General features: G+C 42.0%; 55 protein-coding genes and 1 tRNA gene (1 of these 56 running past the window's edge). 30 read left to right on the forward strand and 26 right to left on the reverse strand.

Annotated features, from left to right (window positions below; all coding sequences use genetic code 11):
- From JW872_00560 to JW872_00575, 4 genes are all read left to right on the forward strand, one after another.
- Positions 1–1,474 (forward strand): EndoU domain-containing protein (locus tag JW872_00560; protein ID MBN1549132.1); only part of this gene is annotated, 1,474 nt, incomplete at its 5' end.
- A 1-nt stretch (position 1,475) separates the two neighbouring features.
- Positions 1,476–1,847 (forward strand): hypothetical protein, encoded by a 372-nt coding sequence (locus JW872_00565; protein MBN1549133.1) that lies wholly within the window; start codon positions 1,476–1,478, stop codon positions 1,845–1,847.
- A 111-nt stretch (positions 1,848–1,958) separates the two neighbouring features.
- On the forward strand, positions 1,959–2,162 hold the full coding sequence (locus tag JW872_00570; protein MBN1549134.1) for a hypothetical protein: 204 nt from the start codon (positions 1,959–1,961) through the stop codon (positions 2,160–2,162).
- 55 nt (positions 2,163–2,217) lie between these two features.
- Positions 2,218–2,697 carry a hypothetical protein gene (locus JW872_00575; protein MBN1549135.1) on the forward strand — a complete coding sequence of 160 codons (480 nt, stop codon included), beginning with the start codon at positions 2,218–2,220 and terminating at the stop codon, positions 2,695–2,697.
- On the opposite strand, the gene JW872_00580 is transcribed toward JW872_00575, so the two are convergent.
- Together JW872_00580 and JW872_00585 are read right to left on the reverse strand one after the other, a co-directional pair.
- Positions 2,694–3,707, reverse strand: coding sequence for a hypothetical protein (locus tag JW872_00580; protein MBN1549136.1), 1,014 nt, complete (start codon positions 3,705–3,707; stop codon positions 2,694–2,696). The genes JW872_00575 and JW872_00580 overlap by 4 nt on opposite strands.
- A 108-nt stretch (positions 3,708–3,815) precedes the next feature.
- The gene (locus JW872_00585; GenBank protein MBN1549137.1) at positions 3,816–7,112 is read right to left on the reverse strand and encodes a leucine-rich repeat domain-containing protein; all 3,297 of its coding nucleotides are present in this window, start codon (positions 7,110–7,112) and stop codon (positions 3,816–3,818) included.
- A gap of 145 nt (positions 7,113–7,257) precedes the next feature.
- On the opposite strand from JW872_00585, the gene JW872_00590 reads away from it, so the two are divergent.
- Entirely contained in the window at positions 7,258–8,082 is an 825-nt protein-coding gene (locus JW872_00590; protein ID MBN1549138.1) for a hypothetical protein, read from the forward strand.
- A gap of 200 nt (positions 8,083–8,282) precedes the next feature.
- On the opposite strand, the gene JW872_00595 is transcribed toward JW872_00590, so the two are convergent.
- The 7 genes from JW872_00595 to JW872_00625 form a co-directional block, all read right to left on the reverse strand.
- Positions 8,283–8,359 (reverse strand) — tRNA-Arg (locus JW872_00595).
- A gap of 43 nt (positions 8,360–8,402) precedes the next feature.
- Complete coding sequence (locus JW872_00600; GenBank protein ID MBN1549139.1) at positions 8,403–9,926, reverse strand: F0F1 ATP synthase subunit alpha; 1,524 nt, start codon at positions 9,924–9,926, stop codon at positions 8,403–8,405.
- Entirely contained in the window at positions 9,926–10,477 is a 552-nt protein-coding gene (gene atpH, locus JW872_00605) for an ATP synthase F1 subunit delta (GenBank protein MBN1549140.1), read from the reverse strand. Before atpH ends, JW872_00600 begins: the two co-directional genes overlap by 1 nt.
- Complete coding sequence (locus JW872_00610; protein MBN1549141.1) at positions 10,477–10,980, reverse strand: hypothetical protein; 504 nt, start codon at positions 10,978–10,980, stop codon at positions 10,477–10,479. The genes atpH and JW872_00610 overlap by 1 nt, the downstream gene beginning before the upstream one ends.
- Positions 10,970–11,332, reverse strand: a complete 363-nt coding sequence (locus JW872_00615) for a hypothetical protein (GenBank protein MBN1549142.1) — start codon at positions 11,330–11,332, stop codon at positions 10,970–10,972. The genes JW872_00610 and JW872_00615 overlap by 11 nt, the downstream gene beginning before the upstream one ends.
- Positions 11,333–11,350: 18 nt before the next feature.
- The gene (gene atpE, locus JW872_00620) at positions 11,351–11,605 is read right to left on the reverse strand and encodes an ATP synthase F0 subunit C (protein MBN1549143.1); all 255 of its coding nucleotides are present in this window, start codon (positions 11,603–11,605) and stop codon (positions 11,351–11,353) included.
- A 24-nt stretch (positions 11,606–11,629) separates the two neighbouring features.
- Positions 11,630–12,352, reverse strand: a complete 723-nt coding sequence (locus tag JW872_00625) for a deoxynucleoside kinase (GenBank protein MBN1549144.1) — start codon at positions 12,350–12,352, stop codon at positions 11,630–11,632.
- A gap of 261 nt (positions 12,353–12,613) precedes the next feature.
- On the opposite strand from JW872_00625, the gene JW872_00630 reads away from it, so the two are divergent.
- From JW872_00630 to JW872_00655, 6 genes are all read left to right on the forward strand, one after another.
- A complete protein-coding gene (locus tag JW872_00630; protein MBN1549145.1) occupies positions 12,614–14,365 on the forward strand; it encodes a hypothetical protein in 1,752 nt (583 codons plus the stop codon).
- 24 nt (positions 14,366–14,389) lie between these two features.
- Positions 14,390–15,079 (forward strand): hypothetical protein, encoded by a 690-nt coding sequence (locus JW872_00635; protein MBN1549146.1) that lies wholly within the window; start codon positions 14,390–14,392, stop codon positions 15,077–15,079.
- Between the two features lie 9 nt (positions 15,080–15,088).
- A complete protein-coding gene (locus tag JW872_00640; GenBank protein ID MBN1549147.1) occupies positions 15,089–17,272 on the forward strand; it encodes an ATP-dependent RecD-like DNA helicase in 2,184 nt (727 codons plus the stop codon).
- Complete coding sequence (locus JW872_00645) at positions 17,263–17,937, forward strand: N-acetylmuramoyl-L-alanine amidase (protein ID MBN1549148.1); 675 nt, start codon at positions 17,263–17,265, stop codon at positions 17,935–17,937. The genes JW872_00640 and JW872_00645 overlap by 10 nt, the downstream gene beginning before the upstream one ends.
- A complete protein-coding gene (locus JW872_00650) occupies positions 17,934–18,494 on the forward strand; it encodes a hypothetical protein (GenBank protein ID MBN1549149.1) in 561 nt (186 codons plus the stop codon). The genes JW872_00645 and JW872_00650 overlap by 4 nt, the downstream gene beginning before the upstream one ends.
- Positions 18,495–18,581: 87 nt before the next feature.
- A complete protein-coding gene (locus JW872_00655; protein MBN1549150.1) occupies positions 18,582–18,788 on the forward strand; it encodes a hypothetical protein in 207 nt (68 codons plus the stop codon).
- A 48-nt stretch (positions 18,789–18,836) separates the two neighbouring features.
- On the opposite strand, the gene JW872_00660 is transcribed toward JW872_00655, so the two are convergent.
- Together JW872_00660 and JW872_00665 are read right to left on the reverse strand one after the other, a co-directional pair.
- The gene (locus JW872_00660; protein MBN1549151.1) at positions 18,837–22,400 is read right to left on the reverse strand and encodes a mechanosensitive ion channel; all 3,564 of its coding nucleotides are present in this window, start codon (positions 22,398–22,400) and stop codon (positions 18,837–18,839) included.
- Positions 22,397–22,996, reverse strand: a complete 600-nt coding sequence (locus JW872_00665; GenBank protein MBN1549152.1) for a hypothetical protein — start codon at positions 22,994–22,996, stop codon at positions 22,397–22,399. Before JW872_00665 ends, JW872_00660 begins: the two co-directional genes overlap by 4 nt.
- A 146-nt stretch (positions 22,997–23,142) precedes the next feature.
- Between JW872_00665 and JW872_00670 the strand changes: the two genes are divergently transcribed.
- Complete coding sequence (locus JW872_00670; GenBank protein ID MBN1549153.1) at positions 23,143–23,754, forward strand: hypothetical protein; 612 nt, start codon at positions 23,143–23,145, stop codon at positions 23,752–23,754.
- Positions 23,755–23,773: 19 nt separating this feature from the next.
- Here the strand turns inward: JW872_00670 and JW872_00675 are convergent, their stop codons facing one another.
- From JW872_00675 to JW872_00705, 7 genes are all read right to left on the reverse strand, one after another.
- A complete protein-coding gene (locus tag JW872_00675) occupies positions 23,774–25,894 on the reverse strand; it encodes a Zn-dependent oligopeptidase (GenBank protein MBN1549154.1) in 2,121 nt (706 codons plus the stop codon).
- A 36-nt stretch (positions 25,895–25,930) separates the two neighbouring features.
- Entirely contained in the window at positions 25,931–27,898 is a 1,968-nt protein-coding gene (uvrB, locus tag JW872_00680; protein MBN1549155.1) for an excinuclease ABC subunit UvrB, read from the reverse strand.
- Positions 27,899–27,942: 44 nt separating this feature from the next.
- The gene (locus JW872_00685; protein MBN1549156.1) at positions 27,943–28,602 is read right to left on the reverse strand and encodes a fructose-6-phosphate aldolase; all 660 of its coding nucleotides are present in this window, start codon (positions 28,600–28,602) and stop codon (positions 27,943–27,945) included.
- A 19-nt stretch (positions 28,603–28,621) separates the two neighbouring features.
- On the reverse strand, positions 28,622–29,482 hold the full coding sequence (locus tag JW872_00690) for a hypothetical protein (protein ID MBN1549157.1): 861 nt from the start codon (positions 29,480–29,482) through the stop codon (positions 28,622–28,624).
- Positions 29,475–30,446: a hypothetical protein gene (locus JW872_00695; GenBank protein ID MBN1549158.1), complete on the reverse strand. Its 972-nt coding sequence runs from the start codon at positions 30,444–30,446 to the stop codon at positions 29,475–29,477. Before JW872_00695 ends, JW872_00690 begins: the two co-directional genes overlap by 8 nt.
- 69 nt (positions 30,447–30,515) lie before the next feature.
- Positions 30,516–32,960 carry a leucine--tRNA ligase gene (locus tag JW872_00700; GenBank protein ID MBN1549159.1) on the reverse strand — a complete coding sequence of 815 codons (2,445 nt, stop codon included), beginning with the start codon at positions 32,958–32,960 and terminating at the stop codon, positions 30,516–30,518.
- A gap of 12 nt (positions 32,961–32,972) precedes the next feature.
- Positions 32,973–34,136, reverse strand: a complete 1,164-nt coding sequence (locus tag JW872_00705) for a branched-chain amino acid transport system II carrier protein (protein ID MBN1549160.1) — start codon at positions 34,134–34,136, stop codon at positions 32,973–32,975.
- Positions 34,137–34,496: 360 nt separating this feature from the next.
- Between JW872_00705 and JW872_00710 the strand changes: the two genes are divergently transcribed.
- Both JW872_00710 and JW872_00715 read left to right on the forward strand, forming a co-directional pair.
- Entirely contained in the window at positions 34,497–35,138 is a 642-nt protein-coding gene (locus JW872_00710) for a hypothetical protein (protein ID MBN1549161.1), read from the forward strand.
- A gap of 34 nt (positions 35,139–35,172) precedes the next feature.
- A complete protein-coding gene (locus JW872_00715) occupies positions 35,173–35,637 on the forward strand; it encodes a hypothetical protein (protein MBN1549162.1) in 465 nt (154 codons plus the stop codon).
- Between the two features lie 303 nt (positions 35,638–35,940).
- Here JW872_00715 and JW872_00720 read toward each other — a convergent pair whose 3' ends face one another.
- Together JW872_00720 and JW872_00725 are read right to left on the reverse strand one after the other, a co-directional pair.
- Positions 35,941–37,350: a glycoside hydrolase family 1 protein gene (locus JW872_00720; protein MBN1549163.1), complete on the reverse strand. Its 1,410-nt coding sequence runs from the start codon at positions 37,348–37,350 to the stop codon at positions 35,941–35,943.
- Positions 37,351–37,438: 88 nt separating this feature from the next.
- On the reverse strand, positions 37,439–38,740 hold the full coding sequence (locus tag JW872_00725) for a hypothetical protein (GenBank protein ID MBN1549164.1): 1,302 nt from the start codon (positions 38,738–38,740) through the stop codon (positions 37,439–37,441).
- A 164-nt stretch (positions 38,741–38,904) separates the two neighbouring features.
- Between JW872_00725 and JW872_00730 the strand changes: the two genes are divergently transcribed.
- The 10 genes from JW872_00730 to JW872_00775 all read left to right on the forward strand — a co-directional run bounded on the left by JW872_00730 (position 38,905) and on the right by JW872_00775 (position 46,727).
- Positions 38,905–39,534 (forward strand): hypothetical protein, encoded by a 630-nt coding sequence (locus tag JW872_00730; protein MBN1549165.1) that lies wholly within the window; start codon positions 38,905–38,907, stop codon positions 39,532–39,534.
- 3 nt (positions 39,535–39,537) lie between these two features.
- Positions 39,538–40,182, forward strand: a complete 645-nt coding sequence (locus JW872_00735; protein MBN1549166.1) for a hypothetical protein — start codon at positions 39,538–39,540, stop codon at positions 40,180–40,182.
- Entirely contained in the window at positions 40,179–41,138 is a 960-nt protein-coding gene (locus JW872_00740) for a hypothetical protein (protein ID MBN1549167.1), read from the forward strand. Before JW872_00735 ends, JW872_00740 begins: the two co-directional genes overlap by 4 nt.
- 13 nt (positions 41,139–41,151) lie before the next feature.
- Positions 41,152–41,898 carry a hypothetical protein gene (locus JW872_00745; protein ID MBN1549168.1) on the forward strand — a complete coding sequence of 249 codons (747 nt, stop codon included), beginning with the start codon at positions 41,152–41,154 and terminating at the stop codon, positions 41,896–41,898.
- A gap of 164 nt (positions 41,899–42,062) precedes the next feature.
- Positions 42,063–43,829 (forward strand): 30S ribosomal protein S1, encoded by a 1,767-nt coding sequence (locus JW872_00750; GenBank protein MBN1549169.1) that lies wholly within the window; start codon positions 42,063–42,065, stop codon positions 43,827–43,829.
- Between the two features lies 1 nt (position 43,830).
- Complete coding sequence (ndk, locus tag JW872_00755) at positions 43,831–44,235, forward strand: nucleoside-diphosphate kinase (protein ID MBN1549170.1); 405 nt, start codon at positions 43,831–43,833, stop codon at positions 44,233–44,235.
- A 58-nt stretch (positions 44,236–44,293) separates the two neighbouring features.
- Positions 44,294–44,794 (forward strand): nucleoside-diphosphate kinase, encoded by a 501-nt coding sequence (ndk, locus tag JW872_00760; GenBank protein ID MBN1549171.1) that lies wholly within the window; start codon positions 44,294–44,296, stop codon positions 44,792–44,794.
- Positions 44,795–44,797: 3 nt separating this feature from the next.
- Positions 44,798–45,553: a hypothetical protein gene (locus JW872_00765; protein MBN1549172.1), complete on the forward strand. Its 756-nt coding sequence runs from the start codon at positions 44,798–44,800 to the stop codon at positions 45,551–45,553.
- The gene (murI, locus tag JW872_00770) at positions 45,546–46,325 is read left to right on the forward strand and encodes a glutamate racemase (protein ID MBN1549173.1); all 780 of its coding nucleotides are present in this window, start codon (positions 45,546–45,548) and stop codon (positions 46,323–46,325) included. The genes JW872_00765 and murI overlap by 8 nt, the downstream gene beginning before the upstream one ends.
- Before the next feature lie 57 nt (positions 46,326–46,382).
- A complete protein-coding gene (locus JW872_00775; GenBank protein ID MBN1549174.1) occupies positions 46,383–46,727 on the forward strand; it encodes a hypothetical protein in 345 nt (114 codons plus the stop codon).
- Between the two features lie 31 nt (positions 46,728–46,758).
- On the opposite strand, the gene nusB is transcribed toward JW872_00775, so the two are convergent.
- The 3 genes from nusB to JW872_00790 form a co-directional block, all read right to left on the reverse strand.
- Positions 46,759–47,175 (reverse strand): transcription antitermination factor NusB, encoded by a 417-nt coding sequence (nusB, locus tag JW872_00780; GenBank protein ID MBN1549175.1) that lies wholly within the window; start codon positions 47,173–47,175, stop codon positions 46,759–46,761.
- Positions 47,175–47,741 carry an elongation factor P gene (gene efp, locus JW872_00785; protein MBN1549176.1) on the reverse strand — a complete coding sequence of 189 codons (567 nt, stop codon included), beginning with the start codon at positions 47,739–47,741 and terminating at the stop codon, positions 47,175–47,177. Before efp ends, nusB begins: the two co-directional genes overlap by 1 nt.
- A gap of 85 nt (positions 47,742–47,826) precedes the next feature.
- Complete coding sequence (locus JW872_00790) at positions 47,827–48,705, reverse strand: hypothetical protein (GenBank protein MBN1549177.1); 879 nt, start codon at positions 48,703–48,705, stop codon at positions 47,827–47,829.
- A gap of 99 nt (positions 48,706–48,804) precedes the next feature.
- Between JW872_00790 and JW872_00795 the strand changes: the two genes are divergently transcribed.
- Both JW872_00795 and JW872_00800 read left to right on the forward strand, forming a co-directional pair.
- Entirely contained in the window at positions 48,805–49,260 is a 456-nt protein-coding gene (locus JW872_00795) for a cupin domain-containing protein (GenBank protein MBN1549178.1), read from the forward strand.
- Between the two features lie 9 nt (positions 49,261–49,269).
- The gene (locus tag JW872_00800) at positions 49,270–50,481 is read left to right on the forward strand and encodes a serine hydroxymethyltransferase (protein MBN1549179.1); all 1,212 of its coding nucleotides are present in this window, start codon (positions 49,270–49,272) and stop codon (positions 50,479–50,481) included.
- A 54-nt stretch (positions 50,482–50,535) separates the two neighbouring features.
- Here the strand turns inward: JW872_00800 and JW872_00805 are convergent, their stop codons facing one another.
- Positions 50,536–50,877: an RNA-binding protein gene (locus JW872_00805; GenBank protein ID MBN1549180.1), complete on the reverse strand. Its 342-nt coding sequence runs from the start codon at positions 50,875–50,877 to the stop codon at positions 50,536–50,538.
- A gap of 797 nt (positions 50,878–51,674) precedes the next feature.
- Here JW872_00805 and JW872_00810 point away from each other — a divergent pair.
- Genes JW872_00810 through JW872_00825 form a run of 4 tightly spaced genes read left to right on the forward strand, consistent with a single transcriptional unit; the run spans position 51,675 to position 55,946 of the window.
- Positions 51,675–52,502, forward strand: a complete 828-nt coding sequence (locus JW872_00810) for a hypothetical protein (GenBank protein ID MBN1549181.1) — start codon at positions 51,675–51,677, stop codon at positions 52,500–52,502.
- 8 nt (positions 52,503–52,510) lie between these two features.
- Entirely contained in the window at positions 52,511–53,779 is a 1,269-nt protein-coding gene (locus tag JW872_00815; protein ID MBN1549182.1) for a hypothetical protein, read from the forward strand.
- Positions 53,776–54,924: a hypothetical protein gene (locus tag JW872_00820; GenBank protein MBN1549183.1), complete on the forward strand. Its 1,149-nt coding sequence runs from the start codon at positions 53,776–53,778 to the stop codon at positions 54,922–54,924. Before JW872_00815 ends, JW872_00820 begins: the two co-directional genes overlap by 4 nt.
- 5 nt (positions 54,925–54,929) lie before the next feature.
- Entirely contained in the window at positions 54,930–55,946 is a 1,017-nt protein-coding gene (locus JW872_00825; GenBank protein ID MBN1549184.1) for a glycosyltransferase family 2 protein, read from the forward strand.
- On the opposite strand, the gene JW872_00830 is transcribed toward JW872_00825, so the two are convergent.
- The gene (locus tag JW872_00830) at positions 55,927–56,853 is read right to left on the reverse strand and encodes a glycosyltransferase family 2 protein (GenBank protein MBN1549185.1); all 927 of its coding nucleotides are present in this window, start codon (positions 56,851–56,853) and stop codon (positions 55,927–55,929) included. The two genes, JW872_00825 and JW872_00830, sit on opposite strands and share 20 nt — an antisense overlap.
- Positions 56,854–56,978: 125 nt before the next feature.
- A protein-coding gene (locus JW872_00835) for a glycosyltransferase family 39 protein (GenBank protein MBN1549186.1) crosses the window boundary here: on the reverse strand, positions 56,979–57,671 show its final stretch. Its footprint extends 702 nt past the window's final position; only the last 693 of its 1,395 coding nucleotides appear in the window; its start codon lies beyond the right edge, outside the window; its stop codon occupies positions 56,979–56,981.

A 57,671-nucleotide genomic window follows, 5' to 3' on the forward strand; every position in this document is an offset into this window, starting at 1 on the left:
ATCAATGAACGGTAATTTTTGTGAAGGAACGGTGGTCTATCATCAACTCCCACGAAATGTCTTATACGCGCTCAATGAAATGGGATTTGACCCAGAGGCATACCGTGTATGTGCTGGCAACGAACTACAACAACTCAATCATAAAGAGCTCATGGCGCTTGTACACGCCGTTGCAGATATGCGCTACCAACATAATGGCAATGCCATGATCCAAGATACAACGGCCCATATTCTCACCACCGCAGATCGAGCTCGACTCCATAATGAACACGGTGATCTCAACAAAACCAATATTCTCCTAGAAATATGTTCGTATGCACACAAAGCCCTCGATTGGCATATTATCGCCATGAAAGAAGTGGGTCGTTATTCAGTAAGACAACTTGCAGAGATTGCTCAACAACACGGCATCATTGCTGATACTGCATTTGTTGAACAATGGGAGCACGCCGTTGTAGAAGGCATAGACTTTCTAGGACAGGGAGCACACGGGCCTTTCGACTCTGTAGAGCGACTTGCCTATGCCATAACACACCCACAAGAAGTCTTGGAAGCTACTGGTAATATCATCGCGCGCACCATGAGGGTATTAGCTATACAGGCCGAAATAGAAGACACCTGGGTCCCTGGAGTCGTACCAGACATCGAATCAATTGCAGCGTTTTACAGACAAGAGTTGGAGCCGCTCCATAAGACACTCGTACACCTCTCACAGATGAACTCAAAACAATGGTTCCGGTTCCTTACGTCACTTGGATGTGACATGAAACTCTATAGTTCAGGGGGGCGCTTTATGAAAACAACAGGAACTCATATACGACAATCTTTTTTCAGACACATTGCTCCCATCATAGAAGCTGTAGAAGAAGAGCAGCTCGCACAAAAAATATTCGAAGTTGCGTCAGAAATGGAAACCGTTGCACCTGGATATTGGGGTTACGATCCAAAATATCAAAAGCCAACACCGTTCACATATAAATCTCTAAAGTTATTTCGCAAAATTCAAAACACACTAGAACTAATGGCCATGCCCAATGCGGAAGTAGCCGCCTTGAATAATTTATCAGGCAAAATGGGACGACCTCTTGGAGAAAGAGTTATACGCCACATCCTTGAACCCGAAATTCGCATGGGAGGCAGATATAATGGTGGCCACTTTTATCAATCTGCTCTAGTGTTAGAGGACTTAGGCATCATAAAACTGACAAATAAAATGGTTGATAAACAGGGCGTCATCATGGCAGATATTTTGGAAGTCAGGACTGGAACTTTATCTCATGGGAAGACATTCTTCCCTGAATCTTGGACTCGTGAGCAATGTCTAGAGGCAATACAGAACGTGCAAAGCAAACTTGCATCTCGTGTCAAAAAATTTCCTACAGACAGAGTCATGACCTCCTATGGAATCGAAATCGAAGTCGCACATAATGGTGAAACACTTTTCACAGCATATCCGCGTTTCAATAAAGGATAACATGATTTATCAAGCAATCATTTGCACGAAATCATTAACCATAGATTCTGCTTTCAACCATCTTGCAACTCTCGCTTATTTTTTGACATCGGTTACTCAAACAGACAATATCGACAGCTACTACAAGATTGCTCTCTCAGATGAAAACACAAGTCAAGGACAAGGGCCAGGAGACCTAAGCTTTGAAAAAAACAAGACAACCATACGAATTAAGACCGATTTAGATTGCAAATGGGACAAAGAGGTATTCACAAGCAGTGCGGAAGCTTTTATTGCTATTCTCGAGAAATGGGAGCAGCTACTACAGGAAAATCACAGAGAAATTGTGATTACTCAAGACGGAGATAAAATAACCCTCGAAGGAAGAGACTAATTTACAAATATCAGAAAAAATGAGGCATACCCCAAAATTGCTCCCCTCATAGAAGCTGCAGAAAGAGCTCCCGTACAAGTCACCGAAAAAATATTCGAAGCTGCATCAGACATGGAAGCTGTTGCACCTAGATACTGGGGTTACGATCCAAAATATCAAAAACTCGACACTCCTGACAAGGCAATTATTCTCCCCACCGTTCAGTTTATTCGTATTTTGGAAACATGGGATCGCCTGCTCTCAGAGCAACCACAAGAGATCATCATCAAGGATGGTGATGAAATCAGACTCGAAGGTCGCAACCCTTCCCCTTGACGTCTTATCGACACACAGTACCTTATGGACTATTAAGAACAACTGAGGAGAACCCATGAAATCGCTTCCGCTACTTTTTGTCGTTACTGCAGTCTATGTACATACAGCAACCGCATCTGACTTTGATCGCGAAGATGAGCTAGTGTCTTATAGCCATCTTAAGCATATTGATCCCAATGAAGTCATGCGATCTGAAACCCTAGTCGACAATCTCGTTACATCCTTTTATAAACAACCCCCAGTTGTTGCACGACCTATCAACTTTGTTGAGCAAACATGGCAGGCATTCTGGCGATACCTCATTGGAGCAGGTTGCTATGGCCTCGCGAAAAAGCTGTATCTTAAAATTCAGGGGGTTGAAAAAAATAACTCATACCAACTGACAGGACTGCAACTCCTTCTATTGCTAGTACCATGGAGAAAGTTTATTGAGTGGCAAGATAACTACTGCCTACAAATGCGTATTAAGCCAAATAATGCGGCTCATATTGCTGGATTTATCTGTGCATCATTGGCTACGGCAAAGTTAAGCTAAAGCGTCCAATATGGATGTTCACCAGATAGTATGCGAACAACGTCGCTCGCCTGCCGGTGCTTCCTGATAAGTTGTCCTGACACAAATGGATCTACCCAACTCCTGCAAATCCACGCCTTAAGCACATGTCGGACAAATCCTAAAATCAAATCGGCTGCTTCATACATTTTAAATTGCGCAAATCCAAGTGGCGTTATTTCTGCGCCGCCGTATCGAACAACAATAGTATGTTTCTTGTGAATACCTCTTTGTGCAAGGGTACAGAGCGATATAAACACTGAACCGTTGTAACTGCGTATTGCATCCATCACAAACATAGCCTCAAAAACCTCTCCATAACTGAGACCATGTAAAGGCGATAGCTTGTATCCTCGTTCAAGAAGATAATCCAGAATAACTCGATACCGATTTGCCGAACGTTGCATGTCGCTCTCATCGAATGCTTCTTGCACTATATCGCGAGCGTCATACTCTTGGTTTTTTGCGGCTCCATCAAAAACCATAATGATCGCATAGACAAGATCGATGATACCCAGACGATGCCCATCAATCTCAAACGTAACATCAAACTCTCCTTCAAGAACTCGTGGAAATGAGAGATTGCAAATTTCATCAATCGTATACAGCGCGATAAGCGCATCTCCAGGCGATGCCCACTCTACGCCAGCATTTCTTGGAACAAAACTTCTCAATGGCCACCTATCAGGCTCTCTATAAGAAGCATTATCATGATGAAGCTCGTCACACCCATAGGATCGCCACCGGTCATGCATGGTATCTCGTTTGCACAGGCGACGAACCGTCTCTTCATCTATGACTACTTCATACCGATCCGGAATTCTCTTCCATTCTTCCTGAAACCTCTGCCACCATTCTTCCTTGTTAAATTCAAATGGTTTATCCTGTTCATTCGCCTCATCTTCTTTCCTCTGTTCTTGCTCAGATTGCTCATCACAAAAAATTAATCCAACGACTGAAAAGAAAACATAGAAAATAAAGTGAAATCTCATGGTCGATATCCCCTACATGTTGTAGTATCAAGACCACAGTATATCGATTCTCACTAATGAGACAAAATCAATCCCATTTATGTCCAACACAGCGAATTAATATCTAAGCTACAACACCCTTTCTTCAGAACGCATTTCCCGCTCACGATCATGACGTGCGCGCATTTCATCTTCACGACGCCGAGCTTCTTCATCAACTCGTTCATGTTCTTGATCTGCCCTTTCTCTGCTGATTTTTCCCTCTGTAACCGCTTGCTCAATCTCCTGAAACCTTTGTACTTTTTGCTGAACCAGCTCCGCCTCTTCTTGCGCAAGCCGTTGATCAAAAACTTCAGACGTCTCTTCTACGATACGATTACGATACACGTCATCTTCAAAGGAAATCATGTCTGCAACTTGAGCAGCATCGATACCTGCTGCACGCAAATCTTCCTGCGTTGCCACGGCTGCATCTACTGCAAGCCCCGGTACGCCTGCCTCAACAGCGTCTACGCCATCTTCCATCGTTTCAGTAGCACCTAAAAGCGGTTCTCGCTCCGGAGCATCTAAAGCAATATCTCCAGAAGGATAACGTTGACGCACACTCGTACGCGTTTGGTCTTCAGCAATCCGTACTTGTGTCGTACGACTTGGAAATGCATCTGAAATCGCATTGGCAAAGTTCTTGAGCGCACGCAAGAATCTATCCACTAATCCCAGCTCTCGCTGTGTCCTTGCCCCTATGATCTCGAGAACTCGTTGTCCCTCTTGTAGCCGTACAACGCCGTTCATCGTATCAAAGACACTTTGAGTAAGATTATTTCCATCTAATACAATGTTACTTAATTGCGGACATCTTGTTAGCAATCTGCCAAACGCCTCTTCACTTACATAGCGTAATTGATTTTCTGAAAGATCAAGCCGAACAAGTGATGGCGGTAATGAATCAACAAAATTTGTATCGAAAGTCTCTATACCATTATTGTTAAGATTCAACGTTCGCACTGAGGTCATTTGATCCACAGGAATCTCTCTGAGATTTCGCAACATGTTGTCTGAGCAATTTACTACGGTGATACGTTGAAGCGGAATTTTGCCATCAGTTGCCAATCTCATAAAACCCTCTGTACTCGAAAGTAATTGTCCTGATAGATCCAATGTTTTTGTGCCATCGGCAGCCTCAGCGTATAGCCGTCCTATAGTATCTGGCGCATCGGCTTCCGCTGCAGGTAAGCGACGGTCTACAAGATCATTGACGCTTAACCCGTAATCAATGGCATAATTAAACAAACTTTCCTGATGCGTCTTTCCTCGGCTTCGTTGCCATTTATAATATTCGCGCGCAATCTCACGCTGCACAGCGAGAGAAAGACCATTGAATTCATGGCTTATTTGAAGACTGTCATCACTGTTACTCCATAACTCAAGTGAGTTGCCAAGTTTTGAAACAAAGACGCGACCGCCAAAAACGTTAATGAACCACTCTGGTTCCATATTACTAATGCCCAGGATCCAAGCACGTGCAACCTCTGGGGTATAATCTTGTGGGAAGAATCTTCGTTGCACCCACGAAAACACGTTTGCACCTATCCATGCAACACCAGCTTTTTTTGCAGCTTCAACCGGCTGCATCTGAAAGAGATCTCGTAGTGCCGCAACACCACCCACAGCCTCTATGGCAATAGGCATGTACTCAATGACAGTGACACGAGCTTTTTGTACAAGATCTCTAATCTTCTGTCTAAACCAATCCTGCCATGTCTGGTCGTCTGGCGCAGGAAAATCGCCGAGTTCTTGGACAATAAAACGCTTATACTGCGCATCCTCATTGGCATGCATTGCGAGCCCGAGAATCATCATGCCCAAGTCCTCCGCCACATCAACCTGAACTGTTTTTCCCGGTTGTTCTTCATGAGCATTCAAAATACGCTGTGATCCTTGTGCCCTATACTCAGATAGTTTCACTCCAGCACCATCAAACTGAACCACTATGTCACGTGGCTGAAAATCCAAAAACGTACGATAGCGTTCTCGCATGGATTGCTTAAGGGTTTCACGCGCCGACTCGGCAACATCTCCCCCCAATAACTTATCCAGGACCTCATTCCTGTCGTCTGGTGACATATGAGTATCTTCAGCTCGTGCAAGCATAACGTTGTGATACTGCCTGAAGCACTCAAGAAACGTCTCATCTTGAAACAAGTCTTTCTGAGTCGCTTCGTTCTCAACTCCTGTTACTTGATCCAGCGAATCGTTTAGAAATGCAATAATATATTCTTGTGCCCATATTGCATCTTCAGCAAACATAACATCTCGAACATCTTGTCTGCTGAATAGATTGCGCCGAATCTGGAAATCTTCAATTCCCAGTCTGAAGGAGACTTCAAGTAGATCTGAAAAGTTAGGATCGTCACCAGAAAGACTGCTCATACGAGTCGTAGCCATGCTGGCAAGCGCCGCCAAATTGTCAAACACAATATCCCCAACTCCTCCACGAGCATCTATCCGGTACACGACCGTACCATCTTCCTGAACAACCATGGTGCGAGATACAAAATCTTCGGTCTTATCAAAAAAGGTATAAATGTCTCTGAGCGATGCAAGAGAAATGCTTTTGCGGCTACCACTTGCTGCTTGTTCAACGGTAACATTGATCAGTTCATCGAGGCGCTCCCCATCCTGCGGCCTTTCATAGTCATACCATTCAGCATCAGTCTGAACACGATTCCGCGAATACTCTTGGTAAACATCAAAAAACTGGGCTTGCAATTCCCACGGCATATTCAGCAGCTCATCTTGCACCTCTTGTGGTAACGGCTGCAACAAGCCATACCTATCACCTGTCATATCAGCAATTTCTCCGTGGACCGCTTGATAAACATGTTCCATATATTGTTCGCTCAACCAAAATGCCTGCTGCAATCTAGGCTCGAGGTGCGAGAAAAGTTCGATTCTCACAGTTGGCCACACTTTCAGAAGCGAACTGATATCTTGAGTATCTAATGCTTCTTTTGTTGAGATGTAGGAAAAATATGCTTCACTTCCAGCCAGTAAATTTGTAGGCCACTTGAGGCCCCAACGAACTGCTTCTGCCAACAGATCTCCTGCAGATGCAACCTGAATGTCAATCTGAGAATTACGTATCAATTCCTCGATTTGTCGATACGCCTGCCCCTGCCCTCTGGCTCTATAAAATAACTCATAAACCGTTCCCGATAACTCAACCTTGCCCCCTTCAGCTGCGAATAATCTTGGATATGCATCGGACCAAATAGGATCGACTTGAAATGACTGTGTAGCATCATCTCTATTGATAATGGTAACGGGCTGTGGCTCAGTTGACCTCCATGGCCACAGCCACTCTAAAGCTACAGCCTGACCACACCCCAAGGTAATCATCAATATCACAGGAAACTTCTTACTCATACACACTTCTCCTTACCATCTTTACTAGGACTAAGGCAAACCTACTATATGCAGAGAGGACAAGACAAGAGTACCCATTTACCCTTTCACCCAGGCCGAAGTATACTGAGTGACGCAGAGAAAGATAAACCGTCAGGAGACAATCATGAAAATCACATCATTATGCGTGGCATCTTTAGTAGCCGCAGCAAGTTTACAGGTAAGCGCTCAACCAGTGGTGTGGGATCCTCCACATCCAAAGCCAGCCACAGAAGAGGAGGTTGTAGAGAACTACAAAGCGTTTCTCTTCCCAGCGGAAGAAGAGCTCGAAGAGCTGCGGGTTCTTTTCAGAGATGCAATAGGAAATCCTGATGAAATAACACGGCTTCACCACAGGATTAGATTACTGCAACATGCCATAAAATTAGCGGGTGGACTCAATAATGATCGTTACTACCCCTACCGCCCAGCAAACGCGTTATTAAACCAATTTCGCCAGACAGATTCCTACAAAACATCGAGCCTGGCTTATCGCCTTAAGCTACAGGTATGGTCCCTCAGCGAAAGGGTTAATGTTTTTACTTGGGGTAAATATCAAGGGTCAGAAGGATGGCTGGCTCGTCAAATCAACAAGTTACAGTTAAGAAATAGGTTTGATCGTGACTATCAATCATGTATGCACGTTACAGCTGATTCATTAAGCTTGCAGAGCGGCTATCTGCTAGCGTCTTTGCGCTATGGTATTAAACCGTCCGGAGAGCTCCGTGAAGACTGGCAACCTGAGTACCTACAGCCACTCTACACCGAAGAAAGGCCTCTCTCCTGGCCCTTTGAGGGAAAGATATCTCATCATTTGGTGTACTGGGAAGAAATACAACGGAGAATTGATCAAGAGAGAATTCGTCGCATGCAAGAGCAGGGTGCCGACGAAGGTCGCAACCGCAGCGCAAGTGGCAGCGCCGCCAGTGACGATTCGGATATCTCTCGTTAGATAATCGCGAGTAACCTTGCGCACTAGATTACCAATCTACTCACACATCACACATGAACGGTTGAGCAGATTGTGAACCTATGTTTATTGATCGTCGTTATTTTCAATACTTTGATTGGTTGAGTTTGGACATTGTTAATATTCCAACCTACTGATTTGTGCACGTATTTTATACTTGGCTGAAAGCCTCGATCTGTTCCTGGTGTGCCCGGCAGGATTCGAACCTGCGGCCTACGGATTAGAAGTCCGTCGCTCTATCCAACTGAGCTACGGGCACCTAAGGGATATTTTTGGAGTATAACCAACTTTGCCTCAAAATCCTATTGACGCCGCCGCTTGCCAGGAGATTTACGGACAAAGAGCTTACTGAACTCTTTCGCAATTGTTTGAAGTCTATTACGGGTTTCTTGGGTCAAGTCTGCAGTTTCCTCAATTTCAGACACGGTCTTTGGATAAACTGCGCTTGTATAGCTCACAAATTGAATAGCAAACTCATGCACATCAGAAAAATCAACATCATCCAAGAAATCTGCCTGTAAGAGGAATAACATCAGTGTCTGCTCAACAAACGTATAGCCTACAAATTCAGGTTGCTTGAGCAATTCAATGACCAACGCACCCCGACGAAGCCGACGCTGGGAAACAGGATCAAGCTCTGTGCCAAACTGCGAAAAGTCTAACAGCTCATGATATTGCGCAAGTTCGAGTCGCAAAGCCTGTGTCACTTTTTTGATCGCATTTGTCTGCGCTGCACCACCAACACGAGACACCGAAAGCTCTGCGTTAACAGCTGGTCGAATGCCTTGGTTAAAGAGCTGGGTATCCAAGAAAAGCTGCCCATCAGTAATCGAAATTAAGTTGGTTGGAATGTATGCAGTAATATCATCACTTTGAATCGTCACAATCGGCAATGCTGTAATAGATCCGCCAGCTGCTAATTTCCCAGCACGCTCAAGTAGGCGCGAGTGAAGATAAAAAATATCACCTGGATATGCTTCACGGCCTGGTGAACGTCGCAAGAGTAGTGACATTTCTCGATATGCAATTGCATGATTACTCAAATCATCATAAATAACTAGGACATCTTCACCTTGATCACGAAAATATTCAGAAACCGTGCATCCGACGTACGGTACCATATATTGATTTAATACAGCCTCGCTTGCATCAGCATTAATCACAACGGTATATTTTAATGCGTCATGCTCCTCAAGCGAATTAACCAATCGCGCAAGATTTGCTTTTCGTTGCCCGATGGAAACGTAGATACAAATAACATTCTTACCTTTTTGATGAATAATCGTATTAAGGGCAATCGATGTCTTACCAGTGCTACGATTTCCAATAATCAATTCACGTTGCCCCTTGCCAATAGGAACCAATGCATCAATGGCAAGAATTCCTGTTTCCAGCGATTCATTCACGGGACTTCGTTCAATTACACCCGGAATGTGTGCTTCAACAGCGCGCAACTCTTTTGTTTTTAATTCTCCTAATCCATCGAGAGGTTTTCCAAGAGCATTAATAACGCGTCCTAAAAGTTGATTTCCAACCTGCGTCTGAAAAACACCACCAGTACGCTTGGCAAGTTCTGATTCGGCAACAGGTATAGTGTTATAAAGCAAGAATACAGAAACATATTCTTCTTCTAGGCTCATTACTATACCTTTATTGCCACCCTCAAATGCAATAAGCTCACCAAACACAACATTGGTTAAGCCATAAAGACGACAAATATTATCACCAACCTGGATCACAATCCCGACCTCTTCCAGTCGTTCCTTGGAGAGACCTGTGAGTGATTTTTCAAACAATGAGATGAGGTCCGTACTTTTTAAATCCATTAGTCTCCTGTATCAATCATCGACCGTCGGATAGTTTCAATATTCTTTTTTACCGAATATTCCCACAAGAGAGTATCACTTTGTAATCGAAGCCCTGCAATTAACCCCTTATCCACCGAATGTGTATACAACACCTTGTGTGCTGTCTCACGCTCTAGGTATACTACTATATCACGCAGTTGTTGATCAGATAATTCATCAGAACTAGTAATAGTAAATGTCTTACAACACGCTTTATCTTTACACAAAAGCTCAATGTATCGCAACACATCAGGAAGTAAAATCACCCGCTTATGTTGTATAAGTAAGAGCGTAATTTTTTTTAATAATTCACCCACAGAACAGTGATCGAATAATGCACACAAAGCTCTTTCAACCACTTGAGCATTCATCAATGGTAAGGTAAGAAAAAATAAAATACCACGCTGTTTATTCAACATAGCACTTATTCCCGCGAGAACCTGAATATCATCCTTACCCAGAGCATCACCCGCAACATTGACAAATGCACAGGCATATCTCTTTGCCAGAATTGTATCACCTATATCCATCACTGTTTCCCTGAGCGAGTTTTTAGCTTTTCAACAATTTCTCCCACAAATGCTGCATTAGGATTTCGATGCATAAAATATTGTTTAAGAAGCTGTTCAGCATCGTGTAGTGCTGCAGTAATTACCTCTTGCTCTGCACCCTCTTGAACGCGATATTCCGACTGAACCTTGCGCTTGTCAAGAAGACGTTTCTCATGTTCTGTATGAGCCTGAATCAACAGTTTTCTTTTTATTTTTTCCGCATTACTCCATTTTTCTATATTCTCGATCAGGGAACTTCCATATGCCTGCTGCTGTGTAATGTCATGTTCAATGTGAGCGCTTTGCTCGATAAGACGTAACTGCTCTACTTCAAGCAACCTGACCTGTTTCTTATGCGATTTGATCCCCTCTCTCATTGTGTCTAGAAGATAGTTTTTGACAAGGTAGACGAGTGTTCCCACTAAGATGGCAAGGTTGGCAATCTTAAAAAGAAAAGTCATAAGAGATTCATTACTCAACATGACGCAACCTTTCGGTCAAGGCAGCAACCAAAACCTCTCTTGTCTTTATTTTTTTGTCTTCTGTAACATGCTCATCAGGAAGGGGGACGCTGCGGAATGAACGAGGCTCTACTTCAACTGTGGGATACAGCTCTTTAAATGACAGCTCAAACACGTCCCAATCATACTTTTTTCGTTGTTCTTTTAGCTCAACATCTTTGCTGTGCGCATCAATGTCATGCTTCAGAACAGCAACCTCTTCTTCTTCTTTGAGAATCAACGGAATAATAGGCTTAACAATTAAAAAACGGACAATGAGATACCCCATCCAGAAATGGAACATCTGTATAAATAAAGTAAAATTAATCGTCATGCCAACACGATAACTGTTTTATCGACTATAAAAAATAAGCATAATCGCAATCACCAGAGAGAACACACTCGCAGTTTCAACAATACCTAGTGCAAGTAGCATAGACGTTCTAATCTGTCCTGCACTTTCTGGGAACTTGCTTATTGTTTCAAGACCTTTAACGCCAATAAGTCCCTGCGAAACAGATGGACCTATGGTTCCAATAGCAATAGCAAACGCAGCACCAAAATAGGCTGCCATTTTTGCGTATTGTATCGTCATTAGATTATCCATTATTCATCCTTTCATACAGAAGCATCAAAATACAATTTCTTTTTCAGGATGTCGCTCAAGCGTTATTCCTGGAACAAGATCAAAAAAATCAATGATACAATTCATATGTCGTTCTTGCTCTTGCTCATCTTGCTCAAATTCTTTATTGCATTCCAAAACAAGCACGGGTATATCACGTAAATAGTTTGCAATGCCTTTTTTGGTAACAAGCCACTCTTCATGTTTTGCATGCAGCATCTTCAAATAATTAAGCGAAACACTCGACTCTTCTGAACGATTACGCTTACACATTCGTTGGTAACATACCTCAGGAGACGTCTTTAAGTAAATAAAACCAACTGGCTTAGTAACATAGCGATCAACAAGCCACGAAAACCATTCTTGATACAAACGCCACTCAAGAGGAGACATAACACCCATTTCGTAACAGTTCCGGGCAAAACAATAGCGATCCGAAAAAACAGATCGCTCTAAAACTTGGACGCCTCCGGGTCGCTTCAAGGCCTGCTCTTCTTGCTCAAGAACTCTCGTCACAAATGCATAAGTCTGAAAGGTATAAGCCCAACGCTTGGTATCATTATAGAACTTATCAAGCAAATTATCCCCTGTCCCAAGATTCTGCCACTTCTCATGTGGCTCATAGACAAGCTGCACATCAAGATACTTGCCAATGATTCCCAAAAAGGTTGACTTCCCTGCCCCTACGTTTCCTTCTAAAATGAGCGTTTTAGCTTTATTTGAGTCCATACATCTCCCTTATGTCGGCTCTTGATACTTCCCAGAATCTGTCAGGGAGGTAGCATACTCCCTTAAGCTTTAAAAATCGAATTTTTCTTTACCTGGGGGGCTATTTCTGAATGCCGGGCTTTTGTCATTAGAAACAAAATCCGGTATAGTGAAGGACCTGAAGCTAGAAATCCATCTCAGGTTTGGCAACGAACATGGTTGCTATTTGAAACCTGACCCTAAGAGATAAAAAAAGTTTATACAAAAAATGGAAGTGGCTGCATGTTCTTAACCAAAAAAAGGCTGTTTTTTGCTTGGTTTAGTCTCTGTTTACTCACCAGCACTCAGCCAATGCTTCCAGATTCTAATGCTGCATTTGAGGATGATTTTTTTGGACCGAACCGTGAGATTGAGGGTGACCCCTTTGAGCTAGAAGACCCTTTTGCAGACTATCTAGGTAATCTCGATGAAGAGGATCTTGGTGTAGGTCCATTACGTAGCAATCCAAACCCAGCCTATATCCTCATACCAGTCATGAACGAATGTGGCATGGTTGAGATTTTCAAGCATAGCCTATTCTGCCATACCTATCCCCTGAATGAACGCAATATACTTGATAACCCTATTTTTTACACACCACTCTCTGATAAAAAAAGTATGACCCTTAAGGGCCATTTTTTTTATAACCACACACGAAAAAACTATTTTACTGAACAAAATAACGGTATTGGTTCTTACCTTGCAATCAACCACAGTACTTTTACACAAGCTCTCCAAAACTCCTTTAACAGAACATTGGAAATAGAAACGTGCCGTGACTTTTTCACGAATACTATCGGCATTGAAGAAGAATATTTTGAAACAGATATTCAACAAAAATTCGCATTATTAAAAAATATCCGCGTTGAAGATCGACGCGTAGGTGTCATGTTTGAGCTACTTGCACCATTCAACAATCTTAACTACGTCACCCAACTCATCTTCAATCTAAAAATTCCATTCTTATACCGGGAACGAAATGTCACTGCATCGTCAAAAGACATAACGAGGCTCAAAGATGATATCAGTGAGTTTTTCCCACAGACAACCGAAACTCCGGATGCTTCTTTGATGGAGGTTATTAAAAATCCATTTGTCCGTGAATATGCAATCCGTGATAAAATAGGATTTGGAGATAGCAGACTTAGTATTGGGTATAAGGTTGCCGACACCGAGAAATATCAATTTGCGCTCGGACCTGAGTTCACCTTTCCAACCGCCATTACCTTACAACATAATGTGTGGAGCACTGCCCGTAAAATTCCCCCGAAGCGTCCTACATTCGATCTATCAGAATTTTTTCAACGAGCCGATGCAAATCCAGAGGTAGCCCTTGTTCGCGAGCTCAAAGATATTGGAACATCCGCCATTGAGCGCCTTGATGACATGCTCCTAAATACCGGGCTCGGAAATGGCGGCCACTTTGGTCTTGGTATTTTCATAGAGCCAACAGTCCACTTTAATAAAGATACGCACTGGTATAATCGTTTAGCCTTTGAAGCTCTATTACCAGGAACTCACCGTCGTTATTTTCTAAAAAAGGTTGATATTTCAGAATTTGACGGGCGAGACTTTGCAAGTGATGATGAAACAATTGCTGATGACAACATGAGTTTTTTGAATCAAAGATTGTTGGATATGGTATTCCCTAACGATTTTCTTGTACGCGTAACACCAGGTGCTCAGTTGAAAATCACCAGTATAGTTGATCATGTCCATGGCAACTGGAAGTTTAAGCTCGGCACTGATTATTGGCTTCAGGGACGAGAAAGTTTCCGCTTCATTGACATGAATAGCACGGGCATTGCAAATTATGAAATTGAACGCGGACGTCGGCCATCAGCAAAACAGTTGAAATTTTTAGGTGGTTTTGCTTACGATACCACAGTTGGTAATGCAACGACTCGCTTGTTTCTTAATGCTGAAACAACTGCATTCAGTTCTGGAATTGGGAAGGATTTCACCGTAGCAGGCGGTTTAGTCGTGACTTGGTAATCTCTTAATCCTGAGGAGAATGGGATGGTACAAAAATCCCTTATAACATTTACAATCCTTCTAGGACTTTACACTACGACAACGACAAAGCCCTTTTTTGACAATGACATTATTCGACTACTTGATGGTATGCGTATTGGAAGTGCAAATGCAGGGATCTGCGGAAAAGATATGCATGATTATCTGTGGCTCATCAACGAGATTCGCATCATGCAAGACGGCATGCAAAATAGAAAAACTTCAGCTGTAGTAAAACGATATCGACATCGTGGTATCCCATGCACACTCAGAGAGTTAGCAGAACATGAGAGTCGGCTTCAAGAAGATCTAAGGGATCCATGGAAAGACCATGACTCAGTTCTAGCAGAAATCAATGAGCTCAGACATCCGCTTGCAGAAGTAAAAGAGGACTTCATTAGGAAAGCTGGAGGCTTTGTCCAACAGATTCGTCTTACAAAACGATTCATTGTGGAACTGATCGAAGAATGGGCATCCCGCCGGCATCGAGACGATACATTATTACTTGAGTGGGCCAAAGTAGCCGATAAAGAAATTGAAGCTTTCAGAGAAATGGCTACAAGCAACACTATCCTCAATGAGTTTCTTGGTGACCTACGACAGTTTCTTACCGATATGGCATCAAGTTGTCCCAAAGCATTTCAAGAATTTTTAGAACATAAAGCCGAATATACTAAGGCAGCAAACAAGTCGTAACGAAGGAATATGAGCACCTGTGAACAACTTCATGGAACTATAGAAAAAATTCTGTTCTCCAACAGTGAAACTGGATACGCGGTATTTACACTGCGTGTTACCTCGTCGTTGATCGCTACTGCAACAGGCATGGTTCCCGCAATCGCAGTTGGACAAAAAGTAAAGCTTCACGGTATTTGGACGATACATCCAAAATTCGGCAAGCAATTCACTATCGATTCATGCTCTATTGATCTCCCTTCATCAGCTCTTGGCTTAAAAAAGTATCTCGGCTCAGGACTAATACGTGGTATAGGTAAACATTTTGCAGAAAAGCTTGTTGATCATTTTGGCACTGAGATTCTTAAAATCATTGATGCTGATCCTGAACGACTTAGAGATCTCCCAGGCATTGGTCCTGCACGCATTCAATCGATTAAAGAAGCATGGCTCGAACATAAGGCAATCTCTGCCATTATGGTTTTCCTACAGGACAAAGGAATATCGGCAACATATGCCACCAAGATATTTAAAAAATACGGAAATGAATCCATCGCCCTATTAAATGAAAATCCGTATCGACTTGCCTACGATATCTGGGGAATCGGGTTCAAGCTTGCTGATAAAATTGCAAACAACATGGGATTTGAACCAACATCAACACAGCGGGCAAAAGCAGGCATATTGTACGCCATCAGTCGCGCAGTTGATGACGGGCATCTCTATGTTGAAGTCAACGAACTAAAGCAAGCAACCTGTAAGCTTCTTGACCTGAACCTTGATGAGCACGCAAAACTTATCAAGTACGCGCTACATGCACTACATCACGAAGAAAAAATCAAAGTCCTCTCCTATGACGCCAAACACTACATAACACTCTCTGGGTACTATTACTCAGAACATGGCTGTGCAATGCGGCTAAGAACAATCCTGGAGCATGACTCAGGAATCTTCTGTAATCCAACAGATATCTATAATCACCTTCGCGAGAATACATCTAAGAGCCATGCCCTTAACGAAGAACAACAACGCGGGATCATGGCCTGTCTCCAAAATAAAATCACCATCGTCACTGGCGGCCCAGGAACAGGTAAAACCACACTGATTCGCCAATTACTTGATGTCGCTGATATTAACGGAATCTCGTATCAACTTGCAGCGCCAACAGGACGCGCAGCAAAGCGCATGCAAGAAGGAACAGGCCGCCATGCTATGACTCTACACAGATTACTCGATTTTGATCCGTCTTCTATGAGCTTTCGTCAAAACGAGCATAATGCTCTGAAAACGAAATTGCTTATTGTTGATGAAGCTTCAATGATCGATATCTTTTTAGCCCATGCAGTCAGCAAAGCACTACCACTCAATGCACATTTAGTGTTGATTGGTGATATTGACCAGTTACCATCGGTAGGTGCAGGTAATGTACTAAGAGACTTAATTTCCAGTAATAAAATAACTACTATCCAGCTACGACATATTTTTCGCCAGGCACAAAATAGTATGATTGTGGTTAACGCGCACCGAGTGAATGCGGGAGAATTTCCCACAACACGTATTCCAGAAAGCAGAAAGGACTTTTTATTTGTTAGAGAAAATGATCCCTCTCATATCATGAATCATATAGAACGCATATATAGATCTGAGATCAAGCGCCATCATATCACTCCAGAGCAAACACAAGTACTGGTTCCTATGAATCGGGGTAGTGTCGGAACTCAAGTACTTAATATGCATGTCCAAGAGCTTTTAAATCCACCGCGGGGAACTACCGTTGCTTATGCAGGTTCGACATTCCATGAGGGAGATCGAGTTATGCAAATCAAAAATAATTACGACAAACATGTATTTAATGGCGACATGGGTTATATCGAATCGATCGACCCTGAAGATCAATCTCTTATCGTACGATTTTATGATACGCTCTTGGTCACCTATGAACGTAATGATCTTGATGAACTGGTACTATCATACGCAATAACCATTCATAAAAGCCAGGGCTCGGAATACGATGCAGTTATCATTCCTATCTTTACTCAACATTATGCGTTACTCCAGAGAAATTTGATTTATACTGCAATCACACGAGCTAAAAAACTATGTATACTCGTAGGGCAAACAAAAGCCATTGCCATGGCAGTAAAAAAATTAAATCAACAAAAACGCATCACATTTTTACGGGTGATGCTGAGTGAAGATGTAGAATGTCGCTAAAAAATTTTCTCGCCATTTGCTGCACAGTCTTATCCATCTTTCACCTTAATGCCCGCTCTATCAAACCATTCTCTATCATGCTTGACCCTGCGGGTGATGCACAAAATACAGGACGTATTGTTGGCGACTCGTTTGAGCGCGGAATCACTTTACAATTTGCCGAAGCATTGAAACATGAACTCGAAGCAACCTATCAATCGATTCGAGTTATTCTGAGTCGCGTACCAGGAGAAACTATTGAACCGCTTCAAAATGCGAACTTTGCCAATCGTCTCAATGTTGATCTCTATCTCAGCATTCACTTTTATGAAGATGTCAAAGAACATCCACAAATGTATTTGTACTATTTTATCTATAATCCAGTTACCGATCGTTGGAATACCACACGTCGCCTCTCATTTTATCCGTATGACCAGGCTCACCTTATTTCCATAAAAACTACCCAGTCATGGGCTCAGACTCTTTTTAATAATTTGAATCAACAAAAGTATAAGAAGCTCTTCACAATGCATGAAATAGCTGGTTTACCATTTAAACCTCTCATTGGAGTTCGAGCGCCTGCACTCGCATTAGAAGCAAGTTTGAAATCAAAACGCGATTGGTCCATTTATCTTGAACCAATCGTTGCAAGCCTTGGACCGCTCCTACAAAAAGGGAGCGCATGAAAATAAAAACACTCATGATCATCATGGTGTGTGCAGGCGTAGCTGGTATGGTATATTACGGGCTGATGCAACAATGGATCATTGTGCGCCTTCCACAAAAAACGGCAACTTTTCGAAATGATGCACAAATTGCAATCAAAAAAAATAAAGTTTCCCTGTGGTATTATAAAAAAAATGGGTGGCATTCTGAAACCACAACTATTATCTGGCCCGAGAATATCCAGCGCTCACTAAAACATTTGTTGGATACCTGGTTTACATTCATGGATGAAGAAGGTCTTATGAAGAAAAAGGCCTCAGTTCAATCTGTGGTTATCTCTCATACTCAGCAGGAAGCATATATCTCTTTAGATCGCTCTCCATTTGATGATCAAGCATCAGTACATACGAAATGGATATGGATTGAAACACTGCTTAAAACTATTCGAGAAAATGGCTTTACCTTCACATCAATCCGTCTCTTGGTACATCATCAACCTCTCAAAGATTATCATCTAGATTTCTCAAAACCATGGCCTCTATCAGGATTTCTGCAAGAACAAACTATGACTTCATAAAAAGACTCTTGATCTTTAGCGGGATGTTTTCTCAGACTAAGATTTTATAAAGAGGAAAGGTATACGTGAATACAAAGGAGAAATAAGATGATCCAAAACTTTTTCAGCAAAATGAGCCCGACCAACCAGGGCAACATGATGATTGCAGCAGGGGCAGTACTCCTGCTTTATGCTCTCGATCTTATAAGGGGACTCAATATCATTATCGTGTTAGTAGCAGCTGGCATGATCTGGTATGGCATCACCATGGCTGGGTATGACAAAAAAATCCAACGCCTTATCAGTCGATCATAAACAAACCTATGTAAGGGATTGGGGAGGAGTTCCTCCCCAACTTTATTTTTAGTAGATTTTCTTGATAAGATTGAAGACAGGCATAAGCGGAATACCTTCTGCTCTGAATGCCCTGGTAATTCCAAAGCGAACATCACTTGCTATATCATAACGATTTAAAACATTATCCGTACTATGGAAACCTCGTATCATAAAGACAAACCCGTCTGCACCGAAAGAGTCAAGGCGCACAATTGGACGAGGATTTTTAAGAATATCAACATTTAGATCGAGTACACGGAAGATCAATATTTTGACGTGATCAGGATCAATATCATATGGAACAGCAATTAGAATGTCGTCAAATGCACTAAACCCACGAGAGTAGTTCCAGTTCCTAATCTCGCCCTTTACTACTTGTGAATTAGGAACAAGCACTGTAACACTATTTTTACTACGGAGAATCACCGATCGAGGCGTAATCTTCCTAATGATTCCTTGAGTTGTTGGATTCAAGTTTACAAAATCACCAATCTTGAATGGTCGTTGCACAAGAATAATAAAGTATGATACAAAATCGTTAGCATAATCTTTCATAGACCATGCTAAACCGAAGAATAACGTTGCAAACGCATACGCAACGATACTACCTAGTCCAACACGTTGGAAACCAAGGAGCATCACCAACAACACAATAAAATAGTGTGAAATAGTAGAAAGAGTGTACTGCACGCCCGGTTCAACCATTAAGAGCGTAAATGTTCGCTTTAAAACAAAACGGTTAAAAAGATATGAGACAATAAAACTTGAAAAAATAAATACCAAGACTTCCATAAAAGAAAGAATGGTAATATCACGCCGCATCGTTGTACCTTCATGCACAACAAATACTGATGTTTGCAGCCACTGATAGAGGTCTTGGAACGTAAAGGCATATCCCCATGCACGAGCACCAAGCATAAGCAGGAGCAGTCCAAAGCCGATAAACGTTAAAATAATGAATAGGCCATACGCAGATTTTGAATACGCAAACCGTTCCCGCAGAATCTCACCTTCCCTGATAAAAAAGAGACGAGAAGAGACATCACGAACATAAAAATGTAACCAAAGCAAAAAACGCATAAGAATTGCGGTCGCAATGATTCCCCACAATACATATGATATATAACTTCCATAGCCAATATGTGGCTCACTCAAAATAATCAGCGCAACGAGAATGCCATAGATCGCATAATAATTATCCTCCACCTGCCTTCTAAGCCATAGCCAGACTTTATGCGTTGTTGGAATCAGCTCTAAAATATCCTCTTTGGATACTAAAGATATTAAGACCAAGCGAATGATAATTGAGTAGACTGCAAGCAAAATAGTAGGAAGTTCTGATTTGTTGTACGTGAGCAGCATGAATGCTTCTCGAAAGAAAAAAATCCCAATGGACGAATAGAATACAATGGATGCAAGCTGTCGCACTTTTTGATGCACAGTTTCACTCAAAAATTGATATTCTTGTTCACGATCAAATTGAGTAAAATACTGCAATAGTTTTGACGTAAGGAACATCAAATAGGGAATAGATCCGAGATAAAAAAGTACCTTAATAAATGTGTCCTGAATAGTATCAGCACGCAGCAAAAAATAGATTATACCCCACACAAAAATACCAATAAAATTCCGATCAAAAAAATCAAGCAACATGATGCCTATGCGACTGCCAATAAACCATAATCCTGTACCACGAGATACCAATGACGCATAGGAACGTAGTCGCGGAATGCCCCACCGTAAACCTACATATATCAGGCCAATCAACATTAAACGCATGAGTAAAATAAAGAGATGAAAATACCCGAATGCGCGCATACGTTTTGCAAAATTAGTAATCGTTAAACTCTGCGCAAAGACCCCTGTGTATCTAACAAAATTGCTTTTAAAGACTGTTAAATCAGGGAGAATATTTTTCACACCTTCCCATGAAATTGCGTGTGCTGGTCTCATGCGAAGCGATTTCAGCTCATTCACAATAATAGAAATTTGTCTTTGAATAATATCACATGTTCCCAAGATCGATGAATAGACCTCAAGCAACTTGCCACTGACCTCGGTATGTTCGCGTATAAATCCTTGTGCTTCATCAATCAAAGCTTTTGCTTTGTTATAATCGCTCTTTGACTTTTTAAATAAGGATGCCGTATTTAACGACACTTCAAGCTGTGATAGAATCTCCAAATCTTTATTACGTGTATTGAGTGCATTGGTTACACCATCACGCTTTTCGGATACTTGTGCCTGTTCACGCTTAAAGCGCGCATCAAGTTTTTGGAACGCTTTTAGATCCTGGTCAACTTCTTCATCAGATCGAAACAACCGCATAGTAATCTTGTTCCAAGCATCAACAACCCCGATCAAAGTCTCAGCACGCTGCCGCTTTATGTCTTCAAACTGCACATGAGCATCAATCAGTTCTATTTTTTTACCAAGCAGTACCACGCGCTCCTGATTCCCAAGCAACTTGTAGAGGGTAAGCGATTCTTCGATAGTTTTAGGATCAATAACCAGATTCCGTATACCTGTTGCACCACTGAGAGATACACCCAGATCCGCAGCCTGTGTACGCACAATCTCTTTGACCCTTTCCTGCTCTGCTACGAGCGATTCCCGCTCTCGCATATAATCTTCTTTGGCGACTTCGTATTTGTGTCTTGTCTCCTCATACTCAGTGCGCACATCACGCACATCAGTATCTTCGACACGCAATACACGACGCACCATGGCGCGTTCATCGTCAAAAAATTTACGCTTTTCCTGTTCAACAGATCTCTTAATAGCAATAAGTACCTTTTTGCGCTGTACCTCTTGCATGCGCTTATCAACAAGTTCGCGCTGGTCCTTCAAAAGTGCCAACCCTGCATCAATTAATTCACCTTGCTGCTTAATATTAAGACCATCACTTTTTTCGCCGGATTGTTGGACCAACTCTTCACGCAAACGCTGCTTATCGGTCAGGGCTGCCTGATATTCATCTTTTTTGTGTCGCAAACTTTCTAGCTGTAGATCAAGGCCATGCGAGCTATCATCTAGCTTGCGAATTGTTTCTTCCGTATCAACGAGCTGATCATAGATGTTTTGTAGATGTTCAAATGAATAAACACTTTTCACGCCTACAGACAATGATTCAAAAGCTGGATCCTTAAGATAATCTTCGAGCAATTTGATTTGCTCTTCCAACTGCGCTAGCACCTCTTTATGAGTAGTCTTGATATCAACAAGAACTTTTTTATGTTCACGCAAAATCGATTGTTGTTTTTGTAAAAATATGGGATCAACATCTACCGCTTTTTTAAGCGATTGATCGACTGCATCAAGCTGCTTATCTAATGCTTTAATTTTTTCATCAAGATCATTTTGTAGTATTGATACAGAATCTTTCGTTTTTTCGTATTCTTTTTTCAAATCTTCAAGAGAACGCTGTTTCCCCTCCAGCGATCCAAATGTCAAATAGATTTGCTGATCTCCATCTGACTTTCCCTTTAAAAACCCTGCTGACTCAAGGATTCCCTTGGCTAAATTACCAGCATCACATTGATATACTTGTGTAAAAAGCATGAGTGAGACTACGATCGCTTTAATCTTCACAAAAAGTCTCCATAGATATGACGCACAGCACGCGTCGTCTTAAGTTTCGAAGCTTCAGGATGCATTTCAAGACATTGTGCAAGAAACCTATCCAGAGAATGCATCGCTTTTAAATCTATTCCTGTGCTTCCAGAAACGTCAATAGGTTCATGTTCTAATAAATTAAAAATTTGCGCTTCAAGCATCCCTTCAGGATGAACACCAATAACAATAAAAAATCTTGCGATAATACTTTTCTTCAAAAAATCAGTAAATGGATGATGCTGTTCTTGATACAATGCAAGAAACAAGTCATAAACCCCCCGCATAACAACGCCACACAACACACCATAATAGACCAACTCTATCAAGTGGTGCAGAAATGCAATGTCCTGCCGAGCCCACGAAAATGGTATATCGATAATGTTTACCGACCCTATTCTAATATTTCTGCGATTTTCATCAAAAACATACTGCAATAAAGCTCCATGAAAAACACGTCTGAATGCTCTATGATCCTCCAAAAGGACCTCTAAAACTCCACGATCCTGATCAAGCACTCTGATAACATATCGCTTCGGATAATAATTTTTGAGCACAATACCCTGCGATTTCACAACACCACACTGCTAAGTAGACAAAATACTAAAAAATAACTTGTGCACCGTATATTATAACATACTTTCTCGCAATATCATTGCATACCAAAGATTACATATGGTAATTTAATAGAAATATGAAACACCAGAGAGGGAGAGTAGTCATGAAGGTTAATCATATCGCAGTCATTGCACTTGTCATTGCTGTCATAGCAGTACAAAGTTATGCAGATAAAAATGGTCAAATGGTAACAACATCATTGCAGACCACTGGCACCCCAAAAACCAATATGGTCAAAGAGCCAGAAGCCGCTATGCCTCAGAAAACAATGCCTGCAACTGATCTTAAAACGGCTCAATCACCTATGTCACCATTAGCTATACCTGAAGCTCCACCTATGGAGGAAATTAAACCAGCCGAAACAGAACCAATGCCATCAATGCCTATCATAGACTCACCAGAGGATAGACCTGAACCTCGAATCGCAGATGCTTCATCCCAGTTCATGGACCGACTTGATGCTATTGAGCAACGCCTTATGATGATCTGGAAAGCGCTCCAAAAATATATGTCTGGTACGATGGATACAATAACTCCAACCCAGGAAATGACGCCACCAACACCAACTGATTTGTCACCATCATCAAGCATCGCCCCCGACGAGGAAGAAGAAGCCTTCACTGAAGAAGATGTAGCCGACTTTGGTGGCACAGAAGACACATCTGAGGAAGCAGTAGCTGATGAGGCAACTGTCGATCTTAATAAACTGTTGTAAACGAACCAGTACACAACATTTATCTTGCCAAGGAAGTCTCTTGTTTTAAGGGACTTCTTTTATTTGAATGAAGCCCCATGTCAGCTAAAAAGGCTTCTTGATTAGGATCTCTACCTAAGAACCTTACAAGCAACTCATTAGGATCCACACTACCTCCTGGCTGAAGAATCTCTTCACGATACTTTTTTCCTATAGCTGGATTAAGTAGGCCATGTTCACGAATAACCGAGAAAATATCCAATGCAAAAACCTTGGACCACATATAGCCATAATATTTAGGGCCATAGTTTCCCGAGCTCAAATGACCAAATGATGCCTGAAAATGAGCATTAGGCTCAAAATAATTATGCGCGAAGAAAATGTTATGTAAGGTCCGCGTTATGAGATCAGTATCTTTATTATTCCCCGCTTTGAAATACTCAAGAGATAATTTGGCGAAAAACATCTGACGAATGACTTGGTATCCCCGTGTTAGGTTTTTAAGCTCAATCATGGTATTCAGAAGCCTATCAGGCAGAGGTTCCCCTGTTTCATAATGGCGACTCACCTTCTTGAGCATTCCCAGGTCCCACATCCATTCCTCAAATAACTGTGAAGGGAGCTCAACAAAGTCATCCTTCACATTCGTGCCAGAAAACGATGCTAATTGTGGACTACCACATAGATGATGAATAGCATGACCAAACTCGTGGAAAAACGTCGTCACATCGCTATGCTTCAATAAGGAAGGCCTTGTTGCCGTCGCACGAGGAAAGTTAGCAACTACTACGCTTACAGAAGGAAATCGTGTTCCGTCGGACAATGTTATCGTGTCCACAATATCAAACATTGCGGCATGCCCATACTTGTTATCTCGTGGATATAAATCCAACACAATATAACCAAGCGTCATACCACTCACGGCATCGCATGCCTCAAGAACAACCACATCATCATGCCATACACCAACATGCTGATGTTCTTTGAACTGTATTCCTAAAAAAGTTTCATAAATAGAAAGCATACCCTTCAAGGTATAATCGGTAGGGAAGTACTCAGATACAATACGATCATCGAGAGCATACTCTGATTCTTTATACTGATTCATGACATAGCTCAAATCCCATGGCTTCAATTTACCATCGTCTGTAAGAGCAACTCCATCGGGAAGATGATTTATAAGCATCTCATGCTCTTGATCAGCCTTCGTACGCACTTTTTCAACCAGCTCACTAATAAATCTTTCTGCACGTGAAACTGTTTTTACCATTTGATGTTCGAACGCATAGTCTGCATAACTAGCAAATCCAAGCAGACGCGCTTTTTCATCACGTTGCGCAATAAGATCATGAAGCACTGACATATTTTCAGGATATGCCTTTTGATTAAATGCAAGATATAACTTTCTGCGTGTTTCACCGATTGAGCAATGATCCATTATCATAAAATATGTGGGATAATCTGTGCCAAGAATATAGTTTCCCTGTTCATCTCTCTTGAGCGATGCAATAAAGTCATCATCTATACCTGCTAATTCTTCACGTTGTACACTGACTTCTCGTTTTCCCTCATTGATATTTTTCTGGAATAAAAGACTGATCGCACTGAGATCTTTGCTAATTCGCACAACTTCTGCTCGTTCTTGCTGGGGAAGATTGAGACCCTGTGATTGAAATCCCTTCATAATTTCTTGTAAGAAGTAGCGCTGCTCCGATGAAAGCTGTTCAGTAATTGCATTACCTTCAATATAAGCTTTAAACGCGCAAAAGAGCTCGTAATTGGTACTAAACAAATCGATACCACATTGATCGAGTTTCTCTATTTCCTGATGCGCCGCAGTGCGAAGATCTACATCAGGGCTAACCTCTTGAATCATATAAATACGGTGGGCAGAACATGAAAAGGCGGCTACTATTCTATCGTAGGTAAGCGCAGTATTTTCAAATGTTCGTTCGGAAGCATCATGGGCAATCAATGACGCAATACCCTTCTGCGCTGTCTCTTGTGCCGTATGAGAAATTTGTTGTATTTCGATAACTGTCTTTGGAAATAGGTCAACAACATCCATCAAAGAAGTAATCTGTTTCATACCACTCATATCCTTACAATAAGATAAAAGGCTAAATCCCAACAACCATACCACCATCCACCATCGTTTCACGACATTCCCTTTCCTTTGTAATGAACGATGACACTATCACGATCGTATCTGTTTTTGAAGCTCCAACCACTGTTCGCGTAATGCAATAGCTTTTTCAAACTGCAGCGCCTCTGCAGCCTCCCTCATTGTAACTTCAAGTCGAACCAATTCCTTGTGTGTATCCTCTAGGGACATAATTATCTTTTTCTTTTTGTTACGAGCCGATGCTTGTGCAATAGCCTGCTGTAACGGAGTAATTGTCTTGGTTACAGAACGGCTTACACTGACCGGCGTAATACCATGTTTTTCGTTATGCTCCTGCTGTAACGTACGGCGTCGCTCAGTTTCTTTGATTGCTTCACGCATCGATTTCGTTACACGATCTGTATACATCAAGACTCGAGATTCCGTATTTCTGGCAGCACGGCCAATGATCTGAATCAGAGACCGCTTATCGCGCAAGAAACTTTCTACGTCTGCATCCATGATTGCAACTAATGCTACTTCTGGAAGATCAAGTCCTTCACGCAGTAGGTTCACGCCAACCAAACAATCAAAAATTCCCAGCCGTAGCTTCTGAAGAAGTTCAGTGCGTTTTGGTGTTTTGAGATCACTGTGCAAATAGCAGACTTTTAATTTCTCTTCCTCAAGATAGCGCGCAAGATGCTCTGCCATCTTTTTGGTAAGTACGATTACCAACGACCGATATCCATTTTTTGCTGTCTCGCGAATCTGTTCAACCAAATGCTTAATCTGATCCACACGCGAGTGCAACTCAAGTTTTGGATCAACCAACCCTGTTGGTCGGATGATCTGCTCAACAACTGTATCCGACGTTCTTAATTCATAATCACCCGGTGTTGCAGATACAAACATCACATCTTTAAAATACGTTTCGATCTCTTCAAATTTTAACGGACGATTATCATACGCAGAAGGAAGCCTGAATCCAAAATCAATCAGTGCTTTTTTACGTGAACGATCGCCTGCATACATACCGCGCAATTGTGGTAATGAAATATGAGATTCGTCTACCACGAGTAAAAAATCTTCACCAAAAAAATCGAGCAAACAATACGGAGGTTCCCCGGCAGCACGCCCTTCAAAATGAGCTGTATAGTTTTCTATGCCAGAGCAATAGCCAACTTCCTCGAGCATCTCGATATCATGCGAAACACGCTGCTTAAGCCGGTCTTGATAAACAGGATTAGTTATGGTCGGCAAAACCGTTTTGAGTTCTTGTTTGATACTTGCAACCGCAGCATCTTTTTTCGCTTGCGTTGTTACAAAATGTTTAGCCGGAAAGATCACTGTATCTTGAAGATTCATACATACTTCATTAGTATCGCGATGCACCCATTGCAATGATTCAACAGTCTCACCAAACAGCTCGATGCGGAGTTTCTCTTTTTGATAAGGCAAAACTACTTCGATCGTATTCCCTAGAACTTGGAAGGTTCCAGAAATTCGCTCAAATTCATTGCGCTGATACTGTATAAAAATTAGCTTATGAATAAGGTCGTGGCGTTTGATTGTGTCGCCTACTTTGATGGGAAAAGCCAGGGTTTTGTAGTCACTGGGATTACCAAGCGAGTAGATACACGATACCGAAGCAATCACAATCGTATCCCGTCGATTCACTAGTGAAGCTGTCGCTTCGACACGAAGTCGCTCTATCTCTGCATTGACCTTTGTTTCTTTGGGGATATAAATATCTTGCGCTGGAAGGTATGACTCAGGCTGATAATAGTCATAATAGCTCACAAAATAACAAACCTTATTTTCCGGGAAAAAGAGCGAGAACTCCTCATATAGCTGGGCAGCCAGTGTTTTGTTTGGGGCCAATACGAGCACAGATTTGTCTTGTTGCGCAATCACATTGGCAACCGTAAATGTCTTACCCGAACCAGTCACACCGATTAAGGTAGATTTTCCTGGTCGATGCGCAGCAAGCCGCTTGATTGCCTCTGGCTGACTACCCGCAGGCGGAAATGGATTATGGAGCTTGAATAACGGTTTCTTCATTCCCTGAGTATAACACGCAGCACGCGTTCTGTAATCACACTCAATTATGGAAATTGCTTAATTCCAAGCTGTTTCCAATCATGTATAAATCGCTTCATACCCTCGTCAGTCAATGGGTGATTGACTGCTTTTTCTAGAATCGACACTGGCACCGTCGCAGCATCTACACCAATCTCGATCACTTCATGCAGATGCTGAACCGAGCGAAGTGATGCAGCAAGCAATTCTGTCTCATTTCCATACATATCTAGCATAGACCTAAGCTGGCGAATGAGACCCATCCCATCAGTCTCTACATCCTCAAGTCGGCCAATAAATGGTGAAATATATCGCACTCCAAGCTTAGTCATAGCCAAACCCTGAAACAAGGTAAAAACCAGCGTAACGTTAACCTTCACACCTTCTTTAACTAGCCGCTCCATAATTGGATAATACTTGATATGACAGGGAATTTTAACCACAATATTGTTAGCAAGACGCGCAATCCGATGAGCCTGTTCGTAGATAGACGTCATGTCTTCCTCTGTAACCTCGACACTCACATCCCCATGAGGCAACAGTCCACTGATCACTTGGATGGTCTCTAATGGATCCGAGGTAGCTTTGCTCAATAGTGTAGGATTAGTCGTCACTCCATCAATGATACCTGTTGGTATCCAACGTTGAAGAGCACCAACGTCGGCGGTATCGAGAAATAATTTCATACTCTTCCTTTGGATAGTGTCAGCTCATCACAATTAGTTCGCCGTCACTATACGATGCCTCTGTATACTTGTGCAAGTCTCGCGATACATCAGAAAGAAGAGATACCAAGTAACTAAGATTAGGATAAAGCTGTTGATACTCTTCAACCCGCTCTAATGCCGTTCTACCAGACGCATCAGTCATGGTAAGATTAATATCGCCAGAATGAAGAAGCATTTTGATAATCGAACGCCGGGCGCCCATATTCCAGTAATGCTTTGGAAGTTCCATAGATTCTTTTAAATTACTCCAGGCGACTTTAAGACTCTCCAGGGCAATACCAAATAATGCAATGCCAAAGACACCCAAGATTGCGTGCTTGACCAGCTCTTGGCTAATAGGCTTAGGAAGCTGTGCCATACGCGCCCATGAGAACGGACTTCCATTCCTAACAAGTGGGCCAATGTTTGGAGAGAGACTAAACCACCCGTTAGGATCTATATGACCTGCCAAAGGAACCAAGCCAAACAATGCCTTGTCATGAGCAATAACTTTTTTTGCTCCTGTAAAACTCAGAGTCCCTATTGCAGCTGCTACACCGATTTCACCAAGCATCTTGGTAAGCGATAATGCAACACTTCTGCTGAACTTGAGTTCATGCACAATCATATCAACCGCAAACATAAGAGGGGTAAGCTGTTCTTTCCCTACCTGGATATTTTTATCAATGTTGGGAGATTTCAAACACTCCTTCACTAGTGATCGATCACCTACACGAATTGCATGAAACAAATCAACCTCCGTTAACTCGCCCAATATAGTTGGCCGGAGCATATCACAGTTCACAACGGTACTTACGAACATAAGTCCTACTATGATCCACACAAACATCTTACGCATGATCACACTCCTTAGATTCGCAAGCATACGCGACATTCTCAACGTCAATCATCCATTCATCAATTTCTCGCAAAATGCGATATATTTGTTCATTTTCGATATGAATAAGCATCGCTTCGTGAAGAAAATCACGAACCGTCTTCCCCTGTGAGTTTTCAACATTGATATCTAAATCATGGTGCAAGAGAAGCATTCGAATAATTTCTCGCTCTGCCACAAGTGCTCGTGCATTAGCTAAACTTGTTGCGGGAATTTGAACAAATCCACTGCCGCCTTTCCATCCTTTCACCAATCCTCTCCACACTAAATAGATGCCCGCTGCTGCTGTCCATGCAAATACTACTGCAGTCACGGTAGCACGATCAGTGACAAGATTTCTGATCATATCGGGACCTTGTCGAGCCAACATAGTCATACCAGCTTCAGCCACATCTTGTTGCGACCGATCACGAGCCATGTCTGCCGCAGGAATAAAGTCAGCAGCAGCTGCTGCTGAAAAAGCCGTTCCACCCAAATTCAAAAGGTTCCTGCCGGCCTCCCAAAGGCCTGCCCTTACGCCTCTCGGGTGTCCAAATGGATTAAAGCCATGAGCAACAGCGCCAATGGCGGCCCATCTGACATCGATAGCTCTTGCCGATAAAAAGCTCAATAACCCGAATACTGTCGATACCCCCATACCAGATAAACACATGCCCGTGCTAACCCCTAGATCAACTGTTGCTTTCGCCAGTCCGCTAATCAATTGGCTATCGTAGACTTTCTCTGCATGAGCAACCAGATCTCGCACTGCAAACATCAACACTGTTTCTTTGTTGGGACCCAACCGAAGATTAGGATCTACGCCCTCACGTAACAAGAGCCCGACCCGCTCTGGGTCACTATTTATAACTTCATGAACAATATCAAGATCAGAGCTGTGAGCAACCCCCGAAGCCAGAAAAAGCATGGCGAGAATTCGTTTCATAATGCCTCCGATAAAAAGCTGAGTAACTTTTACCTTACCCAGTCCGATTGTTCGTGTAAAATGCCTAACCTAACGGACAACAAAGTTAATAAGGCGATTTGGCACAAAGATCACCTTGATGATCGTCTTGGCCTCAAGCCACTTGGCCACTATGGTCCCGGCAGACTTTTGGACATCCTCTTCAGAGGCTCCCGCCTTCACCGTCAAGGTACCCCGCAACTTACCATTTACCTGAACAGCAATACCCACCGTTGTAGCTACGGTGAGTTTAGGATCATACGTTGGCCATTGACAGTCACCCAACTGTTTGCCAAAAAGCTTCTCAAGTAACTCGCTTGCCATATGTGGCGCAAGTACTGAAAGCGCAACAATAATCTTTTCAAGACTCATTTTTCCAAGTTTCAGAGAATTTGCAGTGATATCGTTGAGTAATTCCATGAATGCAGAAATGGCCGTGTTGGGCTTAAAATATTCAAGTCTTTCTTGAAAATCTTTCAAAAATATATGCACTCTACGACTTGTTTCATCCGCTTCTTGTTGGTCAGAACAATGGCGATTTTCATCGCTCATGTAGATCCAGAACCGATTCAAAAATCGCTTAATACCATCAAGGCCCGTGTCTTGCCATTCGCAATCAAGTTCAGGTGGGCCCATGAACAAAATATACATACGCAAGACATCAGAACCATATGCCTGAACCATCTCATCCGGGTTCACCACATTACCCTTAGACTTAGACATTTTTTCAACAAGTCCACTCTTTTCTGAGTACTTGAGAATCATGCCCTGATTAAACAGCTGCTTGAATGGTTCATCGAACGGTAGATACCCAAGGTCATGTAATACCTTGATGTAAAACCGCGAGTACAACAGATGCAAAATTGCGTGTTCAATTCCTCCAACATACAGATCAACCGGAAGCCAATAGTTCATATCTTTATCATCAAATGGCTTGTCTTTGAGATGAGGGTTTGGATAGCGCAAGAAATACCAACATGATCCTGCCCATTGCGGCATGGTGTTGGTTTCACGCTTACCCAGACCACCACATTTTGGACATGCAACATTGACCCATGACTCAATGGCTGCCAACGGAGACTCACCAGTTCCTGTCGGTTGATATTTTTCTACTTCAGGCAACTCGACTGGCAACTGATCCTCGGGAACAGGAACTACTCCACATTTATAACAGTGAATCAAAGGAATGGGCTCACCCCAATACCTTTGTCGCGAAAATATCCAATCACGAAGACGGTACTGTACCGAACGTTCTGCGTATCCTTTTTTCACGCAGTACTCAATGATCTCTTGTCGTACGTCACCAGCTCGCTTTCCAGCAAACTCTGCTGGCTCTGCAAGAATACCATTCACCATATCGGCATAACAGATCTCTAAGTTTTCAACCTGCTCGCGTAGCTCAGGATCTATAGGAAAGAGAACCGGCTTTAAGTGAATATCGTATTTTTTCGCAAATGCAAAATCTCGTTGGTCATGCGCGGAACATTTGATGATACCTGTTCCATAATCAGCAAGAGCAAATGACGCAACCCAGATAGGAAGATCTCCATTGCCAACCGGATCAACGATGTATCGCCCCGTAAAGATTCCTTCTACATCTTTTTCATTCTCGTAAGCACCATTACGTCGCTTGGCTATCATAGTATCGCAGAATGCCCGAATCTCATCCTTATTCTGCACACCCTCAAGCAACTGATTAAGGAATGGATGGTCCGGAGCAATCACAACAAATGTGTCCGCCGCAAATGATTCAAAATGAGTTGAATAGGTTTTGATCGTCAGATCAGTACTCTTAACGGGCGCAGTAAACAAAAGGCCTTCACTCTTACCAATCCAGTTCCGCTGCATCAACTTAACTTTTTCAGGCCATTCGAGACGATCGAGACCTTCAAGCAATTTTTCTGCATACGCGGTAATACGCAAGACCCACTGAGGAACATTTTTTTGGGTTACCTTGGTGCCACAACGTTCACATGCGCCGTTCACCACTTCTTCATTTGCCAACCCGGTCAAGCATGAAGGACACCAGTTGATTGGCATGTTGGATTGATACGCCAAGCCTGCTTTGAACATTTGAATAAAGATCCATTGCGTCCATTTATAGTAATTAGGATCCGTTGTATTAACTTCTTTATCCCAATCATAGATGGCAGCAATATCTTTAAGTTGTTCTTTAAATTTTTTGATGTTGGCCTCAGTACCCAACTTGGGGTGGATACCTTTTTTAATCGCATCATTTTCTGCAGGCAACCCAAATGCATCCCAACCCATAGGATGTAGTACATTGTATCCCTCTAACCATTTCATGCGAGCATACACATCAGACAAGACATACCCTCGCCAGTGTCCTACATGAAGTCCCGACCCTGAAGGATAAGGGAACATATCCAGGCAATAAAACTTCTTACCTGAGCCTGCCGATTTGGTCGCAACAGGTGGATTTTTGGCCCATCGCTTCTGCCACTTTTTTTCTATATCACAAACTGAGTAATTCATTCTAAATCACCATTACCCGCACAATAATGCGCTTATACGATCCCAATATTGCACAAAAAACGTTATCACCACTGTAGCATAAACAGGCACCTTGACGAAGCGAAAACCATTTGTTTTATACAGAATGTTAAGAATCGATAATACAATCATCGCTGGGTAGCAGACTGTAACAATTGGAACAATCACATCCATGATTCCACTGAAACCCAGGTTAGCAAATGCTGCCGTAATAGTAACTGTTAACGTTACTGCAACTCGATAGCTAATCTTTCTCCTAAAAATATAAATACTCAAATAATCAGCAAACAAGCTGGTCAAAGCGACTGCCGTTGTCAAACATGCAGCAGCAACCGTAAAACTTGAAAGCATACCAAGTCGTCCAAGAAGATGATCGGACAAAGCAAAGATGAGCTGTTCTCTTGGCACCGTTGTTACAGCAGCCGCGTGAATTGCACCTGCTACCATAAATCCAACATAGACACCACCGAGAAGCAGTGATCCAATAACCCCCGCTTTGAACAATGAATGCAAGAGGCGTTGTGGAGATGAAAGAAGATCCTTATCAAGCGCATCAAATACTAGTTTAGAAAAGAAGATCGCACCCAATAGATCAAGCGTTAGAAATCCTTCGAAAAATCCCGAAACCAAAGCGTTAAGATTAGAAATATCAGTATGTGGTGGCGTTACTTTTATGAAAAATGCACTTACTATTACACTCAAAAGCAAGACAATTTTGAGCGGGCCAAGATAGCGACCAATCACATCCATAACCTCATTTTTACGAACCGTTAAAAACCACACAATGATAGCCGACAAAAAACTAAACATAGCCAACGAAAATGAAGGGAAATACCAAGCGAATGCTGAGTGAGAAAGCGTAATAGTTCTTGGGATAGCCCCGAAGGGGCCGATCAAGATCATACACAAAAAGGCCCAAAGTTCTCCTGATTTTTTACCAAGACGCTGAAAGAATGCCCTATAGTCACCCCCAAACAATACCCCGGAAAAAAGGCCTAAAAGGGGCATAACAACAGCCGAGAAGAAAATTCCGACAATGGCGGGTGTAACATGATCGCCCATCATTCTTCCAAGATCCAAAGGAAATACCACATTACCTGCGCCGAAAAATATGGCAAAAAGCGCAACCCCCAAAGATATAATTTGTTTTCTAGTCATGATCCAAATTCCTTAAGTACTAAAAAAAGCAAGAACTACTACAGCTAAATGCTTACAGAATAATAATGGGCTGGATGACCCTGATATCAACCAGCAGGCAAATAAAGGCAAAAGACGAGAAAAGAAAAGAGAAAGACGATCGACGATACGACATAGTTCCTGGGTTATAGACCCACCGACTTAATGTCTCCATCGTAGGCTCCTGTAGTAGTAAGAATAATACAAATACTCGAAAAACCACTGTAACATTCATGGGCATTTTTTTCAATGAAGCCCTCTCCCCTGATCTCTGTAAATTCGAATCCCATTGTGATAGGCTGCTGCAAGATATCATGATAGCGGTGAAAAAAGGGCTTTAGGATGAAACAAAGAAGAACCAGTCATGCTGATATTCGACAGTCATTTCTTGATGATGAAATGATCCTGGTCGTCAAACGTGATGACCTGTTTCCTCAGGGAGCATGGTCAGGATTACAACACGTTCCCTTTGATGAAATCCTCGCAACAATTAAAGAAAAGCAACTCTTTATGCCTCGCTCCCACATGGAAACTGATCCAACGTACAAACAAATCATCCCGTATCTTCTGTTTGAATACGATGGACGCTATTTTCTTATGCAACGATCACCTGCAACTAAAGCTCAGGACCTTCGCTATAAATATTCCTTAGGTATCGGAGGGCATATTCGCCAGGATGACATGAAAACATCGTCCATCCTTGCATGGGCCGACCGTGAGTTCAAAGAAGAAATTGAATACAATGGCACTTATAAAGCCGAACCGATTGGGATCTTAAACGATGACTCAAACCCAATTGGCCAAGTGCATGTTGGATTGGTATTCATTCTCAAAGGCGACTCGCCTCACATCAAGGTCAAGGATGAACACATCAGTGGCACTTTACTTCCGCTTGAAGAGTTAAAAGATTTCTATCCTCGCATGGAGTCATGGAGTCGTATTGTATTTGACTTCATGGCAGAGAAACACCATACTGCGGGCTAGTCATTAACCGTAGTAACCGACAAGGGACAATGTCATGCGCAAGAAGAACTTCGTGTATCTGGCTTTTTTGAGTTGTTTGGGCAACTGTATTATTATGGCTACAGAAAATACTCCACGTGTAGCCCCCGAGGCTTCGGATAGCCAGGTGGTAGAACAGCTAACAGGAGCACTAAGGGACGGAGCATTTTTAACAAAATTGTTCTGGGCTGCCATGCTTGTTTGGGCAGCACACCTGATCGGCAAACAAGCTTCAGTGCTACTCGAGCCTCACAACCACACGAAAGAAATTTGTTCTTCATGTCATCAAAGGGTTCCAGGATTAATCCTTCTCCATCAATGTAGACACGGACATAACAACTACATAGCATACTCGCGCACAAGGCTACCTCGTGGCGATGTCGTGTCAGTTATCTCATGTAAACCTCAGTCAAACTTTGATCCCGAAACTATAAAGGAATTTGTGGCACAATACGACAAAATCGCTTGCCCCACTGATTAGAAAAAATCCTTAGAAGAAGACAAATGAGCTGTACATAATTACAGCTCATTTGTCTTCTTCGACATCATCATCACTACAAAAGGTAGCCAACATCGTACCAACTAGAAAAACCGAAAGGCGGGAAAACCTCCATCAGAACGATATGGACTTATCCAAAAAAGGCTTGCCTATGGTTTTCTGATTGAAGCGGTCATGATTGCCAACAGCTTCACTGGCATTTTGACCTCAATGGCTGGAATAACAAGGGCAAGCACAGTAATGAAAAAGATCCATTATCATACATACCTCTTAGACCTTGAATAGCTATGACCTAGATTCATAGCCTATGTGATGTTGAGCAACCGATGCATAATAGTTTGCACCATCACGAAGCCGACGCTCTTTGGTCTCAAAGTTAACTTCATACAAACCAAATTTCATGGTATACCGCTCAGCCCATTCCAAGTTATCCAGCAATGACCAGTAATAATAACCACGGACATCGTAGCCATCCTTGATAGCCTTGGAAAGTGCGTACAAGTACCGCTTCGACCACAGTTCTCGACGATCATCGCGTGCATCCGGGCATCCGTTTTCGGTGATCATGATTGGCACGCCGCATGCCGCGACTTCCTGAATAGCCCTATACAACCCTTCTGCGTACAGCGTATATGGCATATCGGTTCTGATGTCACCAGGCCGTTCTGCACTAAACTGTTTTGACGACGACATTTTTGATTCATCCGTTACTGATGCACCTGTTGGTATTTTTACCAGTACATGTGAGTAGTAGTTGATCCCAATGAAATCTAAAGCTTGTTTTGCAGTAGGATTGCGGTGACGTACGGGCTGCACAGGAAGTGGTAACACACTAAAGGTAAACTCGCCTGTAACAAAGAAATCTAGTGCTGCTTTATAGAAGATATGATTTATGTACGACGCAACAAGCTTTTCAAGCGGGTTCCAATCATGGTACGCCTCAAATTGTGTGACCGAATGTGCGAATCCAACTTGCGCTACATCGCCACCGGGTAATGACTTAATCTTTTTAAAGATTGCAATGTGTGCTTCAAGTAGGTTACGTAAGACAATTCCTACTTCGTGCATATTTGTTATACCTCGTTTTTCAGGTGGCCATTCACCCATGATGTAGCCCATAAATGCATAGACTCCCGGCTCGTTGATCGTACACCAGTATGGAACGAGATCATTAAGTTCCTTAAACACTACCTCACAGTAGCGAACGAGGTACTTGATATTGGACGCCTTTTCAAATCCACCACGAGCAGTAAACCAAATTGGATCAGTAAAATGATGGAACGTAATCATCGGTGTCATACCTGCATCGATCATCTTTTGGCAAACATCACGATAGTGGTCTAACGCATCCTGACTAAATTCTCCTTCGTGCGGCTCGATAACACTCCATTCGATGGACAAACGGAAGGTATTTACACCAAGATCTCGCGCCAACTTAATATCATCTTCGTATCGATGCCAGAAGTCGCATGAAGTTCCGGACTTCTCACGTCCAGCCTTGGCAGTTTCCCAAAGTCTCCAGTTATTGTAAGGGAAGTTTTCATTACCAGAATTTTGGAAATCAGATGCAGCAACACCAAATAAAAATGACTTCGGAAATACAATATCATTAGTATCGATATTCTCCCAATCCCACCGCAATTCCGTTGCAACCAACGACATCATACAACCCAACATCAGCAAGATCTTCTTCATGGGATCCCTTCTATGAGATAAAAGTCGCAAAAACAGGCACAGAATAAAGAGACTCTCAAAAAAAGAAAGACTTATATAAGTTGAAAAACTATACCGTCACACTTTGTGCATTGAGATAAGGACTTTTTTGTACAAGATCTTCGACTAGTCTATGAATATGTTGCCCAAAATCTTCTTTTTCAAATGCTGTCACATTACGTCGTAACGTCGCAAGATATTTTGGTTCAGAAAGATATTGATCCAAATACGCATTCACATCACGGCGAGAATACAACACATGTCCAAACCGATATTTTTCTATAACGTCATATGCAACCGCTTCCCAATCCAACGCACCATGACTTTTATCCACCAACATCGGAATGTTTGAGTAAATCGCCTCACCAAAACTTGCACCCCCTGCCTTCGTAATGAAGATATCTGAGATTGCCAGTAGGTCTGCTATACGCTGTGTATAGCCAATCACATCAACAGTAATATGATCAGGTAGTTGCATTTTTTCTATCTTCTTCTTCATTGCTGCATTTCTTCCAACACATACTAACAAATGCATGGGATGTTGATTTTTTGAAATCGTTTTTACATAGCGCCCGCTTAACTTTGAGCCGGCACCACCCATGAGTATCGTGATAATTGGTTTATCGGTCGTAATATTAAAATCTTTACGAATCTGTTCTTTATCCTTTGGCGCAACAAACGACTGGCGAACGGGATAGCCCGTTACGACAATTTTATCTTCTGGAATTTTTGCGTGCGCAATACTGGCTCGCGACTCTTGAAGATCAAATGGTATTGTCATTATAAACTTATCGTAGTCGGGCCTTTTGATGTCATTCACAAAAGCCCTGACATTCACATCTGTCGGAATAATCATAAACGGAATATCGGCTGCCTTGGCAGCTTGATATACAAAACCATCAACAAAGTGGACACATGATATGACAAGATCAAATTCGTTTTCACGCAAGTAATCCTCTACCGACTTTGCAAGCGAATTGCGCATTGCACGCATCGCATGAGCACCAGTATGCGCAAGCTGATTAACTAACCATGTACGATTATGCCGCAGAAGGTAATTGTAAAGATCTTCGCCATTCCATGAACCCCATGACAACTTGGGGACAGGATCAAACTTATTCACAACGTCCTTGAGAATATTAACAATATGAACATCGTATTTAGTACCAAGGTCCTCTACCAAACGCTGAGAAACAGAAATATGGCCCGCGCCACCAACGCTCATAAACACGACAATCTTTTTCTTACGTTGTTCTATTACACGGCTTGGAGCCATGTATTCGGTAATTTTATGGGCAAGATGAGGACCCTCAATCATTACTGTTCCTTGCAATAAAACCGACATCACACAGCGCAAGATCGTCATTATCATCGTAGCACATCCTTCTGATATATAACCCTTCACCCATTCATATAACTCCCCTGAAGAGGCCCCAGTCTACCGAATCACGACCTTCTAATCTAGTAATGGCTAACTGTTGCCTCATTTTTGCCCTATACGCTATAGTGTGAAGAATCTAGATGAAGGGGAGAAGAATGTATCTATGGAATGTGAACGGCTTAGCTCAAGAGCTCAAGGAAAATACCCTACCAGCTCGAGAGAAGGTCAAATATCTCATCCTGTTTATGCTCTATATCCCAACTGGACTTCTTGGATCCAATTGGATTCCTGGTTTATATCGCTTCATATATCGCCTCACCAATGAGTATATGGCAAAAGAGGCGCCTGACGTAAAAGCTCTAAAAATATTTAGCGACTTCAATTATATCACTGATCTTATTGTTATCGTTCTGATCTGGTTATGCGTACTGATCGCATATCATGCAAACCAGCGTGGAGATAAGAAACGCTTTTTAGAGCGTTTCTTGTGTCTCGCTGTATCAGTATCATTTCGTGTAGGTGTTTATGTATTAGTTATTTTCCTTACCGTTCTATTCGCTTCACTCATTTTTTTCAATTATAAGCTTCAACATATTGCCGTTATGTCTGGTCTCCTCAAACCATTGCGACAATTAAACCAGCTACAGACATTGTCCTCTATCATGACGTTCATTAGTATGCGCATGCATATTTTTTCGTGTGTGATGACTGGAATTGCAGCATTATGGTCGGGGCTCATGATTAGAACAAAAATCAAATACATTGCAAAACCAAAGGAGCGGTAAACGATGGTTTCATTGGGCCTTGATGCCATTAAATCATATCTTAAAAAACACACGCTTTCTGGTTATTGGCTACTTGCAGCAGGGGCTTATTCCGCAATGCTTACAATACTTATCACAGCCCTTCCGTTATACATCATTGCGGCAACATGTGACGCGGTGTGCTTCTGGCTTTCATGCAGCATTCTACTGCTTTATACCATCATCAGTTATCTGGTAAGTAAATATGACTCAATAAAAATATACCTGCATAATTTTATTCTTCTCAGCATTCCTATTGGCACACGCATCGTACTATACGCTAGCTTGCTATATGTTGGACTAGGCGTAGCTATCCGTCTTGTTTTAGGCACAAAATTCACGGGGCTCTTATACCAAGATCAACTTGAAAATTCACCTCAAGTTCCATTCCTCGAACCACTTGTCTTAAAAATTGGTAATATTCTCTTACAGCTCATTGAATCTCCTATTACCGATGATATTGATGAAGCACTCAGCCAAAAAACGGTTGAACAATTTCTTTGCTACATACACCAGGGAGTAACAATCATTCTTGTCACGCTCTCGCTTGTCCCTGCTGTCTGGTTTTACATGTGGATACGCACAGAATTATTGCACGTACACACAGAACCAAAAAGGAAATCTCAATGATTATCAAGCAAGTTGGGCGCGGCCTAGCCATGACAATTACAAGCTTTGCCGTAGCGAATCAGCATAAACGATTATTTTTCGTCGCTGCTATCCCTCCACTCCTAGCACTGCTTGCTGGCTTTGGATTATATAAGTTGGCACTCACTAACCTATTTATCACACTTAAATCAACATTTCTTACAGCATTTCTTTTAACATTTGGAGCAAGCAGTATTGGATTAATTGTTGTCAATGTTGTCTATGCCAGCTTAGTTGTTTACTTTTCAAAAGTTACCAAAAATCGTCCTTGGAAAGATATCATAGCCGCCAGTGTTCCTACCCAATGGTCGCGTGTTGTCGCTTGGTCATTCTTGGGAGCTCTTATTGGAACCATACTCACGTCATCAGGTGAATTATTACCATCAGCATCACGACTACACTGGATTATTGAAGCACTTAATTACCTATGGTGGGTTCTTACATTCCTTATGATTCCATTACTTATTGATGAAGAAAACACTATTATACACGGGCTAAAGCTTGCAATTAACATTCTTCACAAAAATTTCGGCTTAATTATAAGCTCGACAGCATCACTCATGATCATAAAATCATTTGTCGGCTGGCACCTTACTAAACTTGCAGTTTTAGCACCCAGGCTCATATTCCAATATAATATCATTACAATACGTCCCTCTTTATCAACACTTTCGTTTGCCATTATGTTCTCCGGCATGGCCTCGTCTGCTGTCATATCAGTAATCATGACGCTAGCAGAAACGGCTCTTGCTGCTGGTGTCTATAGAACATCAATTGGCAAACCATTACCAACATTCGAACGACCAAATCTCGTACAACTAATACTTATCTCAGTAACCACTCTCCTCGCAATTGCGCTTACTGCTAGTGTCGTATCGTTCGTCACTATGTTCATCGAATTAAAGATTCCGTTTTTCCAACCCCCTACTATGATGTAAAAAAAGGAGATCCATGAAAATACAAATCGCCCAAGGCATCCAGGTCGCCCTTATGACCTATAATATTCTCGTAAAACATATCAAATTGCTTGCCTATATTGCCCTCCCAACAACCGTACAGTTTCTCCTTGATACACTCGCTCCAACACACCAAGCAACATACATCTACAATCTCTTTCATCCAGTATTAATTGTATGGTTTGGGGTTGCTCTTGTGCGTCATATTTACCACATTATTAAATACGACGACGAGTCATGGTCAAACAGCATTGCTGATGCCGCCATGAGAACAGCACCTATTCTTTTGTGGGGAGCGGTCGCCTCGTGCGCCATTGGATTATCATACTTAGGAGAATCTTTTCTTTCATGGATCGGCCTTCGCAGCTCTATCATCACACTCCCATTCATGGTCCTATGGATCATCCTCACAGCTTTCATCATCGCCATCATCTCCTCAGAGCAACAACCTTTACTGTCCATGATAAAGGAAGCTTTAACACTCATTCGTGAGTATGCCTGGGAACTTGCAGGTGGCATCACCGTATTTGTTAGCTTCTTATTGATCCCTGTCTTATTTGTTTCGTTTCTGCAGCTTTTAGGTGTCTTACCCTGGGGCATTATTTACCATGCCACCATCCTGACCGTTCTCATCATTTTCCAGACAGTCGTTATCATGTTCTGCGCTTTGATCCATAGGCACTACATGAGGAAGGTCAAACAAGAGATCGTCATCGATATAAGAACGCTCTATAATCCATAGAAACCTGAAAAAGCCCTTCAACTGCGGTTATTTGATGAGCTTCTCAATTCATGCTACCATAGTGGCATGGATATATGTTTAATACCTTTACCCTCTTTGGGGACCATGTCAGGATCACTGATGGCTCTTCCCTATAAGAGGCATTTTCAGGAGTGTATTCCCCTATGTCAAAAGAAGTAATTCGTCCCCAGCAGTTTGCTCATGCAACGCTGATGGCCAAAAGCAATCATCTTGAACTTAATGCAGATCAACAAAAGGAACTTGATGTCCTTTATCAGGGTCTCGATCGTCTTAAGCCCGGGCAGCTCATTTCAGGCACCGTTCTGCGCGCCGACTCTGATGGTGTACTCGTCGATATTAGTTATAAGTCTGATGGCCTGATTCCTCGCTATGAATTTTCAGAACATGAAATGAAAGCCCTCAAAGTGGGCAACACTATAGAAGTTATTTTGGATGAACTTGAAAGCATCCACGGTTCAGTCACCCTTTCTTACGAAAAAGCCAAGGAAATGCGTGCCTGGGAACGCATTACCAACCTCTTTGATGACGGTAAGCCTGTTGAGGGCGTTATTACTCACAAAGTTAAGGGTGGCCTCAGCGTAGATATTGGCGTCCAAGCCTTTCTACCTGGATCACAAGTCGATATCCACCGCGTAACGGACTTTGACACCTTTGTTGGCCAAACTATTACCGCCGACATTATCAAGCTCAACAAGCGTCGTGGCAATGTTATTCTTTCTCGCCGTAAGTACCTCTCTAATCTTCGCGCAGAGTCACGCAAAAAGATGATGGAGACACTTGAAGAAGGTCAAGTCGTACAAGGAGTCATCAAGAACATCACCAATTATGGTGCGTTCGTTGATATCGGTGGTGTGGATGGACTACTCCATATTACAGATATGACCTGGGGTCGTATTGCACACCCAAGTGAAATTGTTCGTCTTGGAGACACCATTGCCGTGAAGATCTTGTCCATTGATAAGGACAATGCAAAGATCTCACTCGGCATGAAACAATTGTCAGACAATCCGTGGGAACAACTTGCTGATCAACTCAAGATTGGCGCCCGCATTAAAGGTAAAGTATCAAGCATTACCGATTACGGCCTCTTTGTTGAAATTCAAAAAGGCGTCGAAGGACTTGTCCATATTTCAGAAATTTCATGGACCGAACGTATTAATGATTTGCGTAAGCACTATGCTGTAGGGAATGAAATCGAGGCATTAATTGTTTCCCTCGATAAGGATAACCGTCGCATGTCATTAAGTATTAAGCAACTTGAACAAAATCCTTGGGATTCAATTTCTCAAGAGTTCAAAGCTGGTGATAGAGTCAAAGGAACCATCAGCAATATCACTGATTTCGGTATCTTTGTAACCTTGAAGCCTGGTATTGATGGCCTAGTGCATATTTCAGATCTTTCCTGGACTGAACACATCAACCACCCAGCTGACCTCTACGCAAAGGGCCAGGATGTTGAAGCAATCATTCTTGGCGTCGACGAAGACAATAAAAAGATTTCGCTTGGTATCAAGCAATTAACGCAAGATCCATGGGAAAATCTAGAAGAAGAATACCCACGAGGCAAAGTCATTGAAGGAACCGTATCGAAGATTACTAACTTCGGCGCCTTCGTGAAGCTTTCTTCTGGTATCGAAGGACTCGTTCATAGCTCAGAGCTCACACCTGCCGAAGGTGAGGCTGCTGTTGAAGTTGGACAAACTCGCTCATTCCGCGTAATCAACGTAAACCGTGAAGAACGAAAACTTGGGTTGAGCTTAAAGACCGAAGGTGAGCTTGCGCCACAAAAACAAGTAAGCAAAAAACCTTCTAAGGTCAGAGAAAAACAAGAACCTCAAGCGAAACCACGGTCCTTGTTCCAAATGGAACTTGAGCGACATATGAATACCAAGAATAAAAAGGACTCATAATATGGAACAAACGCTCGGTATCATCAAACCAGATGCTGTCGAAGCTAAATACAGCGGCAAGATTATTGATGCAATTGAAGAACACGGTTTTACCATTGCAGGTATGAAGAAGCTACACTTGTCACAAGAACAAGCTGAAGCATTTTATGCCATCCACAAAGGAAAACCCTTCTTCAACGAGCTCGTAACATTTATGACGTCAGGACCAGTAATTGTCATGGTTCTAGAAAAAGAAAATGCGATTATAGCATGGCGTGATTTGATGGGAGACACCAATCCTGCCAAAGCACCATTAGGTTCTTTGCGTCAGCGTTTTGGAACATCAATCGGTGAAAATGCAACGCATGGATCCGATGCTCCAGAAACAGCTCGTGCTGAAATAGCATTCTTTTTCCCAGAACTCTAAAGATCAATACCGGGGGAGATTTTCTTCCCCGGTATTTCATTAAGGAAAGAGGCGCATCATGACTATTCACAAAACTGCAGTTCTCATCACAGCATTTGCAGTGCTTTGTATTATTCCAGGCTGTTCATGGTTCTTTTCAACCCCGCAACCCGTTAACGAAACTACCCTTGCGATCATTAAGCCAGATGCAGTACGCGCACGCAACACTGGAAAAATTATCGATAGCATCGAGCATCATGATTTTACAATTGTACGCATGAAAAAAGTCCAACTCACGCCGGGCCAAGCCGAAAAATTCTATGCAGTACATAAAGAAAAACCTTTTTTTGCTAACTTGATAGAATTCATGACCTCAGGACCAATCATTGTTCTTGCACTTGAAAAAGAAAATGCTATCGAAGAATGGCGTAAACTGATGGGTTCAACCAATCCTGCCAAATCAGCTCCTGGTACCATTCGTAGGCTTTTTGGAACATCAGTTAGTGAAAATGCTGTACATGGGTCTGATTCATCTGAAAATGCAAAAATAGAACTTGCACTCTTTTTTCCTGATCTATAAGACATGAATATTCGCACTTTCTGTGTGCTATTGCTCGCTGGAACTTTTTGGTCAATAAACAGCATTGTCATTATAGTTCCAGGAACATGGTCTGTATCAGCATCGTGGCACCAACCAGGCGGAGATTTTTTTGACATATTACAACAGAACTACGCACCAGAATCTGTTTTCACATTTTGTTGGTCAGGTAAAAATAATCACGATGCACGGATAGTCGCCTCACGCAATCTTGCAACACTTTTGAATCAATTTCCAATCGTAACGCTCGTAACACATTCACATGGGACCAATGTCGCATTATTGGCCATCAACATGCTTGCCGAACAAGATAGTCAAACACGTATTCCCATGTTGTATGCACTTGCAACTCCCGTTGCATCCAATGATTATATCCCCAACATGAATTACATTGGTCATTTAGTACATTTGTTTTCGTTCAGTGACACCATACAAACTATGGTCAGCGGTTACGAACGAGTCTTTACGCCACACCCTCGTATTACCAATCTTGCGGTACTTTATAACCGTAAGGAACCAAATCATAGTGAGATTCATAGTCCATTGTGTGCTCGGTGGCTTCCCTACTTAAATCAATATATCACACCAGGACAAGATGGAGTTTTACAGTTATCCTCTAACCATAATCCTGAACTCATTATTGACGATTCATTCGCAGTATCTGTAGATTTGGATCAATGGCTTCAACAACAAATCAGTATTGGTTTTTGGAAATTTGTAAGATCAAAAAAGAATGAATGATACAAAAAAACCATTACATAAATTGGTAGTGTTTGACTCAGGGATTGGTGGCCTTTCTGTCCTCCAAGAACTTATGAAACTTCCTATCAAGGAATTTGTATATTGTGCTGATACTGCGCATGTACCCTATGGCGATAAAACGCCCGATGAAATCATAAGCCTTACGATGAAGACACTTTTGAGTGTAATTGATCCATCAATAGATGGTCTTGTTCTTGCCTGCCATACAGCCTCATCACTCGTATATGAAACAATTACTCAAGCATTTCCCCACCTTCCAGTTTGGAATGTAATGGAGCCTGCAGCACGCTCAGCCGCTCATACTTCTCTTAACAAACGCATTGGCATCATTGGAACATCAGCAACCATTGCTCACAGCCGACATAAACAAACTATTCTCAACATAGAACCAGATGCGTACATTATTCAACAAGCATGTCCTGATCTTGTTCCACTCATCGAAGCGCCGCAGCTTGACATTGACGCCACGAAAGCAGCACTACATCGATATATTACACCACTTCTTGCCCACTCTATTGATACTCTCATCATCGGCTGCACGCATTACGAATTGATACGGAATCTTATTAATCCACTTGTAGGAAAAGATATCGCACTCATCAGCACACCACCACTTATGACGGCGCTCTTATATCCACTTGTAGAAAATCAAGATATTGTAAAACCCGTTATTTCCATTCATGTAACAGGCCCACAAATATCATTCCTCCAAAAACTCAATTCCGTCGCTCCGGCAATCTTGCAGAAATAAGTTGCTGCACTATACTGGTCCCGGTTTTTTATGCCCGTTACACGAAAGGTCTATTTAATGAAACGTATTCTTCTAGTTTCCTCAATTGCTCTTATCGGTTATGCATCAGCCCATGCAACCTGCGTGACCAAATGCGCTGATGATTATGAACTTAGTGAAGAAGAAGCTCAGCTTCTGGAGTTATGCGACAACAGCCCTGACTATGAAACCTGCCGCTGCATTCTTGTCCGCACATTTTGTGTGCCAGAACACAAAGGAGCCACCACAGAATCAGATTTCTACCAAGTAGAAATTGAAACATTTTGTGCAGTCGCAGAATATCTTAGGGAAAGGCTTACTGAAGAACAGTGGAGAGAAGTCGCAGAGAGTATGGAGGAAGAAGGATTGGTCTGCATAGAATAAAGCAACAAGCTCGTCATAGAAAGAGGCCGAACTACTCGACCTCTTTTTTTTCTACGATTTTTTTAAGTGCTTCATCCAGAACGCCGTTCACAAATTTGTATGCATCAACCTCAGCAAAGCATTTTGCTAATTCGATTGCTTCATTGATAACCAGACTTGGCGCATTGTCTGTATTTAACAATTCCCATAGCGCCAATCTCAAAATAAGCTTAGTACAAACACCAATACGTTCGATTTTCCAGTTGGCAAGCAAGGGGACCAACCTCATATCAAGCTCATTTCTCTGCTCAACGATGGCATGTGTAACATTCATTTCGGGACCAGCAAGGTCAATATCTGTATCAAATCCTCGATTCAGCATATCGGCAATTGACTCAAGTGATACCTCATAGGAGTTCTCTTCTGCTGCGTAGAGTATATGAAAAATCAAGGAGCGATTCAGTCTCATTATTTTTTATCCACACGCTCAATATATTTTGAATCACGTGTATCAACTTTAATTACTGTTCCCACTTCAATGAATAGAGGAGCTTGAACAACCAAGCCTGTTTCTAAAGTTACTGGTTTAGTACCAGCTCCCTGGGCAGTATCACCCTTCACACCAGGAGGTGCATCAACAACCTCAAGCTCCATAAATAATGGTGGGGTTACTGCAATAGGACGACCCTGAAAATAGAGAATCGTATAGACCGTTTGTTCTTTCAAAAAGTTCTTTACATCCTCAAGCTGTTCTTTATTGAGACTTACTTCGTCATAGGTATTTTGATCTAAAAAGTGGTATAGATCATCAGCATAGAGATATTGCATTTCTTTGTATTCAAGATCAGGAGCAGAAAATTTTTCTCCAGAACGGAATAACTCTTCTCTGACAAGGCCAGTAATCATGTTTTTCATTTTTGTACGAACGAATGCCCCGCCCTTACCAGGCTTAACATGATGGTACTCAATCACCATATATGGCTCATTCTGGAAAAGGATCTTACAGCCTTTGCGAAAATCGGATGTGGAAATCACTATGGACCTTTCATACTAATGAGACATGAGCTATCGCTCAAAGAGTAGACTAGCATAAAAAAGACCGTAGTAAAAAGCAATTCCCCTAATAAGACATCCGAGCACTGAGCGCTTCAGCTGCCTTCTGTCGCTCTCGAGCCTCCTGAGCCTGGCGAGCCGCTTCCTTGGCGACTGCTTCACGAACTACCGCTTCTATCACCGTTTTTTCAACTACTTTCTTTGCTACCGCTTCTGCAATGGCTTCCCGCTCTGCCTCTACACGATATGCATTCTCTGCAGCCTTACGGCCCAGAGACTCGCGGCCAAGACACAACTTATCTACGAGATGATCTATTGAACGATTAATTGCTTTTCCAAGATCATTTTTATGTTTCCTAAGCGGATGAACAATCCCCTTCAAGGAATCTACAAGTTTAGCATACTTGCCATCAACAACCGCCTGTTGAGCATTACCAATAGCGTCGATAACTTTTTGCAAGCGACCAACATCAGTATAAATTGCATATTCTTGTATGAGATCAAAAACATCCTTCAAATTATCATTGATTTTCTCAGGTCCCACAAAACGACTCAAAAGAAGTATAGAAAAATTATTCCAGACATCTGTCAATTGTTGCACTGTCTTTGCGTGCAACCGTGATTGTTCAGGAACAAAGATTTCTGTTTCAACAACCGCATCGAGGTTGAATCGACCTCGGTACCATCGTGCATAAAATGCTTCTTTCAAACACGCACACTCATGCAACCATTGCATAATTTGTATCCTACTATGTTCACAACAGAGGTTTCTATAGCGTTGCATGGAATTACCAACTGTCTGCGCCACACTCTTAAATCCATATGTAGCAGGAAGACCTACGCTATGGTATGCCTTCATCAATGATGATCCCTGATACCGCATCAATGCTCCAATGCCAAACGCTGTAATGATCACGCTCGGCATGAGCATCATATACCACTTCATATACAACTCTCCTCACCAAAATCTTCTGTTGACTTCAAAAATATGCTAGATAAATAGATCAGGAGTATTCAAGAGATTGCCATAAAACACGGAGAGATTATGAATATACGAATCACTATTGCGATAGTGGCCGCTGTAATCCTTATTTTCGCAGGGGGATACCTGTATAAGCGGTGGCGCTCACATCATATCACGGCATTCCATGACAATATCATGAAACGAGCCCAAGAAAATGATACCTATAGAACCGTTGTGGTTACTGGAGCACAAAGCCAACTCGTTCTTATGGCACTAAAACCGGGTGAGGAAATCGGAGAAGAAGTACACCAAAACACTGATCAAACCTTCGTATTTGTTGCAGGTAAAGGCACCGCATTGGCTGAAGACAAAACATATAACATAGATAAAGAAGATGTCTTTTTTGTCCCAGCTGGCATAAAACACAACATAAAAAATACTGGTACATTGCCATTGAAGCTCTATACTATCTATGCACCACCAACACATAAGGATGGAACGGTACACAAAACGAAAGCCGATGAACCTCAAGAATAAAGATCGCACATGTCTTCATGCGTTGACACAGAAATACTATCACTGATTACACAAGAAGAAGAGCGTCAACAGAATACGCTTAACCTGATTGCGTCAGAAAATTATGCCAGCGCGTGCGTCCGCAAACCACTTTCATCAGTTCTGACCAACAAATATGCCGAAGGGTATCCTGGAAAACGCTATTATGCTGGCTGTGAGAATGCTGATGCCATTGAGCAATGTGCAATAGATAGAGCAAAACTCCTCTTTGGTGCTGACCACGCCAATGTGCAACCCCACTCTGGCTCACAAGCAAATATGGCTGTCTATATGACTGCGCTCGCACCTGGTGACACAATCATGGGCATGAGCCTCGCTGAAGGAGGGCATCTCACCCATGGACACTCCGTAAGCTTCTCAGGCATATTCTACCGATCACACCCCTATACCGTTGATAGGACTACAGAGCGATTGGATTATGATGCCATTCAAGCTCAGGCCCTCAAAGTCAAACCAAAAATTATTGTCACAGGAGCGTCTGCATATTCTCGTACGATTGATTTCAAGGCATTTTCCGACATTGCACAATCAGTCGACGCAGTACTTCTTGCCGATATTGCACATATCGCTGGATTTGTTGTAACTGGACTCCATCCATCACCAGTCCCCCATGCTGATTTTGTAACGAGTACTACGCATAAAACGCTCCGTGGCCCACGAGGCGGATTGATCTTGTGCAATCATCAATATTCAGAAAAGATTGATAAGGCTGTTATGCCAGGCATCCAAGGCGGCCCATTTATGCAGGTCATTGCGGCTAAAGCCATCGCCTTTAGGGAGGCACTGGACCCTTCGTTTATCGAATATCAGAAACAGGTAATCCTGAACGCAAAAACCCTATCCTCGACCCTCCAGGGGCTTGGATATCGTATTGTTTCGGGGGGAACCGACAATCATTTATTTATTGTTGATCTCACAGATAAGGGAATCTCGGGTCGCGATGCTGAACGAATTCTTTCAAAGGCTGGGATCACCGTCAGTCGTAGCTGTATACCTTTTGATCCAGCAAAGCCATGGATTACCAGCGGCATTCGGTTAGGAACTCCTGCCGTTACTACCCGTGGACTTAAACAAAATGCTATGAAACAGATCGGACTATGGATTCATCAGGTATTAAATAAACCGCATGGCGACCATAGTAGAGTTAGGCAAAACCTTATGACCCTTTTCTCAAAAGCATAAAAAAGAAGGAACCGCGTTGCCGCGATTCCTTCAAAAATCCGTTAGACAATTCGCTTAGAAGCGACGTCCACCGCGGTCTCCACCACGGTCTCCACCACGGTCGTTACGGAATCCGCCGCCACGAGGGCCACGAGGTCCGCCTGCAGTACGTTGTTGTGGAGGACGTGCTTCGTTAACACGAATGCGTTGTCCGCCAAGCTCACTGCCATTCAATTCAGCTAAAGCTTGTTCTGCTTGTTCTTTTTCAGGCATTTCAATAAAACCAAAACCGCGAGGTTCGCCAGTGAACTTGTCCTTGATGACCTTAGCGGTGGTTACGATACCGAATGCTTCAAATGCTTCTTTGAGTTGTTCTTCGGTGACTGTACGAGAAAGGTTTCCGATATAAATATTCATGTAGATAAAATCCTAAAATAATAAAAAAATAATAAAAAAAAGCGGATATTTAAGAAAAACGTTTAGACGATAGGAACCCTTTCTAGACAGGAAAAAATAGATCTTAGATACTACCTATCCTACTAGGATTCAGCCTCAGTGTCTATGGCTCCCCCCTCATTGACCTCCTGCTATCCCTAGGCTATACGTTACCCTATATGGAAAATTGATAGGGAGTTGATACCATTATGCTCAAAACACTAAAACAGCATAAGGTCTTTCTCGTGGGCCTATTTATCTCAGCCTTTTTCATTAGAATTTTGGTCCTTTTTCTGTACTTACGATACAACGAAAACTACTGGCAAATCGATACCCCTTCGTACCATGACATCGCATGCTCATTGGCCAAAGGTAACGGATTTGTGCACTCCAATGGTTCGCTGAATTTTCTGAGGCTCCCTGGTTATCCACTCTTTCTTGCGGGCTGCTATTGGCTTTTTGATATAAATCCCATTGCAGCCCTAGTGGTACAGATTATATTCGCATCCCTGATTCCTGCACTCATGTTTCTGCTTACATTACGGCTTTTTCCAGGCAGAATGAGATGCGCCCGCCTTATTGGCATCTATGGCACGATACATCTAGGTCTTGTACTATATTCTGGGTTTCTTATGAGTGAGACCCTATTTTTGCTTTTTTTCTTGGCTTCTCTTTATTTCTTTTTACCATACGCCGAACCGTTTTTTTGCCGGCTGTATCCTATACCAAAATCGCTAATAGCCCTTTTTTTAGCAGGAATACTATTAGGTATCGCATCAATGATACGACCTGTTGGACAGTATTTGATTATTGTAGCCTGCTTACTTCTCTTATTCTCATGGAACCACTGGAAAGAAGTCCTCAAACGAATTGCGGTTTTTTGTTCTGGCTGGGTGGTAGTAGTTGCACCGTGGCTTATTAGAAATTGGCTACTCACAGGCTACATCTTTTTTCACACTCTCGGTGGAGGCCATTTTTTAACGCTATCGGCCGCACGCGTAGTCATGCAAGAACGACAGTGTACATATGAGGAATCACTCGCGGCTCTTCGCAGAGAATTAGACAATAAAGTCATTACGCAACAAAACACTCTTAACCGACCTCTACAGGAAATTGAAGTATGTTGTTGTGGAGAGCAATTATCTGTGGAATATTTTAAACGCTATCCTCTTACATCAATCAAATTATGGATACATGACCTCACAAAAACAGTCTTAGGTCTTTATTCATCAGAGCTTCTCTATCTTGCATCAGGCAAACAACATGAAGATTTTTTTACAAAAGATAGAACACTCTTATCATGTTTCATTCGTTACCTACATCCCAAAACTCATCCTTGGTCTCTTAAGATTATTATTTGGCTTGAAACACTGCTGTATTTACTCATTCTCGTTGGATTATTTTTACAATTTCTAGGTATTATTATACACCTCATCAGTTCTTATCGATTTCCACCAATTGTCAGTCCATGGTTTAGAACAATGCCATTTATTGCTGCGCTCATTTTGCTTGCTTTTGTATGTGGTTACGCACGATTGAGGGTCCCAGTAGAACCGCTTTTGATCATACTTGCATGTGCATATTGGGATGCGAGATTAACACAATGAACATTAATATGATGAGCTGTCGCTATGAGGCATTACAAGACATCTGCGCAGCATATCAAACGATTCAGATACCACTCGTCGGCTTCAATGGAACACAGTATTATCCTGTGGTCACTGCAGATGATATGGGTATGTACACACTAATCCCAAAAATAGCCTCTTTTTTTTCTTGGACCTTAGATAATACTCTTAAATATTTTTTCAATACCATAACACTATGTGCTCTTCTTATTGGTCTTGTTGGATTATTTCTCCTTTATCCTTCTGTGAAGCAACGTATCATCTCAACGATTACCTTGCTCCTCATCGCAAGCATGACTTCTGAACCGCTGGATATCTACAGAATTGCACCAGCAATTACGATCGGACTCTTACCATTCACTACATACTTATTTGCCAAACAAATACGATCAAAAACAACTCCCGCATTTCTTTTTTTTGCTGGCCTGATAATAGGATTTGGAAATACTCTGCGCACGCATGCTGGAACACCTATTTTCTTTTTTATAGCAATCATGATCATATTCGAGGCAATTTCATCTCGCAGAAAAATTATCTTTTGTACATTGCTGCTCAGTGGACTTGCTATGTCAAAATTGTATTTTTCTCATCAATACAAATTATACACCCAGTATATTGAACACCATTATCCCGATACTCCGTGTGATCAAGGAACACATATTTTCTGGCATGCCGTGTATTTAGGGTTTGGGTTCCTTGAAAATCAATATCACATTACCTTTGATGATAACCTCGCAAAAGAGCGAGTATCAAAGGCAACCCATGAAACAATATACCCATCTGAAAAGAGTGAACATTTTCTAAAGAATGAAGTAATAACTCTTATCAAAACGAACAAGAAATTTGTGCTTTACACGCTTTTTTCCAAGATAGGGATTCTCCTTTTATTCCTGCTGGCATTCGCCAATATAGGGATGCTCTGCGCTTTGCTCCCTCCATACGACTGGAAAACACTCGCTGCATGGATAGTTGCTCTAGCATTTAGCGCCCTTCCAGGTATGCTTGTCATACCGCGAGAGAACTATATGTTCGGTTTTATTACATTAGCATGCCTCTTTGGCCTGAACTATGTGAATCGTAGAAATAATCTACTTTATTCGCTCTTATTCATCGGCATTGAAGCAGTAGCATGCCACATTCTCTCAATTGAACAGGGACTTCGGTTACTTCTTATTTATTCACTGCCATTTTATTGTTGTCTCGGACTAACTATTTTATTCTTACACTTCATTACCAAACAAGTGAGGCTACAATGACACCACTGCCGATTATGGAATCTCGCTATCTTGTTTTGCAAAAAACATTCGCAGCATTTCAAGCAACCGGTATTCCTCTTCTTTTTGAAACTAACTCTGGATATACTCCAGCAATTACTGCTGACGATATTGGCCTTTATTGCATCATCCCCTCAATGATGCAATGGTTTTCTATTTCCCTTGAGAACGCCATTACAACATTTTTTAACGGGACAATGATCTTTTCTCTTATCATGGCAGCAATAGGATTCTTTCTCTCTTATAAATCATGGGTCACACGAAGCATCGTCCTTATGGGGCTAGCACTAACTGCTCAATCCATGCTTCCCACCATGGATGTATATCGGATCTCTGGAACGGTCATCTTCGGAACATTACCTCTCTTTTTGTACTTTATTCGCAAGAATCACACTTCACTATGGTTGTATCCATTTCTCGTCTATGCTGGACTGTATGCAGGCCTTGCCCAGTACATACGTATTCATTCTGGAACAAACATCATTCTTTTTATTGTTCTATGTCTTCTGCTTCATACAAAGTTCAATATTACAAAGAAGCTCTTGCTCATCTGTACATTTATGTTCGGCTTTGTATTGAGTAGCTCATATTTTATGTATCAATGGCACAAGCATGTTATTTATATTGAGCAACATCTACCAGAACATCACGCTGATAAAGGAGCACATGTTTTTTGGCACCAGGTTTATTTAGGATTCGGCTTTCTGCAAAATGATTATAACATACAATATGATGACCATGTAGCAGATATGAAGGTACAGTCAATTTGCCCCAATACTCCATATCCATGCAAAAAAAGCGAACGTTTATTACGCGAGGAAGTCTTTAAACTCATACTAGAACATCCCATCTTTGCCTTGTATACCTACAGCGCAAAAGTCGGCATTTTACTACTTCTTTTGTTCTTATTTGCAAACGTAGGCTTGTTAGCGGCATGGTTGTATCGCAAACCGTGGTACATAGACCTTGCCTTTATTGCCACCCTTTCATTTAGTGCTCTTCCCGGACTCCTGACTATACCAACCATTTTCTACTTGCTTGGATTCACAGCATGTGCCACACTGTATGGGCTCACCAGTATTGGAGATGCAGTTGAGCATAATATTCGGAAAAAAGCACTGAGCTAATTCTCATGAACCATAAGGATGAAAAATCATTTTTTACTGGTACAGCAAGGCCTTTCACAGATAAAGATCTGATTCAGTCAGGCGCATACACACAACATAAGGCGCCTTTTAGCCAAACCATGAATCACCCCGCAGTTTCACTCGTTCTCCCCGTATACAACGAAGCAGAATCACTTGAACGATTCTTTAATACAGTATTTTCTATCATGAACTTACTTCCCTACACCTATGAATTCATCTTTATAGATGATGGTAGCTCAGATAGTTCATGGGATATCCTGACCATGCTGGCACATAAAAATCCACAGGTAAAAGTGATACAATTATCAAGAAATTTTGGGCATCAAATAGCCCTCACTGCTGGATATGATTACGCATCGGGCGATGCAATTATATCAATGGATACAGATCTTCAGCACCCGCCAGAACTTATTCCTCAACTCTTAGAAAAATGGCAATCTGGCTATAACATTGTCTACGCACGCAAACGTAATAACGAAGAGTCATTCCTGAAAAAATATACATCAATTCTATATTACAAATTATTACAAAGCATCAGCTCCATTATCATACCTGAAAAAGTAGCCGACTTTCGCTTGATCGACCGAGAGACACATGACCATATGCAAAAATATCGAGGGAAAACACGCTATCTTCGTGGACTTGTGAGCTGGACAGGACTTTCATTTACGTTTGTTGACTTTACATGCCAGAAACGTACAGCAGGAACATCGGGTTATTCGCTAAAAAAAATGTTCTCTCTTGCATGGGATGGGATCACGACCTTCTCAACGCTTCCCCTTAACCTCAGTTTGTATATGGGCTTTCTCATGCTTTTTATTTTTCCATGGCTTATTCTTTGGATAGAACCATCTTTCGGACTTGCAGCCCTGTATTGTACAACCAACATGACTTTCTTTTTCATCTGGATCTTAGGCGCCTACATCAGTAGAATCCATCAGGGGGAATTGGGGCTCTCGTTATACATTGTTCAATCTACAATCAATCTTCATTCATATTGATCGTTTCACTAACAATGTATAAAGGTCGTCCTTTTGCTTCTTCATAGATGCGGCCAACATATTCTCCAAGAAACCACAAAGCAACACATTGGAAACCTATGCATAATAAAATGATCACGGAGAGCCATATCGAACCGGTGTATGGTCCATGAAACAACAAGGCCGATATCATCATATAACTTAGAGTTATACCTGATCCAAGAAGAATAAGTAAGCCTATATAGCCAACGATCTTCATAGGGAAGATGGAAAAACCAGCAAGACCATCAAGCGCCAATGTAAACATCTTTTTGAGACTGTATCCAGACACTCCATGCTTGCGATTTGGCCGTACAAAGTCAACATATGCACACTTAAAACCAATCCATGCAACAAGACCACGTAAATAGCGTGCATGTTCACGACAGGACATTAAAACATCAAGAGCTCTTTTGCTTACCAATCGAAAGTCACCAACATTCCTTGGAATTCTGACATCAGACACCGCATCCAAGATTTTGTAGTAAACCGAGGCTGTCAACTTTTTGAAAAGCCCATCATTTCGATCTAATCGGCGGGCATATACAATATCCGATCCCTCTTCCCACTTTCTGATCATGTGCAAAATAACTTCAGGCGGATCCTGTAAGTCAGCATCCATGGAAATAATAGCTTCTCCCCTGGCACAATCATAACCAGCTGTTAACGCCATTTGATGCCCAAAATTTCTGCTAAAATTAATTCCCTTTACTCTATTATCGTTGGTCCCCAAGTTAATGATTACATCCCAGGTTGCATCGCCACTGCCATCATTGACTATGATCATCTCGAATTCATAAGGGCGTTGCTTCATAACGGCACAGAGCCGTTCATATAAAAACGGAAGATTGCGTTCTTCGTTGAAAGCGGGGATAACAAAAGAAATCATTGACACCATTCTCTGTTTCGCAGATCAAGAATTGTTATTATCAACGCGTTTAAGCAAGCTAGTGCAAAGCATAAGTAAAATCATCCGAGACGACAATCGGAAAATGGATTTTTGATTCCTCATAATCATACTCTCTCCTTAAGAAGATACATCTCCTTATAGATGGGCGATTGTTCATACATTTTGTTAAATTCATCCCTATATATTACATCCTTCCATCCAAAAGGAATAACCACTTTAGGCCTTTTTGCAATGATTACAGCCATAGCATCAAATGGGTAATCGCGCATAGTTTGATATACACGCATGCCATTAGAAAAAAACCACCAATAGAATGCATCATCTCTAAAAAGATTCCCACAAATAGTATCATCCAGTACACAGTCAGAATCATTTGTTAGAGAGTGAATATATTCAACTCGCGCAATATCAGAATCCGATGAACAGCGAAACGCCCTGTATATGGAATACATTGGATTAGCACACGTAAACAATACAACAAATGCCATAACAAAGGCTCTATAAGAAAAAATTTCATATAAACCTGCTGCAGCAAGAATAGAAACAAACGGCATTGCAATACCAAAATACTGAGGAAATGAACAAGGAGTATAGAGAAGAATCGCTGCCAATACACATGAAATGTATGTTGCATACCAGATGACCTGATTTTTCTTTCCAAAAATCAAAAAAAAGAAGTAGTAAAACCAATGAAGGGTATTCTCTCGTAAAGCTTGCAAATACGTTTTCCATGGGGCGACATAAGACATTGCAGCATTAAGTAGCCAACACAGATCAATATACCTTAGCCAGCAACC

Source organism: Candidatus Babeliales bacterium, from assembly GCA_016929235.1.
GTDB lineage: Bacteria > Babelota > Babeliae > Babelales > JABCYS01 > JAFGJD01.

Excerpts from the sequence above, each read along its gene's own strand:
- JW872_00570 (MBN1549134.1), top strand. The coding sequence starts at position 1,959 with ATGGAAGCTGTTGCACCTAGATACTGGGGTTACGATCCAAAATATCAA.
- JW872_00725 (MBN1549164.1), bottom strand. The coding sequence starts at position 38,740 with ATGATAATGACGATCTTGCGCTGTGTGATGTCGGTTTTATTGCAAGGA.
- JW872_00695 (MBN1549158.1), bottom strand. The coding sequence starts at position 30,446 with ATGAAACGAATTCTCGCCATGCTTTTTCTGGCTTCGGGGGTTGCTCAC.
- JW872_00710 (MBN1549161.1), top strand. The coding sequence starts at position 34,497 with ATGAAACAAAGAAGAACCAGTCATGCTGATATTCGACAGTCATTTCTT.
- JW872_00640 (MBN1549147.1), top strand. The coding sequence starts at position 15,089 with ATGAGCACCTGTGAACAACTTCATGGAACTATAGAAAAAATTCTGTTC.
- JW872_00650 (MBN1549149.1), top strand. The coding sequence starts at position 17,934 with ATGAAAATAAAAACACTCATGATCATCATGGTGTGTGCAGGCGTAGCT.
- JW872_00800 (MBN1549179.1), top strand. The coding sequence starts at position 49,270 with ATGTCTTCATGCGTTGACACAGAAATACTATCACTGATTACACAAGAA.
- JW872_00745 (MBN1549168.1), top strand. The coding sequence starts at position 41,152 with ATGAAAATACAAATCGCCCAAGGCATCCAGGTCGCCCTTATGACCTAT.
- JW872_00715 (MBN1549162.1), top strand. The coding sequence starts at position 35,173 with ATGCGCAAGAAGAACTTCGTGTATCTGGCTTTTTTGAGTTGTTTGGGC.
- ndk (MBN1549171.1), top strand. The coding sequence starts at position 44,294 with ATGACTATTCACAAAACTGCAGTTCTCATCACAGCATTTGCAGTGCTT.
- JW872_00655 (MBN1549150.1), top strand. The coding sequence starts at position 18,582 with ATGATCCAAAACTTTTTCAGCAAAATGAGCCCGACCAACCAGGGCAAC.
- atpE (MBN1549143.1), bottom strand. The coding sequence starts at position 11,605 with ATGGATAATCTAATGACGATACAATACGCAAAAATGGCAGCCTATTTT.
- JW872_00645 (MBN1549148.1), top strand. The coding sequence starts at position 17,263 with ATGTCGCTAAAAAATTTTCTCGCCATTTGCTGCACAGTCTTATCCATC.
- JW872_00575 (MBN1549135.1), top strand. The coding sequence starts at position 2,218 with ATGAAATCGCTTCCGCTACTTTTTGTCGTTACTGCAGTCTATGTACAT.
- JW872_00670 (MBN1549153.1), top strand. The coding sequence starts at position 23,143 with ATGAAGGTTAATCATATCGCAGTCATTGCACTTGTCATTGCTGTCATA.
- JW872_00805 (MBN1549180.1), bottom strand. The coding sequence starts at position 50,877 with ATGAATATTTATATCGGAAACCTTTCTCGTACAGTCACCGAAGAACAA.
- JW872_00635 (MBN1549146.1), top strand. The coding sequence starts at position 14,390 with ATGGTACAAAAATCCCTTATAACATTTACAATCCTTCTAGGACTTTAC.
- JW872_00705 (MBN1549160.1), bottom strand. The coding sequence starts at position 34,136 with ATGACTAGAAAACAAATTATATCTTTGGGGGTTGCGCTTTTTGCCATA.
- JW872_00825 (MBN1549184.1), top strand. The coding sequence starts at position 54,930 with ATGAACCATAAGGATGAAAAATCATTTTTTACTGGTACAGCAAGGCCT.
- JW872_00820 (MBN1549183.1), top strand. The coding sequence starts at position 53,776 with ATGACACCACTGCCGATTATGGAATCTCGCTATCTTGTTTTGCAAAAA.
- JW872_00750 (MBN1549169.1), top strand. The coding sequence starts at position 42,063 with ATGTCAAAAGAAGTAATTCGTCCCCAGCAGTTTGCTCATGCAACGCTG.
- JW872_00765 (MBN1549172.1), top strand. The coding sequence starts at position 44,798 with ATGAATATTCGCACTTTCTGTGTGCTATTGCTCGCTGGAACTTTTTGG.
- JW872_00775 (MBN1549174.1), top strand. The coding sequence starts at position 46,383 with ATGAAACGTATTCTTCTAGTTTCCTCAATTGCTCTTATCGGTTATGCA.
- JW872_00815 (MBN1549182.1), top strand. The coding sequence starts at position 52,511 with ATGATGAGCTGTCGCTATGAGGCATTACAAGACATCTGCGCAGCATAT.
- JW872_00600 (MBN1549139.1), bottom strand. The coding sequence starts at position 9,926 with ATGGATTTAAAAAGTACGGACCTCATCTCATTGTTTGAAAAATCACTC.
- JW872_00790 (MBN1549177.1), bottom strand. The coding sequence starts at position 48,705 with ATGAAGTGGTATATGATGCTCATGCCGAGCGTGATCATTACAGCGTTT.
- JW872_00690 (MBN1549157.1), bottom strand. The coding sequence starts at position 29,482 with ATGCGTAAGATGTTTGTGTGGATCATAGTAGGACTTATGTTCGTAAGT.
- JW872_00610 (MBN1549141.1), bottom strand. The coding sequence starts at position 10,980 with ATGTTGAGTAATGAATCTCTTATGACTTTTCTTTTTAAGATTGCCAAC.
- JW872_00590 (MBN1549138.1), top strand. The coding sequence starts at position 7,258 with ATGAAAATCACATCATTATGCGTGGCATCTTTAGTAGCCGCAGCAAGT.
- uvrB (MBN1549155.1), bottom strand. The coding sequence starts at position 27,898 with ATGAAGAAACCGTTATTCAAGCTCCATAATCCATTTCCGCCTGCGGGT.
- murI (MBN1549173.1), top strand. The coding sequence starts at position 45,546 with ATGAATGATACAAAAAAACCATTACATAAATTGGTAGTGTTTGACTCA.
- JW872_00625 (MBN1549144.1), bottom strand. The coding sequence starts at position 12,352 with ATGGACTCAAATAAAGCTAAAACGCTCATTTTAGAAGGAAACGTAGGG.
- JW872_00730 (MBN1549165.1), top strand. The coding sequence starts at position 38,905 with ATGTATCTATGGAATGTGAACGGCTTAGCTCAAGAGCTCAAGGAAAAT.
- JW872_00735 (MBN1549166.1), top strand. The coding sequence starts at position 39,538 with ATGGTTTCATTGGGCCTTGATGCCATTAAATCATATCTTAAAAAACAC.
- JW872_00740 (MBN1549167.1), top strand. The coding sequence starts at position 40,179 with ATGATTATCAAGCAAGTTGGGCGCGGCCTAGCCATGACAATTACAAGC.
- nusB (MBN1549175.1), bottom strand. The coding sequence starts at position 47,175 with ATGAGACTGAATCGCTCCTTGATTTTTCATATACTCTACGCAGCAGAA.
- ndk (MBN1549170.1), top strand. The coding sequence starts at position 43,831 with ATGGAACAAACGCTCGGTATCATCAAACCAGATGCTGTCGAAGCTAAA.
- atpH (MBN1549140.1), bottom strand. The coding sequence starts at position 10,477 with ATGGATATAGGTGATACAATTCTGGCAAAGAGATATGCCTGTGCATTT.
- JW872_00580 (MBN1549136.1), bottom strand. The coding sequence starts at position 3,707 with ATGAGATTTCACTTTATTTTCTATGTTTTCTTTTCAGTCGTTGGATTA.
- JW872_00565 (MBN1549133.1), top strand. The coding sequence starts at position 1,476 with ATGATTTATCAAGCAATCATTTGCACGAAATCATTAACCATAGATTCT.
- JW872_00685 (MBN1549156.1), bottom strand. The coding sequence starts at position 28,602 with ATGAAATTATTTCTCGATACCGCCGACGTTGGTGCTCTTCAACGTTGG.
- JW872_00630 (MBN1549145.1), top strand. The coding sequence starts at position 12,614 with ATGTTCTTAACCAAAAAAAGGCTGTTTTTTGCTTGGTTTAGTCTCTGT.
- JW872_00700 (MBN1549159.1), bottom strand. The coding sequence starts at position 32,960 with ATGAATTACTCAGTTTGTGATATAGAAAAAAAGTGGCAGAAGCGATGG.
- JW872_00615 (MBN1549142.1), bottom strand. The coding sequence starts at position 11,332 with ATGACGATTAATTTTACTTTATTTATACAGATGTTCCATTTCTGGATG.
- JW872_00720 (MBN1549163.1), bottom strand. The coding sequence starts at position 37,350 with ATGAAGAAGATCTTGCTGATGTTGGGTTGTATGATGTCGTTGGTTGCA.
- JW872_00585 (MBN1549137.1), bottom strand. The coding sequence starts at position 7,112 with ATGAGTAAGAAGTTTCCTGTGATATTGATGATTACCTTGGGGTGTGGT.
- JW872_00810 (MBN1549181.1), top strand. The coding sequence starts at position 51,675 with ATGATACGACCTGTTGGACAGTATTTGATTATTGTAGCCTGCTTACTT.
- JW872_00830 (MBN1549185.1), bottom strand. The coding sequence starts at position 56,853 with ATGATTTCTTTTGTTATCCCCGCTTTCAACGAAGAACGCAATCTTCCG.
- JW872_00795 (MBN1549178.1), top strand. The coding sequence starts at position 48,805 with ATGAATATACGAATCACTATTGCGATAGTGGCCGCTGTAATCCTTATT.